The organism is Pseudomonas sp. SWRI22, assembly GCF_014268395.2.
Classification (GTDB): Bacteria; Pseudomonadota; Gammaproteobacteria; order Pseudomonadales; family Pseudomonadaceae; genus Aquipseudomonas; species Aquipseudomonas paracarnis.
This window is the reverse complement of record NZ_JABWQK020000001.1, coordinates 2,403,353-2,461,023: the sequence shown is the minus strand read 5'-3', so window position 1 is coordinate 2,461,023 and position 57,671 is coordinate 2,403,353. Positions and strand designations below refer to the sequence as shown.

Here is a 57,671-nt window from a genome sequence, read left to right as displayed (position 1 = left end):
GCCATGGCCCTGGGCATGATGCACGACCTGCAGCCGCCAGCGCCGTTCAAGCGTCGAGTGCGTAGGTGGTTGCAGCAACTGCTGGCGGGCCGTAGTCCATCGCCCTATGGCGAGAACGAATTCTTCCGCAAGGCCGTGCGCCGTCACGAGCTGTTGTGGGTCCTGAAGCAGGACTGAGAGCCGATTGAAGGCAGGCCGTTATGCGCCTGTCGCCCTTTTTACCGGGCTGCATGCCCGTAGCCAGATCGCTGCATGGAGAGTTATGAAGCCTCGTTTCAAGGTTTTGCAGTTACAGCCGGACTACAACGTCAAGACCCATGACTTCGCGGACTTGGGTGAGCAAATCGTCAAATCCCTGCCGGCTGAGCGCTTCGAGGTGACCTCCGGATTTCTCAGTGGGCGCCCGCTGCCCGGCCAGCCCCTGAGCGTGGCCGAGCACTCCCATTATTTCGAGCTGCCGGAGAAGTCCCTCAAGGGCATTCGCTTTGGCGCCATGTGGCAGATCTACAAGTACTGCCGCGAGCAGAAGTTCGACGTGGTCATCTGTAACCGCTTCAAGTCGGTGAACATGATGCTGTCGCTCAACCGCTGGTTGAAGATCCCGCTGTGCATCGGCATCTCCCACGGCTTTGGCGAGTACGCCCGTGGTTACCGTCGGCGTCAGACCCAGCGCTGGGTCAGCCCGGCGTGGCGTTTTGTCGGGGTGTCCGAAGCGGTCAAGGACTACCTGGTAGACCTCAATTGCGGGTTCACCCCTGAGAACACCACCTACGTCACCAACGCGATCGACATTCCCCAGGCAGAGGCTTTACAGCTGTCCCGTGAAGACGCACGCAAGGCCCTGGGCCTGCCGATGGATGCACGGATGATCGGCGCCCTGGGCCGCCTCGTGCCGATCAAAGGCCATACCCATCTGCTGCAGGCCTTCGCCACGCTCAAGGACAAATACCCTGAGGCGCAGGTGGGGATTATTGGTTCTGGCCGTGCCGAAGCCGACCTGCGTGCCGACATCGAGCGCCTCGGCCTGACCGGCCGTGCGCACTTGCTGGGCTTTCGCGAAGACGGCATGAAGTACGTGCGCGGCTTCGATATCTGGACCATGCCGTCGCTGTTCGAAGGCCTGGGCCTGGCCTTGCTGGAAGGCATGAGCGGCCACCTTCCGGTGATCGCCTCCAACGGCCCGGCGATGCTGCCACTGGTGCAGGGTGCGGGCGGCTTGTCCCATGATCCAGGCAATGTCGAACAATTGGCTGCGGCCCTGGACACTTACCTGGCCTTGAGCGATGAACAATTGCGCGCCAAGGGGGAGGAGGTGTTCCGCTATCTGGAGGCCAACCACACCCTCGACGAGTTCAAGCACAAGTACCTGACCCTGATTGAAACCGGTTTGCGTGAAGTAGGTAGAGCATGAATCAGCAACAACCCCTGGTCTCGGTGATCATCGCTTCCTACAACCATGGTCAGTACATCGAGCAAAGCATTCTTAGCGTGCTGGGGCAGACCTACCCCAATATCGAGCTGTTGGTAGTCGACGACGGCTCCAAGGATGACAGCGTCGAACGCATCCAGCGCTTGCAGGCCGAGCACGGCTTTGATTTCCAGGTGCAGCAGAACCAAGGGCTCAGCGCGACCTTGAACGGTGCGATCGCTCGCGCCAAGGGTAGCCTGATCGCACCGTTCGGCTCGGATGACATCATGTTGCCGGACCGTATTGCCACCCAGGTGGCGTATATGGACGGCAAGCCGAAGGTGGGCATGTGTGCTGGCAATATCGAGCTGATCGACGGGGATGGCAACCTGCACCCGGAGAAGAAACAGCGTCGCGACGTGCCGTTTCGACGTCTGGACTTCGATGACCTGTTCCTGGACCGCAAGCCGTTTCCACCGGCGCCGACCATGCTGATTCGTCGCGAAGTGCTGGAGGAGGTCGGTGGTTTCGACCCGCAGATTCCCCTGGAAGACTTGCTGATCCAACTGAAGATTACGGCGGCGGGCTACACCATTGACGCCCTTGACGTGGTGATGGCCAAGTATCGCCAGCACGCCAGCAACACGTACAAGAACCACCGCTACATGATCCAGAACATCCTCAAGACCTACGCCAAGTTCAGCGAGCATCCGGCCTATGACGCGGTTCGCTACAACTTCCTGAACTCGATGTTTCTCAAGACCGCCGACCGCGACCGCCCGTTGGCGCGGGAGGTGCTCAAGCAGATCCCTTTGAAGTTCTGGGGGCGCAAGACCTTGCGCGGGCTGGTGCGGTTGTATCTGGCGCCGCTCAAGAACTGAACCGACGCCGCCCCCTGTAGGAGCGAGCTTGCTCGCGAAAAACGTCAACGATAACGCGTGTTTTCTGAGTAAAACGCGGCGCCTTTGAGTTTTTCGCGAGCAAGCTCGCTCCTACAGGTGTTTACAGGCTTTGGACCTGCTCGCGGATTTTCGCAGTGGCCGCTGGGCTCGCCTCCGAGGCGTAACCTTTGACCAATTGTTCGAAGTGCGTTTCGAACAGCCAGTTGCGATCCTGAGGATAACGTTGCATGTGGCGCAGGTTACGTTGGCGCAAGGCGTAACGCAGTGAAGACGGGTAGATGCGCAGGTCAGCCACGTCGATCAGGGCGAACTCACCGTCGTCCATCAACAACACGTTACCCAAGTGCAGCGAACGGAAGTACACGCCGCGCTCGTGCAGTTGCGCCATGAACCGTCCAAAGCGCTCAACCAGTGATTCACGCAGGCTGCTGTCCAGGCTTTGCAGCGCTTGGCGCAACGTCAGGCCGGGCAACGGCGTGTAGCGCACCGCGCTGCTGGCGTCGCTCAGGCGGTAGAGCCCGAGGATGTGCGGCGTAGGAATGCCCAGGGTGCGCAGTTGCTCGCTGTTGCTGGCAAAGCGCTCGGAGTACGGGTTGAAGCTGCCGGAGGTGTACCAGCGGCGTGGGCGGAACAGCTTCAGGAAACTGCCGTCCTCCAGGCGCAGGACTTTGGGACCCAGGCCATCGGCCTCAATCACATGGGCGTTGCTGCAAAGCTGTTCAAACGCTGCGGGCTTGAGGTTCTGCACCGGCATGCGCAGCAGGCTGCGATGGCGCTGGGCGAGGCTCAGGCCGGTGATAATTGCCAACGGAATCCACAGCAGGAACCAGTGCTCCTTAGGGCGCGACAGAATGCCGCCGCCCTCGGTCAGGCCCGCACCGATGCCGTAGGCCAGCAGTGACGAAGCCAGGATGAACAGCGGCTGGGCGCGTTGCTGCAGGCCTTTGTATAAGCCCCAAACGAGCATGAAGGCCCATGGGATGAAACCGATGATGCCGACGTAATAGAGCACGCCGAGGGCGAAGCTGTGGGTTTCGCGTAGTTGAAGGCCATCCGACACTGTGAGAAACAGCTCCGAGTCGTAGCTATGCCCGATCCATGGATGTTCGGCGATAAGCTGCAGAGACATGCTCCACAGTTCGAAGCGAAACGAGCTGCCGCGTTTGGTGATCAATTCGGGGTGGAGCAACAGGAGTCCGGCAGCACCCACGGCCATGCCGATAATGAGCAGTGCCGCACGGCGGTTGCGGCTTACGAAACTCATCCACAGGATGGCCAGCGTCAGCGCCACCAGTGGCGTGCGTGAGCCGGTCGCCAGCACCGCAGTGGTCATGACCGCCAGGGCCGGAACGCTGAACCACAGCACCTTGAGACGCTGGGTAGTCATGCAGACATACAGCCAGTACACCGTGAAAAAGCCAAACAGATGCGAGCTGAGCAGTGGGTTGTCGAGGGCGCCCAGGCCGCCGATCATGCGCATGCCGGGCGAATAGCCCTTGGCGAACGCCACCAGGTTACCCAGGCTGACCATCAGCGCAATCACCGCAGCGCTGAAGAAGATCGGCTTGAACAATTCGTTGCGGTAATGCAGCAGCAGACCGCAGCCGCCAAACAGCATGAAGGTATTCAATGGTCGCTTGAACAGGTCAGTATCGGAACTGGGCGCCGGGCTCCAGAGCAGACTGGTCAACGCCCAGGCGGAGAACGCCAGGAACGCGATTGCCAGGGGCTCGCGCAGCAGGTCCTTGAATTCCCGAGGGCGCATGCACAACAGAAACAAGGTCGGTACGCTGAACAGGATGTAGACAATGCGGTGCAGTACATTGCGATTGCCGACAAAGAACAGTGCACTCAGGAGCAGCAGCAAGCCAACAGGCAAAATCCATAGGACCAGGAAGTCGAAAACGCGATTTGAGCCATAGGTAAGGCGCTTGGAGTGCATACAGTAAAGCCATTCCAGAAATAGAAAGCCGACCATCTTAAGCTAGTGGCTAAGTAATGTCGCCGGTAGGATCCAACCGGGCCGCGGCTTACGCCGGGTGCAAGTACAACAGAGAAGCTGTGCTAAAGTCAGCCTCCTTTTTCAAAACGCCGCGTGATATGACCGACTCCAGTCCGAGCGCAAGCCCTTCGAGCTTGAAAATATACTTCCGCCTGCTCAGTTACGTTAAGCCCTATATGGGCTTGTTCGCGTTGAGTATCCTTGGATTTCTGATTTTCGCGTCGACCCAACCGATGCTGGGTTACATCCTCAAGTACTTCGTCGACGGTCTCTCCAATCCGGAAGCTGTGCTGTTCCCGACCGTGCCCTTTTTGCGCGACCTGCAATTGCTGCAGGCAGTGCCGCTGCTGATCATCCTGATCGCGGCCTGGCAGGGCCTTGGTTCGTTCCTGGGCAACTACCTGTTGGCCAAGGTCTCCCTGGGTCTGGTCCACGACTTGCGGGTGCAACTGTTCAACAACCTGCTGACGCTGCCCAACCGCTACTTCGATAATCACAACTCCGGGCATCTGATTTCCCGCATCACCTTCAACGTGACCATGGTCACGGGGGCCGCGACCGATGCTATCAAGGTGGTGATCCGCGAAGGCATGACGGTGATCTTCCTGTTCGCTTCCTTGCTGTACATGAACTGGCGCCTGACGTTGGTAATGATCGCGATCCTGCCGTTGATTGCCGTGATGGTCAGTACCGCCAGCAAGAAATTCCGTAAGCAGAGCAAGAAGATCCAGGTGGCCATGGGCGACGTGACCCATGTGGCCTCGGAGACCATCCAGGGCTACCGCGTGGTGCGCAGCTTCGGCGGCGAAGTCTACGAACAGAAGCGCTTTTTCAAGGCCAGCCAGAGCAACACCAACAAGCAACTGCGCATGACCCGCACCGGGGCGATCTACACCCCGGCGCTGCAATTGGTGATCTACTCCGCCATGGCCGTCCTGATGTTCCTGGTGCTGTACCTGCGTGGCGACGCCTCGGCGGGTGACATGGTGGCCTACATCACCCTGGCGGGCTTGCTGCCCAAGCCGATCCGCCAGCTCTCGGAGGTCAGCTCGACTATCCAGAAAGGTGTGGCTGGCGCCGAAAGTATCTTCGAACAGCTGGACGAAGACGTTGAGGTCGACCACGGCACTCTCGAACGCGACAAGGTCAGCGGTCGCCTGGAAGTGCGTCACCTGAACTTCACCTACCCTGGCACCGATCGCCATGTGCTCAAGGACATCAGCTTTACCGCCGAGCCTGGGCAGATGATTGCGCTGGTGGGGCGTTCGGGCAGTGGCAAGTCGACCCTGGCCAGCCTGATCCCGCGCTTTTACCATCATGAAAGCGGTGAAATCCTGCTCGATGGCATCGAGATTGAAGACTACAAGTTGCTCAACCTGCGCAAACACATTGCCCAGGTCACCCAGCATGTGACCCTGTTCAGCGACACTGTGACCAACAACATCGCCTACGGCGACTTGGCCGGTGCACCTCGTGCCGATGTGGAAGCGGCGGCGGCGGATGCCAATGCGAAGGACTTCATCGATCAGTTGCCCAAGGGCTTCGATACCCAGGTGGGTGAGAACGGTGTGCTGTTGTCCGGCGGCCAGCGCCAGCGCTTGGCGATTGCCCGTGCATTGCTCAAGAACGCGCCGTTGCTGATCCTCGACGAGGCCACCTCGGCCCTCGATACCGAGTCCGAGCGGCATATCCAGGCGGCACTCGATAAGGTCATGCAAGGCCGCACGACCCTGGTGATCGCGCACCGTTTGTCCACCATCGAGAAGGCTGACCTGATCCTGGTGATGGACGACGGGCGGATTGTCGAGCGTGGTACCCATGGCGAGTTGTTGGCGCAGAACGGTTACTACGCCCGCCTGCATGCCATGGGTCTGGATGCACCGGTGCAGGCTGATATCACCTGATCCAACCGGCATCACGGTGTAAAGGAAATGTAGGAGCGAGCTCGCTCGCGAAAAACCTCAACGATAAACCGCGCTTCCTGAATAAACGCGGCGTCTGTGAGTTTTTCGCGAGCAAGCTCGCTCCTACAGAGAGCAAATCCCCTCCCACATTTGCCCTGCGGTGGTCGCAAGCCATCGCAAACCCTGTGCTAATATCGCGCCCCTGTTCATTTTGTATGTGGGTTGCTCCATGAAGTTGTCCATGCCGCGATTCAATCAAGCCGCTGTCTTGGTGGTCGGCGATGTCATGCTCGACCGTTACTGGCATGGTGGTACCTCACGGATTTCCCCTGAGGCTCCGGTGCCGGTCGTCAAGGTCGAGCAAATCGAAGACCGCCCAGGTGGCGCTGCCAACGTCGCGCTCAATATTGCCGCCCTCGGCGCCCCGGCCTCCCTGGTGGGTGTGACCGGCGACGACGAAGCGGCCGAAAGTCTGGCCAACAGCCTGCAGGGTGCCGGCGTGCATGCGTTGTTCCAGCGCATCGCTCATCAGCCGACGATCGTCAAGCTGCGGGTCATGAGTCGTCACCAGCAGTTGCTGCGTATCGATTTCGAAGAACCCTTCGCCACCGACGCCCTGGCCCTTGGCGACCAGGTCGACGCGCTGCTCGACGGTATCAAGGTGCTGGTGTTGTCCGACTACGGCAAAGGCGCCTTGCAGAATCACCAGGTGTTGATCCAGGCCGCCAAGGCTCGCAACATTCCGGTGCTGGCCGATCCCAAGGGCAAGGACTTCTCTGTTTACCGAGGCGCCAGCCTGCTCACGCCCAACCTCAGTGAGTTCGAAACCATCGTCGGCGGTTGCGCTGATGAGCACGAACTGGTGAGCAAGGGCGCGGCGCTGATGGCCGATCTCGACTTGGGCGCCTTGCTGGTGACCCGTGGCGAGCACGGCATGACCCTGTTGCGTCCGGGCCATCCGGCGATGCACCTGCCAGCGCGTGCCCGTGAAGTGTTCGACGTCACCGGCGCCGGTGATACCGTGATTTCTACCCTGGCAGCCTCCATTGCTGCCGGTGAAGAACTGCCCCACGCCGTGGCCCTGGCCAACCTGGCGGCGGGCATTGTGGTGGGCAAGCTGGGTACCGCCGCCATCAGCGCACCGGAGTTGCGCCGTGCGATTCAGCGCTCGGAAGGCTCGGAGCGCGGTGTGCTAGGCCTGGAGCAATTGCTGCTGGCGATTGACGATGCCCGGGCTCACAACGAAAGCATTGTGTTCACCAACGGTTGCTTTGACATCCTGCACGCCGGGCATGTGACGTACCTGGAGCAGGCGAGTGCCCAAGGCGACCGTTTGATCGTCGCGGTCAACGATGACGCGTCGGTCAGCCGCTTGAAAGGCCCTGGCCGCCCGATCAACAGTGTTGACCGGCGCATGGCGGTACTCGCGGGCCTGGGTGCGGTGGACTGGGTGATCAGCTTCTCTGAAGGCACGCCGGAAAACCTGTTGGCCCAGGTCAAGCCCGACGTGCTGGTCAAGGGCGGTGACTACAGCGTCGACCAAGTGGTCGGTGCGGACATCGTCAGTGCCTACGGTGGCACGGTCAAAGTGCTGGGGTTGGTTGAAAACAGCTCCACCACCGCGATTGTCGAAAAGATCCGCAACAACGAGTGATACCCCGTGGGGCGAGCCTGCTCGCCCCTAGCTTTTCTTCGGCACGATCTTGCGCAGCATCTGCCGTGCCTTGCCGGTCAAGCGCTTGAGCTTGGAGTCTTTTTCCGGTTCTGCCAGGCCCTGCTGCCTGAGCCAATCCTTCCAGCGAATCCGCTCATCGCGCACCAGCCATCCCTCTTGCTGGGCAAAACTTTCCGCCAGATAGAGGCCGCGCGTGCTGGCCGGGTACAGTTGGTCTTTCTTGACCGTGTACAACTCTGCCAGTGGCTCGCCATCTTTGAGCGGCATCAAGTACAGGTCCGGGCGCTGACGGTCCAGGCGCGCCACCAGTTGGTCACCCTCCAAACGCTCATCCACATGAAACAAGCTGAGGGACTTGGCTTCCTTCGGCACTTCCAGGCGCAGGTCATAAATCAATTGCAGCGAGGCGGTCGGCAGGTGCACGTAGGCCCGTGGCCGCTCGATCAGTTGCATGGTGGCGCAGCGCACCGGGCGTGCGGCCCCAGACAAAGGGCTCAGGCGAAACGGCAGGGCCTCGCGGTAATGCAAAGCTGCGGAGTAGGGCGCCGGCAGCCAGGTGTCGTTGAAGCGCCCGCCGAGCCAGCCTTCTGGGGTTTCGAGCAGACACTCTTCGGCAATTTCCTGGATGGCGGTGTGCAGCGGCAGGTTCAGTTCATGGGCCGGGACGTAGCCGGAGATCAGCTTGAGCACAACATCGCCACGGTCCTGGCGGCGTTGGCGCACCAGCACCCAGTAGTCCTTGTTTTGCCAGTGCAGGGTCAGGCGTACCGAGACGCCGAGGTTCGCCAGTTCCAGGGCGAAGCGCTCGGGATCTGACACCTCGACCGGCTTGCGCCGCTGCAAGGTCTGGGCGAAGTTGAGCGGCATGCCGACGCTCTGGTAGCTCAGGCCTTCGGGGGTGGCTTCGACGTGCAGCGGCAGTGTCTTGAAGTTGCTGGGGTTCTTTCTTATTAGCGTACGCGGCATGTCGGCTCCTTCTTGCGACGGGGTCGGCCGCGTGGGCGGCATCAGAGTTGACGAATGACCCGGGCAGCAGTTGCTACGTTATGGGCCAGGTGCAGCGGATTAATGGTCCCGACAATAGCACTGGCGACGCCCGTTTGCGCGAACAACAAGGTGAAACTGGCCTGAATTGGATCCATTCCCGGTTCCAGGCATACGTGGCCGCTGGCCAGCGCCTTTTTCACCAGGATGCCCTTGCCGTGGGCGGCCGCATAGTCGATCACGGCCTTCTCAGCCTGTTCGTTGAGGTTGTAGGTAACCATCGCACAGTCGCCCTGCTCCAGCGCTTTCACCCCGCCTTCGACGGTTTTGCCGGAGAAGCCGAAACCGCGGATCTTGCCGTCTTTCTTCAGCTGCGCCAGGGTCTGGTAAACCTCGCAATCATTGAGGATATGCAAGTCGTTGCCGTCGGAGTGCACCAGCACCAGGTCGATAAAATCCGTTTCAAGTCGTTTCAGGCTGCGTTCAATCGACATTCGCGTATGGGTCGCGCTGAAATCGTGGTGGGACACGCCATTGGCAAACTCTTCGCCAACCTTGCTGACGATTACCCAGTCCTTGCGCTGGTCACGCAGCAGCGGCCCCAGGCGCTCTTCGCTCATGCCGTAGGCCGGCGCGGTGTCGATCAGGTTGATGCCCAGCTCGCGGGCCTGGCGCAACAACATGCGGGCGTCGTCGTCGCCAGGGATCTGAAAGCCGTTGGGATATTTCACCCCTTGGTCGCGGCCCAACTTGACGGTGCCCAGGCCCAGGGGCGACACCAGCAGGCCGGTGCTGCCCAGGGGGCGATGCAGGTCGTGCAGGGTTGGCAGGCTCATGGCAACAGTTGCTCCCAGGCGGGTTGGCCGATTGCCGGCGCTGGCAGCTCGGGCAGCGGGGTATTGGCGCCTGGGCGGATGCCGTCGCGCTCCAGAGCGTGGAGTACGCGGTCGGCGAAGTCCGGCGCCAGGGCCAGTTTGGTGGGCCAGCCCACCAGCAGACGGCCGTCTTCGGCAAGGAACGCGTTATCGGGACGGCTCAGCCCCGATTGCAGCGGCTCGGCGCGATCCACCCGCAGGGTGGCCCACTGGGTCTGGCTCATGTCGATCCAGGGCAGCAGTTGCGCCAGCTCTTTCTGCGCGGTGGCGATCTGTTCTTCAGGCGTACGCCCCACACCGTCAGCCTCGGCGATATCACCGCCCATGTACCAAACCCAATTGCCATCCGCGGCCGGGTGGGTGGTCACGGTGAGACGCGGCTTGGTGCCGCCGCCCAGGCAGTGGGCGTACAGCGGCTTGAGGCCTGGGCCTTTGGCGATGATCATGTGCAGCGGGCGTTTTTGCATGGCCGGCTGGCTATGGCCCAAGGCGGCGAGCAAGTCTGCCGTGCCGCCGCCAGCGCTCAGGACTATGCGCTGGGCGCGGATCTCACGACCATCGACCTTCAAGCCCACCAGGGTGTCACCCTCCAGCAACGGTTCGATGTGCTGACCAGCGAGCAGACCGTCACCGGCCAGTTGCGCCAGGCGGTTGATCAGGCTGGGCACGTCCACCACCAGCTCGGCCAGGCGATAGACCTTGCCTTTGAAGCGACGGTCCTGCAGCGCCAGGGGCAGTTCGTCGCCCTTGACCTGATCGACGCGGCCACGCACGGCCTTGCTGGCGAAAAAGCTGGTGAGGTTGCCGGCAATCGTGCCGGGCGACCACAAGTAATGCGCCTGGGACAGCACGCGCACACCGGACAGGTCCAGCTCGCCGCTGCCGGCCAGGGCTTCACGCCAGCGGCGCGGCATATCGGCAATGGCTTCGGAGGCGCCGGTGAGGGCGCCATGCAGGGCGTATTTCGCACCGCCGTGAATGATCCCCTGGGACTTCAGGCTTTGCCCGCCGCCCAGGGTGGCGTTTTCCACCAGTACCGTGGAGAACCCCTGGCCGCGCAGGCGCGCATTGAGCCAGAGGCCGGCAACCCCGGCGCCGACAATCAGAACGTCGGTGGAAATAACGGATGGCATCGGCGACCTCAGTGTTCAAGACAAGAGGCGCAGTATACAGGCTGTTGAGTGGCGGTCAGTGCCCGGCGGTTTTCGAGAACAGCTGAATCACCACCACGCCCAGCACAATCAGGCCCATCCCCAGCATCGCCGGCACATCCAGCTTCTGCCCATAGATTAACAACGCCGCGATGCTGACCATCACGATGCCCATCCCGGCCCACACCGCGTATGCCACGCCGACCGGCACGGTGCGTACCACTAGGGTCAGCATCCAGAACGCCACGCCGTAACCGACGATCACCAGCAGCAACGGGATAGGGGTGCTCCAGCCTTTGATGGCTTTCATGGAAACGGTGGCGATCACTTCCGAGCAGATGGCGATGGCCAAGTAGTAGTAGGCGGCATTCATGGGGCAATCCTCGACGTGATGCGCATTTGATAAGGTCGGCATTCTAGAGGTTCGCCAGATGGGGTAAAGTCATTACCTATCTGGAATTGAGATGGGTTGAGCCATGAGCGTGCAATGGGATCTGGAGCAGATGCGGCTGTTTGTCAGCGTCGCCGAGCAGCGTTCGTTTTCTGCCGTGGCCCGTGGGCAGCGCAAGGCGCAATCGGCGGTCAGCAGTGGCATTGCCCTGCTGGAGGCTGACTTGGGCGTTGTCCTGTTCGAACGTAGCAGCGGCCGGCAACCGCGCCTGACCGAGGCCGGCAGTGTGTTGCTGGAGGAAGCGCGTGAGGTGCTGCGCCAGTGTGAGCGCCTCACGGGCCGGGCGTTGTCGTTGACCCGCGGCGAGGAAGCCTGCCTGCGCCTGGCTCAGGATGAGGCGATGTTGTTCCAGCCTGTGCTCGACAGCCTGGAGGCGCTGGCGGTGCACTACCCGCTTTTAGAGGTGCAGTTGTCCAGCGCGGCCCAGGGGGATGTGGCGCGCAAGCTGGTGGAGCGCAAGGCGGACCTGGGGCTGTTGTTCTATCACGACCAGATTCCCGAAGCCCTGGAGCGAAGGGTGGTGGGCAGCGTGGAAATGGTCACGGTGTGCGGAGTCAATCACCCGTTGGCCAAGGAGCAGTACGTGACGTGCCAACACCTGGCCCAGTTTCGGCAGTTGCTGATGTCGACCCAGACCAGCGTCTACCCCGGCAGCGAGGCGGCCAGCCCCCTGGTGTGGCGCGCCGACAGCTTCTACGTATTGGCCGAATGGCTGATGAGTGGCCTGGGCTGGGCCTGGCTGCCTCGGCATATCGTGCAATACCCAACCTACCAGCAACAGATGATCGAATTGGCCAGCGAATGGACCCCGCCCGCCCTGGTGGTGGAACTGGTGTGGCGCCGCGACGAGCACCTGGGGCCCGCCGCTCGCTTCTTGGCCAAACGTTTTGCCGAGTGCTTGCAGGCGATCGACTGAAAAAGCCGATAAACTCCGCCGCCATGAATAGAACTCTCTACAGCTGTCTGTTTTACCTGGCGCTGCCGTTGGTGGCTTTACGCTTGTGGTTGCGTGCGCGCAAAGCGCCGGCCTATGCCAAGCGGGTGGGCGAGCGGTTTTCCTATGGCTTGCCGGTGATGCGGCCCGGCGGGATCTGGGTGCACGCGGTGTCGGTCGGCGAAAGCATTGCCGCCGCCCCGATGATTCGCGGCTTATTGGAGCGTTATCCACAGCTGCCGATGACTGTCACCTGCATGACACCCACAGGTTCCGAGCGTATCCAGGCGCTATTTGCCAACGAACCGCGCATCCAGCACTGCTATTTGCCGTACGACTTGCCCTGCGCCGCCAAGCGTTTTCTCGACCGCGTGCAGCCTACGCTGGCGGTGATCATGGAAACCGAGCTGTGGCCCAACCATATCCATGCCTGCGCCCAGCGCGGTATCCCGGTGGCGCTGGCCAATGCGCGGCTGTCGGCGCGTTCGGCCAAGGGGTATGCGCGATTTGCCAAGCTGACGGCGCCGATGCTGGCAGAAATGAGCTTGTTCGCGGTACAGACCGAGACAGAGGCCGAACGTTTTCGCGGCCTGGGCGCACGGCCTGAAACCGTGGAAGTGACCGGCTCGATCAAGTTCGACCTGAGCATCGACCCTCAGTTGACGGCCCGCGCCGCCGCCCTGCGTGAACAATGGGGCGCCAGCGAGCGTCCGGTCTGGATCGCCGCCAGTACCCACGAAGGTGAAGACGACGTGGTGCTGGCAGCTCATCGCCAGTTGCTGGCGAACTATCCCAATGCACTGCTGATTCTGGTGCCTCGTCATCAGGAGCGCTTTGGCCCGACGTTTGAGCGCTGCGTGCAGCAAGGGTTTGCCACCGTGCGTCGCTCCAGCGGTGAGCCGGTCACCGAGCAAACCGCGGTGCTGCTTGGCGACACCATGGGCGAATTGCTGTTTCTTTACGCCCTGGCCGACAGCGCATTTGTCGGCGGCAGCCTGGTGCCGACCGGCGGGCACAACCCGCTGGAACCGGCGGCGCTGGGTAAGCCGGTGATCATGGGCCCGCATGTCTTCAACTTCCTCGACATCACCGCGATGATGCGCGACGCCGGAGCTTTGCGGGAGGTGGACGATGCCGATGGGCTGGCCGAAGCGGTGCGACAGTTGTTTGAGTTGCCCCAGGACGCACGCAAGATGGCGCAGGCTGGGCTCAAGGTGATGCAGGCCAACCAGGGCGCGTTAAAGCGTTTACTGGATGGCTTGGACAAACTGATCAAACACTGACCACACCAACCCAATGTGGGAGCTGGCTTGCCTGCGATAGCATCACCTCGGTGTACCAGATATACCGAGGTGTCTGCATCGCAGGCAAGCCAGCTCCCACATGGTTAATAGCCGGGGCGGGCCTTGAGCTGTTCGGCAGCGGCTTTGGCTAGGTCCGGCGGCAGGAAGTCTTTGTCCGGGTTGTAGTCGGCCTTGAGGTAGCGCGCCAGATCCTGCAAATCCCCTGGGTTGAGCGTGCCTGCCGCCTGCTTCAAGCGCAGGTTATCGAGGATGTAGTCGTAGCGGCTGTTGTTGTAGTTGCGCACCGACGCGTACAACTGGCGCTGTGAATCCAGTACGTCGACGATGTTGCGCGTGCCCACCTGATAGCCGATTTCCGTGGCTTCCACCGCGCTCTGGTTGGAGATGATCGACTGACGGCGTGCCTGTACCTGCTCCACATCGGTGTTGACTGCACGGTGCAGGTTACGGGTGTTTTCCACTACCTGGCGGCGTAGGCCTTCGCGCTGTTGCTCGGTCTGGTCGAGGCGCGAATAGGATTCGCGCACTTGCGAACTGGTGAGGCCGCCGCTGTAGATCGGGATGTTCAAGCGCAGGCCGAGGGTGCGTTGCGACACATCGCCACCGTACGGGATGGGCAACTGATTCGGGTTGCTGAAGCCCAGGGCGTCGTTGTCGCCTTTTTCGTATTGCGCAACCGCATCGAGCGTCGGCAAGTGGCCGGCCTTGCGCTGCCGGAGGGTCTCTTCGGCGGCGGTTACCGCGTAATTGCTGGCGAGCAGGTTAAGGTTCTGGCGCCCGGCAGTTTCGACCCAGGCCTTGGCGTCGTTCGGTGCCGGCGGCAGCACCGGCAGCGTGTGGACGATACCCTGAATCGAGTTGTATTGGCGGTTGGTCAGGGTGATCAGCGCTTCGAAAGCGTCGTCCACCTGACGCTGGGCCAGGATGCGGTTGGCCCGGGCAGTGTCGTAGCTGGCCTGGGATTGCAGCACATCGGTCTTGTCCGACAGGCCCACATCGAAGCGTTCGTTGGACTGGTCGAGCTGGCGCTTGAAGGCATTTTCTTCGGCCTTGGTCGACGCCAGGTTGTCCTGGGCGCGCAGCACGGCGAAGTAGCTCTCTGCACTTTGCAAAATCAGGTTCTGCTCGGAAGCCGACAGTTGCAGCGAGGCTTGCTCGTTAACGGCTTGGGCGGCTTGCAGCTGGAACCAGCGGTCGGCACGGAACAGCGGCTGGCTCAGGGTGGCCCGCCAGGAGTGGGCGTCACGGTTGGCCGTGGCGGCCGGTTGGTCGATCTGGGTACGTACGTTATTGCTGTCGGCGCCGGCCGACAGATTCGGCAGCAAACCTGCGCGGGCCTGGGGCACTACTTCTTTTTGCGCGCCGTACTGCGCACGGGCAGCGGCCAGGTCGGCGTTGTTGTTCGCCGCTTCCTGATAGACGCTGACCAGGTCGGTATTGGCGGACAAGGGCGCTTCAGCTGCCCAGACCAGTCCGTTGGTCGCACAAGACACGGCAACAGCCAGTGAGAGTTTGCGCAGCATGAGGCGATCCCTAGTAAGAATATTACGGTGATAATTCAGCGCCCAAGGCTAAGGCTGGCCATGCCTGGCGTCAAGCCTTGAGGCCGTGCCCGAGTGTAGTGGCCGTACCGTCACACAACAATCCCACGATCACGCCATTCATCACGCTGAATGCACCGCTATTGGCAATTTGCCCACGCCATGGTCTAGACTGGCCGCGTTCTTGTCGGGGTGCCTTGTTGGAAGGCTGAGATCGGTAAATACCGGATCCCGTTGAACCTGATCAGGTTAGCGCCTGCGTAGGGAACAAGATTTCTCGTCACCCGGCGAGTCCTCTTGTGCTTCGTCCGGGATGTTGTTCGACAATCGAACAGCCCTCGTGCGCCAAGCACAGCACTGGTTCCAGTGCGTCCGTCCGTCACAGGTTCGCTCCGACAAAAATCCACCGCCTGGATAAGTTGGAGAGCCTGTGATGAGTACAAAACTAAAAAATACCGTGCACCTGAGTGAATCGGCCAAGGTCGACTCCGGCTCCGTGCAGCCATTTACCCGCTCGCAAAAAATCTACGTGCAGGGCTCCCGCCCGGATATTCGCGTGCCGATGCGTGAAATCAGCCTGGACGTGACCCCCACTGAGTTTGGTGGCGAAATCAACGCCCCTGTAGTGGTCTACGATACCTCCGGCCCCTATACCGACCCCAATGTCATCATCGACGTGCGCAAAGGCTTGGCCGATGTGCGCTCGCCGTGGATCGAAGAGCGTGGTGACACCGAGCGGCTGGCCTGCTTGAGTTCACGCTACGGCCAGGAACGTCTGGATAACCCCGACCTGGCCTACCTGCGCTTTGCCCACCTGCAAAACCCGCGTCGGGCCAAGGCCGGCGCCAACGTCAGCCAGATGCACTACGCGCGCAAAGGCATCATCACGCCAGAAATGGAATACGTGGCCATCCGCGAAAACATGAAGCTTGAGGAAGCCCGCGCCAGCGGCCTGCTCAAGCAACAACATGCCGGGCACAGCTTCGGCGCCAGTATTCCGAAAATCATCACGCCCGAGTTCGTGCGCGAAGAAATCGCTCGCGGCCGCGCAATCATCCCGGCCAACATCAACCACACCGAGCTGGAACCGATGATTATCGGCCGTAACTTCCTGGTGAAGATCAACGGCAACATCGGCAACAGCGCCCTGGGTTCGTCCATTGAAGAAGAAGTGGCGAAGATGACCTGGGGCATTCGCTGGGGCTCGGACAACATCATGGACCTGTCCACTGGCAAGCATATTCATGAAACCCGCGAGTGGATTATCCGTAATTCGCCCGTGCCGATCGGCACCGTGCCTATCTACCAGGCCCTGGAAAAAGTCGACGGCGTTGCCGAAGACCTGACCTGGGAGCTGTTCCGCGACACCCTGATCGAACAGGCCGAGCAAGGCGTGGACTACTTCACCATTCACGCCGGCGTACTGCTGCGCTACGTGCCGCTGACCGCCAATCGCGTCACCGGCATTGTCAGCCGTGGCGGCGCGATCATGGCCAAGTGGTGCTTGGCCCATCACAAGGAAAACTTCGCCTACACGCACTTCGAAGAGATCTGCGAAATCATGAAGGCCTATGACGTCAGCTTCTCCCTGGGGGATGGCCTGCGCCCGGGGTCGGTGGCCGATGCCAACGACGCTGCGCAATTCGGTGAACTGGAGACTCTGGGCGAGCTGACCAAGATCGCCTGGAAGCACGACGTACAAACCATGATCGAAGGCCCCGGCCATGTGCCGATGCAACTGATCAAAGAGAACATGGACAAGCAGCTGGAGTGCTGCGACGAGGCGCCGTTCTACACCCTCGGCCCGCTGACCACTGATATTGCGCCGGGCTACGACCACATCACCTCGGGTATCGGTGCGGCGATGATCGGCTGGTTCGGTTGCGCCATGCTCTGCTACGTCACGCCCAAGGAGCACTTGGGGCTGCCGAACAAGGATGACGTGAAGACCGGGATCATCACCTACAAGATTGCGGCCCACGCGGCCGACCTTGCCAAAGGCCACCCTGGCGCGCAGATTCGCGATAACGCCCTGAGCAAGGCGCGCTTCGAATTCCGCTGGGAAGACCAGTTCAACCTCGGCCTGGACCCGGACACCGCACGGGCATTCCACGACGAGACGTTGCCCAAGGAATCGGCCAAGGTCGCGCATTTCTGCTCCATGTGTGGGCCTAAATTCTGCTCGATGAAGGTCACCCATGAGGTGCGTGAGTACGCGGCCAACCAGCGCATCGATGCGGTGGATGTGGACGTGGCCAAGGGCTTGGCCGAGCAGGCTGAGCGTTTCAAACAGGAAGGTAGCCAGCTCTACAAGAAGGTCTGATCCCTAGGCGGCGGTGTCTGCACCGCCGTCATCGCGGGCAAGCCCGGCTCCCACAGTTGGCCTAAGTGGACACAGATTTTGTGTTCACAGCCGATCCCCTGTGGGAGTCGGGCTTGCCCGCGATAGCGATCCGACGAACACCCAATCTCCCTCTGCAATAACACCCTTGAACCACCAACCGATCAACGGCGTGCGGGCACCAGCTCAGGCTTGATCACGCCGGTGAGGCGCGTATAGGGCAGGGTGATTTCGATCAGCCCCTGTGCGTAAGGGGCGATGGTGCTGACGTTGTACTTGAGCACCACGCCGCCGCTGGTCAGGGCCACGTTCGGGGTTTTCTGAAACGGCCAGCTCTTCACGAACTCCGGATCGCGGTCCATCTTGGTGCCGATCAACCAACTGTTGTGGGCGACTTTCGCGGTATTCCAGAAGGCCTGCTCTTGGCCGGGCAGCAGCATGTCGGCCAGGGTCAGTTCCTTATGCAGAATCCGTGAATAGTTGATAAACCCCCGGCCTGGCTCGCCGTGGGCGACGCCGGTGTCCAGGTAACTGGACACTTCAACGATCACCAGTCCGTCATGCTGGTCACGTACCTTGGCTTGCAAGTACATGCCATGGCGGTCCGGCGACTCACGCAGGAAGGTGTTCCGGTAGGCGTTCAGGCTCGCCGGTACGCTGGCGCCAGGCGTGGTGCGGGTCATTTGCAGCAAACGCTGTTCCACCAGGCTGTCGAGTTGTGGCTCGGTGGGGAAATGCACGGTGTCGATGTTCACCAGCGGGCAGGCCGGGCTGTCACAGCCGGGCTTGATCTGCTCCGATTTGTCGGTGGTAACGTCCAGCGGCTTGAGATAGGCCGGTTGGAACAGGCTCTGGCAAGCACCCAGGGTCAAGGCAATACAGGCCACGGAGGCGATTTTTAAAAGCGACATGTGTGTCCTTCGTAAATCGATGGAAAGCGAAAAGAGTAGCGCTTGGACTGCCAACGTGGCCGCCAGTTCGCCACTAAACTGATTGCAGCGAGTTTGACGCTCGCCGCCTCTCCCGGCAACCGCAAAGGGGCTGCATCAACGGGCGTCGGCGCGTTAGGATGGCGCCCATTGCACGAGCTTAACGAGGGACACCATGACGGACATCGCGAAGTCGACGCCGAACAAGATCGAGATTGTTCAGCGTGACAATGCCTATAAAGGCTTCTACAAGCTCGATAGCGTGCAACTGCGCCACGAAAAATTCGACGGCGGCATGAGCCGGGTGATCAACCGCGAGGTGTTCGTGCGTCATGACGCCGTGTGCGTGCTGCCCTACGACCCGCTGCGCGATGAGGTGGTGTTGATCGAACAGTTCCGCGTCGGCGCCATGGGCCGCGCCGACAACCCCTGGCTGGTGGAGATGGTCGCCGGCCTGATTGACAAGGATGAGCAACCCGAGGAGGTTGCACACCGCGAGGCCGAGGAGGAAGCTGGGCTGACATTCTCCGCGCTGTGGCCGATCACCAAGTATTTCCCGTCGCCGGGCGGCAGTACCGAATTTGTCCACCTGTACCTGGGCCGATGCGACAGCTCGGGCGCGGGTGGCGTCCATGGATTGGAAGAAGAAGCAGAAGACATCCGCGTCACCGTCTGGGCATTCGAAGATGCCTTGCAGGCGGTGCGCGATGGCAAGATTTCCAACGCAGCCAGCATTATCGCCCTGCAATGGCTTGCGCTTAATCGCGCGGAAGTGAGGGGGTTATGGCAGTAAAGGCACGGGAACGTTATCGAGTTGACCTGATCGGGCTGCAAGCGGCCTGCGAGGCCAACTATGCGCGGCTGATGCGCCTGCTCCCGGACATGCGCCACGCCCCGCAGGCGCGGCGCATTGCTGTCACCCATGGCGATCAGATGCTCGGTGTGCTGACCCTGGAAGTCATTCTGACCTGCCCGTACACCACCACCCTGCGGGTGCGCCAGGAGCACAGCCTGCCGTGGTTGCCGGTGCCGCAACTGGAAGTACAGGTGTACCACGACGCGCGTATGGCCGAAGTGATCAGTGCCGAGCACGCACGACGCTTTCGCAGCATCTATCCTTACCCGAATGTGTTCATGCACCAGCCCGATGAGAAAGCACAGCTCAATGTGTTCCTCGGCGAATGGCTCAGCCACTGCCTGGCCTTGGGCCATGAGTTTGAAGTGGTGCGGTAGATGTGAACTGTGCCTGCTTCCTTGGGTTTCCTCTTTGTGTCCTGCCCCAGCATAATCGCGCCAAATGTCCATTCCTGTAGTTGCCAGGGAGAGCGCCTTGCCGAGCGTATCCGCCGTGAATCCTGATGCCGTGTTGCTGGTGCAGTTGTCCGACAGCCACCTGTTCGCCGACGCTGACGCCACGTTGCTGGGCATGAATACCCGTGAAAGCCTGCAGCGGGTGGTCGAGCTGGTGCGTGCGCAACAGCCGGCCATCGACCTGATACTGGCGACCGGCGACTTGTCTCAGGACGGCACGCTGGCGTCCTATCAGCAGTTTCGCGATTTGACCGCTCCCCTTGGCGCCCCGGCGCGCTGGATTCCCGGCAACCACGACGAACCGCAGGTCATGGCCCAGGCCGCCATGCACAGTGATTTGCTCGAACCGGTGGTGGATATCGGCAACTGGCGTATCACCCTGCTGGATTCGGCGGTACCCGGTTCGGTGCCGGGCTACTTGCAAGACGAGCAACTGCAACGGCTGGCGCAGGCCTTGAGCGAAGCGCCGGACCGCCATCACCTGGTTTGTTTCCACCATCATCCGGTGCCCATCGGTTGTGCGTGGATGGAGCCTATCGGCCTGCGCAACCCCGAGGCGCTGTTTGCCGTGCTTGAGCGCTTCCCGCAGACCAAGGCATTGCTTTGGGGCCATGTGCATCAGGAGATCGACGGCGAGCGCAACGGGGTGCGACTGCTGGCTTCGCCGTCCACCTGTATCCAGTTCGCGCCGGGAAGTGAGGATTTCCAGGTCAGCGAGCAGGCGCCGGGTTATCGCTGGTTGCGTTTGCATGGCGACGGACGGTTGGAGACGGGGGTGGAGCGTTTGGTGGGCTTCGCATTCACCGTCGATTACGGCAGCACCGGCTATTAAGACCTGCAAACACTGATCAAAGGGTGGGAGCTGGCTTGCCTGCGATGGCGGTGTACCTGGCGCTGACTCATTGACTGAATCGCCGCCATCGCAGGCAAGCCAGCTCCCACATTGGGTCCGCTTCTGCCTGCATTCCCTGTAAACTGCGCCTCTTTGGCCCCAGCACGGAGAGCCCGGCATGTCCGCTTCGATCCTGTATATCCACGGTTTCAACAGTGCGCCGGCTTCCAACAAGGCCAGCCAGTTGACCACTGTGATGGGCACCCTCGGCCTGTCCGACCAGCTACGTGTACCGGCGCTGCATCACCACCCTCGTCAGGCGATTCTTCAATTGGAGCAAGCGATTGCGCAACTGGGCCGGCCACTGCTGGTCGGCAGCTCACTCGGCGGCTACTATGCAACCCATCTTGCAGAACGCCATGGTCTCAAGGCGTTGCTGGTCAACCCGGCGGTCAGTCCCCATCGGATGTTCGACGGTTACCTGGGCACCCAGAAGAACCTCTACACCGATGAGACCTGGGAATTGACACAGGACCACGTCACGGCCCTGGCCGAGCTGGAAGTACCGGCGCCCCAGGATGCCGCGCGTTATCAGGTGTGGTTGCAGACCGGGGACGAAACCCTGGATTATCGCCTGGCCCAACAGTATTACCGGGCCTGCGCCTTGCGCATCCAGGCCGGTGGCGACCATGGCTACCAGGGGTTCGCCCAGCAATTGCCAGCACTGTTGTGTTTTGCCGGCATTGGCGCAGATCAGTTTCAATCCTTCGATTTTTCGTCACTGTAAAAAATCGCAGGTCACTTTTTAATCGAACGACTCACGACGAGACCCCATGGCCACTCCCAGCGCTAGCTCTTATAACGCCGACGCCATCGAAGTCCTCTCGGGCCTCGACCCGGTGCGCAAACGCCCCGGCATGTATACCGACACCAGTCGGCCGAACCACCTTGCCCAGGAAGTCATCGACAACAGCGTCGACGAAGCCTTGGCCGGGCACGCCAAGTCGGTGCAAGTCATCCTTCACGCCGACCATTCCCTGGAAGTGTCCGACGATGGTCGTGGCATGCCGGTGGACATTCACCCCGAAGAGGGTGTGCCGGGCGTCGAGCTGATCCTTACCAAGCTCCATGCCGGCGGCAAGTTCTCCAACAAGAACTACCAGTTCTCCGGCGGTTTGCACGGCGTGGGTATTTCCGTGGTCAACGCGCTGTCGACCCTGGTGCGGGTCAAGGTCAAGCGCGACGGCAACGAGTACCAGATGACCTTCGCCGATGGCTACAAAGCCACCGACCTGGAAGTGATCGGTACCGTTGGCAAGCGCAACACCGGCACCAGCGTGTACTTTGCGCCGGACCCCAAGTATTTCGATTCGCCCAAATTCTCCATCAGCCGCCTCAAGCACGTGCTTAAGGCCAAGGCCGTGCTGTGCCCGGGGCTGCTGGTCAGCTTTGAAGACAAAGGCACCGGCGAGAAGGTCGAGTGGCACTACGAAGACGGCCTGCGTTCCTACCTGGAAGACTCGGTCAGCGACTTCGAACGCCTGCCCAACGAGCCGTTCTGCGGCAGCCTTTCGGGTAATAAAGAAGCGGTGGACTGGGCGCTGCTGTGGTTGCCCGAAGGTGGCGACAGCGTGCAGGAAAGCTACGTCAACCTGATCCCCACGGCCCAGGGCGGCACCCACGTCAACGGTTTGCGCCAAGGCTTGCTGGATGCCATGCGTGAATTCTGCGAATACCGCAGCCTGTTGCCGCGTGGCGTCAAGCTGGCGCCGGAAGACGTGTGGGAGCGCATCGCGTTCGTGCTGTCGATGAAGATGCAGGAACCGCAATTTTCCGGCCAGACCAAGGAGCGCCTGTCGTCCCGCGAGGCAGCGGCGTTTGTCTCTGGCGTGGTCAAGGACGCCTTCAGCCTGTGGCTCAACGAGCATCCCGAGCTGGGCCTGGCCCTGGCGGAGCTGGCGATCAACAACGCCGGCCGGCGCTTGAAGGCCAGCAAAAAGGTCGAGCGCAAGCGCATCACCCAGGGCCCGGCACTGCCGGGCAAACTGGCCGATTGCGCCGGGCAAGACCCGATGCGTTCCGAGCTGTTCCTGGTCGAAGGTGACTCCGCCGGCGGTTCCGCCAAGCAAGCGCGGGACAAGGAGTTCCAGGCGATCCTGCCACTGCGCGGCAAGATCCTCAACACCTGGGAAGTCGACGGCAGCGAAGTGCTGGCCAGCCAGGAAGTACACAACATCGCCGTGGCCATCGGGGTCGACCCGGGTGCAGCGGACATGAGCCAGCTGCGCTATGGCAAGATCTGTATCCTCGCCGACGCCGACTCCGACGGCCTGCACATCGCTACCTTGCTGTGCGCGTTGTTTGTGCAGCACTTCCGCCCATTGGTGGATGCCGGTCACGTCTACGTCGCCATGCCGCCGCTGTACCGCATCGACCTGGGCAAGGAAATTTTCTACGCCCTGGACGAAGCCGAGCGCGATGGCATCCTCGACCGCCTGGTGGCCGAGAAGAAACGCGGCAAGCCTCAGGTCACGCGATTCAAGGGCCTGGGTGAGATGAACCCGCCGCAACTGCGCGAAACCACCATGGACCCGAACACCCGGCGCCTGGTGCAGTTGACCCTGGAAGACTTCGCCGCTACCTCGGAAATGATGGACATGCTGCTGGCTAAGAAACGCGCTGGCGACCGCAAGACCTGGCTTGAATCCAAAGGCAACCTGGCCGAGGTTCTGGGCTGATGCGCACAGGCTTCGCCCTGGCGATCCTGATGTTGAGCGGGCTGGCGGTCACCCAGATGGCCGCAGCCAGCGTGGCAGAGCTCAAGCTGGTCTCGGAACACCCGGTTGACGGCATGCGCGGTGGGAACCTGTCGGGCCTGGCGTTGTGTGGCAACGAGCTGTGGACGGTTTCGGACCGCGATGACGACCAGATTTACCGCCTGGATACCCGTGCGCCGACGTGGAGCGCGCAAGCGCTGAAGATCGACGTGCCGCCCGTGCCCGAGTCCGGCCTGCCTTGGGGCTTGCGTTCGCGCACCAAGGCCGCTTCGTTCATACGTGGTGGTGACCTGGACTTTGAAGGCATCAGCTGTGATGCCGCAGGCAACCGTTACATTGTCAGCGAAGCCCATGCCGCGGTGTTGCAGGTGCCCGCGACGGGCGCGCCGGAGTGGTTGAAAATCGCGCCGGGCATGGTGCGTGAAGCCAGGGCTAGTGGCATGTTGCTGCACTTTAATGCCTTGTTCGAAGGCCTGGCGGTAAACCCTGAAGGCAATCAGATCTGGCTGGCTGCCGAGCGTGAACGCCGTGGCCTGGTCTCGATCAAGCGTGGGCAGAGCGTATGGGATTGTGATGGCCGTTGTGTATTGTTGAGCGAGGCCGGCCAGGAAGTGCAGCCGGCGCAGTTCCCCAACGCCAAGGCCGTGTCCAAGGACTTTGCCGACTTGTCGCTGTTCAACGGCAAGCTGTTTACCCTGGAGCGCAATGCGTTCCAGATCTGCCGGCGCGACCCGCTCACGGCCAAGGTTGAGCTGTGCTGGTCGTTTGCCGACGAAACCCTGACGCCACAGCGACGTTACCCACAGTCGTATGGCCTGGCTGAGGCCCTGTTGGTGGATGCCGACGGTGCCTGGGTCGGGATCGACAACAATTTCGGTCCGCGTGCCGATGGTGAAAAACGTCCGATGGTCTATCGTTTTGCCGCTCCGGATGGCGGCTGGAGTGCCCAGCCATGAGTCGAGATTTTTTTGAATTGAATCAGCGCAGCGGCAGTTCCGCTGCGCCTTACCCCATGATGAGGCCCGCATGAGTGACATCCTCGCAGACAGCTTAGATGGCGTAGAACGCCGGTCGCTGGCTGAATTCACCGAAAATGCCTACCTCAACTACTCCATGTACGTGATCATGGACCGTGCCTTGCCGCATATCGGCGACGGCCTGAAGCCCGTGCAACGGCGCATCATCTACGCCATGAGTGAGTTGGGCCTGGACGCCGATTCCAAGCACAAGAAGTCGGCGCGTACCGTCGGTGACGTGCTCGGTAAGTTCCACCCCCACGGCGATTCGGCGTGCTATGAAGCGATGGTGCTGATGGCCCAGCCGTTCAGCTACCGCTATACCTTGGTGGACGGCCAGGGTAACTGGGGTGCACCGGATGACCCCAAATCTTTCGCCGCCATGCGTTACACCGAGGCGCGGCTGTCGCGTTATTCCGAAGTGCTGCTCAGCGAGCTGGGCCAGGGCACCGCGGACTGGGGGCCGAACTTTGACGGCACCCTCGATGAACCCCTGGTTTTGCCGGCGCGTTTGCCGAACATCCTGCTCAATGGCACCACCGGTATTGCGGTAGGCATGGCCACCGACGTGCCGCCGCACAACCTGCGCGAAGTCGCCACCGCCTGCGTGCGCTTGCTCGATGAGCCCAAGGCTACGGTCGAGCAGCTCTGCGAGCATATTCAGGGCCCGGATTACCCGACCGAAGCAGAAATCATCACGCCGCGCGCCGACCTGCTGAAGATGTACGAAACGGGCAAGGGCTCGGTGCGTATGCGTGCGGTGTACCACATCGAGGACGGTGACATTATTGTGACCGCGCTGCCGCACCAGGTGTCGGGTGCCAAGGTGCTGGAGCAGATCGCCGCGTTGATGCAGGCCAAACCGTCTAAATTGCCGCAAGTGGCCGACCTGCGTGACGAGTCCGACCATGAGAACCCGTGCCGTATCGTGATCATCCCGACCAACAGCCGGGTGGATCATGAAGTGTTGATGCAGCATTTGTTTGCCAGCACCGACCTGGAGTCCAGCTACCGGGTCAACGTCAATATCATCGGCCTGGACGGCAAGCCGCAGTTGAAGAACCTGCGCAATCTGCTGGTGGAATGGCTGGAGTTCCGCGTACAAACCGTACGTCGCCGCCTGCAATTTCGCCTCGACAAGGTCGAGCGCCGCCTGCACCTGTTGGACGGCTTGCTGATCGCCTACCTCAACCTGGATGAAGTGATCCATATCATCCGTACCGCCGAGCATCCGAAGGCCGAACTGATCGCGCGTTTCGAGCTGAGCGAAATCCAGGCGGACTACATCCTCGACACCCGCTTGCGCCAGTTGGCACGCCTGGAAGAAATGAAACTGCGCGACGAGCAGGATGCACTGCTCAAGGAGCAAGCGAAGCTGCAAGCCCTGCTGGGCAGCGAAGCCAAGCTCAAGAAGCTGGTGCGTAGCGAACTGATCAAAGACGCCGAAACCTATGGCGATGACCGTCGCTCGCCTATCGTCGAGCGCGCTGAAGCCAAGGCCCTGACCGAAACCGAACTGTTGCCCAACGAGAAAATTACCGTCGTTCTGTCGGAAAAGGGTTGGGTTCGCTCCGCCAAAGGGCATGATATTGACGCCACCGGCCTTTCGTACAAAGCCGGTGATGGCTTCAAGACCGCTGCCGCCGGGCGTTCCAATCAGTTTGCGGTGTTTATCGACTCGACCGGGCGCAGTTATTCGGTGCCGGCCCACACCCTGCCGTCTGCGCGGGGGCAGGGCGAGCCGTTGACCGGGCGCCTCACGCCGCCGCCGGGGGCGAATTTCGAGTGCGTGCTGTTGCCGGACGATGATTCGCTGTATGTCATCGCCTCCGACGCCGGTTACGGTTTCGTGGTCAAGGGTGAAGACCTGCAGGCCAAGAACAAGGCGGGCAAGGCGCTGTTGAGCCTACCGAACAACGCCAAGGTGATTCTGCCGAGGCCGGTGGAGGATCGTGAAAGCAACTGGCTGGCGTCGGTGACCACCGAAGGGCGCTTGCTGGTGTTCAAGATCAGCGACTTGCCGCAGTTGGGCAAGGGTAAAGGCAACAAGATCATCGGGATTCCCGGTGACCGGGTGGCCAGTCGCGAGGAGTATGTGACTGACATCGCCGTGGTCCCGGAAGGCTCTACCCTGGTGCTCCAGGCCGGCAAGCGCACGTTGTCATTGCGCCCTGACGACCTTGAACACTACAAGGGTGAGCGTGGCCGGCGAGGTAACAAACTGCCACGAGGCTTCCAGCGAGTGGATGCCTTGCTGGTCGAAACGCCGGTTTAAGCGGTACTAGAGGCCTCGATCTACGATTTAACGCGTAGATCGATGCTTTCGCGCTGGAGTCATGGCGCATATTCACGGATGATATGGCCTTTCCAGCGCCGGCGTGGCCGAGCGTGTTCAGGTTATTTTTAGTATTACATTGTGGTTCGCCTTGTGGCAGCCACTTGGATGGGATGATGACTGCTCCACGCCTTCCTCTATTTTTGATGCTCGCTGGCCTTTTGGGGTTGGCGGGTTGCAGCACACATCAACCGGTGTCGCTGTACCAGCTGGACAGCGGAAGTCCGGCTCAGCCAGCCCAAACCGCTGGCATGGCAGTATTGCTGGGGCCGGTAGTCGTTGCCGATTACCTGCAACGCGAAACCCTGCTTCAACGTCAGAACGACGGCAGCCTGCAAGGTTCCACAGATGGTCGTTGGGCCGGTAGCCTGTCGTCGGATATCAACCAGTTGATGTTGCGTCAGGTCGCCGGCCAGTTAGACAGCCAGCGAGTAGTCCTGGCGCCGGGACCCTCCGGGTTCACCCCGGATGTACAGGTGTTGCTGACCATTACGCGGCTGGATTCCGGCAAGTCGCAACCGGCGATCCTGGATGCACAGTGGCGCCTGATCGACCGTCGCGGGCAGGTGCGGGACAACCGCATTGTGCACCTGCAGGAAGAACACGCCGGCACCACTGCGTCCCAGGTCCAGGCTCAGGGTGTGCTGTTGCAGCACTTGGCACAGCAGTTGTCGGTGGCGCTCAAACCACTGGCCAACCAGCCGCCGATTGCCGAAGCGCAGCCGCGTAAACAGGCCCCTGCCCAGGCCAAGCCTGCGGCCCCGGAAAAGCCGAAGATGCCGATGGCCACGCCGATTCGTACGGATCTGGAAGTGTTCAGGTTCTGATCTGAAATTTATTTTTGAAAAAGCCCGCCAAGCCCGCGGGCTTTTTCATGCCTGCTGTAAAACGCCAGCGCCTAATTCTGCGTACCTGTTAATTCTGACAGTATCCAGCTGCGCATAAGGTCTCTAGTGTGATTTCAGTCCTATCTCTTAAGGTACTGAACTCATGAAAAAAATATCGATCTTCCTCGCTTGGTTTTTTTGTAGTGCATTAAGTGTTGCTCTCATGGGCTGTAGCCATGAAGTTAATCGTGAATTTGGCGGCCTTGAAAATGATGAACTTCCGCCCGCCGAAGGTGAACTGTCAAGCTTGAGTCAGATAATCCGCCCTGTGACGGGCACCAAGAGGATGCTGGTCACGGTAACCCATTGGCAGGGAGAGCGAGTGTTGGACAGGGATCAGGTGGAGTTGCATACGCTGTCTACTGATCCTAATTCATTACGCTCTTATATTCTGGCTGCGTCCGGTGGAAAGCTGAAGTTGGAGGGGCGGGTAGTGGAGGCGACGTCTGGACCGAAGCCTGAGGGATGCTCTATGTCCACGTCTATCGCGGAGGGTCGCAAGACTGCCGAAAAGAATGGCCTTAATCCCGATGATTTCGACTATGAAATTAACATCGTTAACTGTGGCGGTGGCGCCTTGGCCTTTACCCCCGGTAGGCATGTTGGAGTGTTTGGCAAGGCAGGCTCACCGCATGTTTACAAGCACGAGCTTGGTCATAATTTAGGCTTTCGTCATGGGGGAAGCCTCATAGGCTGCCCCCGCAATGGCGCGTCTGTGAGTGCGCCTGTTGATTGCACTTACGTTGAGTATGGAGACACTGGTGACTCAGTGTCAGGTGGTGGCACGCTTTATCCTGCGGTCAGCCGCCGCTATGCCGGCTGGCTGGATGATGGCCAGGCGACGACTATCACGCGCACCGGCCTTTACAGTTTGAAGGTGTTGGGACGCGAAGGCCCGCAGCTGTACCTGATCAAGATCCCTGAAACCCATTCGCCCGGTGGGGCCTACTACCCGTTGTTGTCGCTCGAATACAGGAAACCTACGGTCTTTGATAACTTTCCGGAGAATGACAACCGGGTCAATGGCGTGTGGATGCGTTATGCGAGGGAGCAAGGCGTGCAGAATGTGCAGATTGATGCCACGCCAGAGACGCCAAGAACCAACGATCCTACCTTACTTACGGGGCAGACATTTGAGGACTCTTCCGGCAAGGTTAAAGTGTTTGTGTGCAGCGCCGGGGCGGACGAGGCGATAGTCGCGGTCGCGCTTGATGGGGCGGGTTTTCCTTACTGTACAACCACGGTCCCCGCTCCCGTCATTGCGGTCCCTCTCGAGGGGGCCAGCACCGGTAAACAGCCAGTATTTGCCGGCACTGCCTGGCCTGGCGCACGTATTGAAATAGTAAATGCTTCCAAGCCCGAGGAGGTCGTGGGCACTGCCATTGCCGATGGCAACGGCAACTGGTCGGTGTACTCGCTGTCAGTGCATGATGTTGGCAGTTATTCTTATACTGCCCGACAAACTTTTGGGGGAAGAACCTCGGTGTTATCTGGCAATCGCAGCTTCAAGGTGGCTGAACTGAGCGTGCCTGCGGCAATAATCGAGACCCCCGCCCAAAATGTCGAAGTTGGCCGCCTGCCGCAAGTGTCAGGTACCGGTGTTCCTGGTGCTACTGTGGTGTTGCTTAAATCCTACGATCCTTACAACCCGCTGGCCACTACTAGGGTCGATGGCTATGGCCGCTGGTCAGTGCGCATAGAGCGCCCTCTACCGATAAGTCCACCCGCCTTTACCATGACCGGCTATCAAACCCTTGATGGAAAACGTTCGGGTTGGCTGGCGAACAGGACACTCAAGGTTGTTGATGTACCTGACCCGGCGATTATCCAAACGCCGGCCCAAAGCGTCAGAACGGGCCGCCGGCCTTTTGTGGCCGGTACGGGTGTAGCAGGTGCTACTGTTGTGTTGATGCAGTCGTACAAACCTGAAAATATTTTAGCCACTACTACCGTCGATGGTTATGGGCGATGGGCCACGCAGGTTGATAATCCGCTGCCGATAAGCCCACCCGCCTTTACCATGACTGGATATCAGTCGATTGAGGGGAAAAGATCCGGTTGGTTGGCCAATAGAACTATCCAGGTTGTCGATGCTCCCGATCTGGCGATTATCGAAACCCCTGCACAAGGTGTGAAAACAGGACGTCGGCCAGTTGTGTCAGGTAGTGGTATTGCGGGCGCGACCGTCGTGTTGCTCAAATCGGGTGACCCGTATAACGCCTTGGCGACCACCACTGTCGATGGCTATGGACGCTGGTCGGTGCAGGTTGATCAGCCTCTGCCGGTCACAAACTCCTTTGTCATGACGGGCTATCAGCAGCTTGACGGTAAAATCGCCCGCTGGTTGGCGAATAGGACCTTCCAGGTAGTGCAGGTTCCCGATGCTCCGGTTATCGAAACCCCTGCCGAAAACCAGACCGTTGGCCGCCAGCCTCTTGTAAAAGGCACTGGCGTTGTGGGGGCCGTGGTTGAGTTGAATCAGGAGAACAGGCCCGGAGTTCCACTTGGGTACGCGGTTGTCGATGGTTTTGGACAATGGTCTGTCCAGATAGAAAGGCCGCTACCCGTCGGGTCCAACTTTAAAATGAGTGGGTATCAGCTTTTGGACCAGGTCAGGTCAGGCTGGATTCCACGCCGAACCATAAATGTCGTGGATAGCAAGAAAATCAAATAGTACTAGAAAGCCCGCAAGTGTTTGTTCTCTGCGGGCTTGTGATCATCAATGCATTAGTCTTGGAGTCGACCCTTGTTGCGGGTCTCATGCATCCGCGCCAACTGCCGCTCCAGCATCGATGGATACGGCTCCATCAACCGCTCCACACAGCTGGCCCCTTCAGGGCTGGCAATCGGGCGGATACGTGCGCGTTGGCGGATCAACGTGTCTTCACTGATCTTGCGCTCCACCAACAGCAGGTTACGGCTGTGCTGGGACAAGGCCAGGGCATCCTGGGCGATTTCGGTCAGCAGCAGGTCGATCTGGCTGATGCCAAACAGGTCGTCACCCACGGTTAGACCCAGCTGCAGTTGCAGGGTAATGCCGCTGTCGGCCACTTCGATCTGCAGGGCATGGCCCAGGGCGCGCAACAGCTCGCCGCAGCAGATGGCATTGGTCAGGTAGTCCTCGCCGCTGTCTTCGCTGTGGAACAGCATCAGCGTGCTGCCATCGTTCAGGGTGTGCAGTTCGCTCTGGTAGAGCGAAGCGGCCTGGTCGAGGCAGTCGCGGTAGCGTTCGAGCAGTTCGGTCAGGCGGGCACGGGGCAGGCGGCGCAGTTGCTCCTGGGCGCCCAGTTGCACGGCGAGTACGGCACTGTGCTGTGGCTCGGCGTTCTTGACCGCAACGGGTTTGGGCGCAGCGACTGGGGCGGCTGCCGAGGTGTCGCGCAGGTCGGCGAACGGGTCTTCGTCGTCCAGCTCGTCTTCCTCGGCCTTGATCACATGGCGCGGCGCAGGCTTGAGGCCGGCCACCGGGGCGCTTTCGTCGAAGCCTGGGTCGCGCAGGTCGCGCACTTCAAACTCAGGCTCGTCATTGTAGTCCTCGGTGTCGTCGTACTCAGGCTCGGGCTCGACTTCAGGCGCTTTTGGCTCCGGGGCAAAGCTGGCGTGGAGCTGACGCGCGAGGTCGCCGATTTCGTCCTGGCGATCGGTGGCCGGGGTGTGTTCGTCGATATCCCGCAGCCAGATGCGCAGTTGCATCAACGGTGTGGAGATATGCCGGCCCAGGCGCAGGCTCAAGGCCAGGGCCAAGGCCAGTAGGATCGCGCTCAGAATGCCCATGCTTTGCAGGCTGATGGTCATCGGCTGCTGGAACTGTTGCATATCAAGGCTGATACGCAGTTGGCCGGCCTTCACGTCCTGGAACGTAATATTACTCTGATACAGGCCTTCGGCCTCACCGAGCAGACCGTTTTTCGGGCGTTGCCCGGCCTCGGCCATGATCCGGTTGTCCACGCTATAGATAGCGGCGTGGGCCACGAGCGGGTTCTTGGTCAGGTTGTTGAGCAACACGTTGAGGCTGAGGATGTCGTTGGACACCAACAACTCAGTCGCCGAAGTGGCAGTCTGGGTTGTCAGGCTCGCGCCCAGGGCGTCAGCTTGCTCGTGCATGGCCTGCTTGAACTGCAAACCCATCACGCAGGCGTAGATCACCAGGGCCAGAGCGACCAGGATCACGTTATGGCTGGCGATGCGCAATGCAATCGGTACACGGCGATGGCGCAGTGCCCGGAAGATCAGCAGGAAGAAGTTATCGGTTTTTACTGGCGTGGGCCGGTTCACTTGCGCTCGGCTCTTGGTCCGTGAAGTTGACGCGCAGTATAGCGACAGGCCCATGGCCGGCAAAGCGCTGGCTGTGCCCGATGGTCACTGAAAGTGGGTAGAATGCGGTTTTTTTCCAGCCTGGGGGTGCGCTTTGCGCGAAATTGTCCTGATCAACATCACGGGTGAAGACCGGCCGGGTCTCACCGCAGCCATTACCGGCGTCCTGGCCCAGGGTGGTGTGAACATTCTCGACATCGGCCAGGCGGTGATCCACGACACCTTGTCGTTCGGCATCCTGGTGGAGATCCCTAGCACCGAACAGGCCTCCTCGGTACTCAAGGACATCCTGTTTACGGCGTATAAGCTCGATCAACAGGTACGTTTCACCCCGGTGTCCGAAGCTGACTACCAGCACTGGGTCGAAGGCCAGGGTAAAAAGCGCCATATCGTCACCCTGTTGACCCGCAAGGTAACGGCTGAGCAGTTGCAGCGCGTCAGTTCGATCACCGCGCAATACGGATTGAATATCGACCATATCGACCGTCTGTCGGGTCGCATGCCCTTGGACACTCCGGCTGACAAAGGCAAGGGCTGCATCGAGTTCTCCGTGCGCGGTGAACCGGCTGACGCGCAAGCGCTACGCGCCGATTTCCTGAGCGTGGCCCAGGAACTGAATGTCGATATCGCCTTCCAGGAAGACTCCCTGTTCCGTCGCAATCGCCGCTTGGCGGTGTTCGACATGGACTCCACCTTGATCGAAGCCGAAGTCATCGACGAGCTGGCCAAGGCGGCCGGTGTGGGCGAGCAAGTCTCGGAGATTACCGAGCGCGCGATGGCCGGCGAGCTGGATTTTCGTGCCAGCTTCAAGGAGCGTCTGGCGCTGCTCAAAGGCTTGGACGTTGGCGTGCTGGATTCGATCGGCGCGTCGCTGCGCCTGACTGAAGGCGCCGAAACCCTGTTCGCCGAACTCAAGCGCCTGGGCTACAAGACCGCCATCCTGTCCGGCGGTTTCACTTACTTCGCCAACCAGTTGCAAGCCAAGCTGGGCATTGACTATGTATTCGCCAACGAGCTGGAAGTGGTGGATGGCAAAGTGACTGGCGTCGCGGTGGAGCCGATTGTCGACGCCCAGCGCAAGGCCGACCTGCTCAAGGAATTGGCCCATAAGGAAGGCTTGCGCCTGGAGCAGACCATTGCGGTCGGCGACGGCGCCAATGACTTGCCGATGCTGGCGATTGCCGGGTTGGGGGTGGCCTTTCGCGCCAAACCGTTGGTCAAGCAGTCAGCCAAGCAGGCGATTTCGACCTTGGGGTTGGATGGCGTGTTGTATCTGCTGGGCCTGCGTGACCGAGACGGTCAGCTATAAGCCGATCTCACTGTCACTGATCGTTCCCACGCTCCGCGTGGGAGCGCCTCCAGTGACGCTCTGCGTCACGCTTTGGGCGCAGAGCGCCTCGGGCTGCATTCCCACGCGGAGCGTGGGAGCGATCAACTGCAATATCAGGCTTTAGCAGCGGCGATACCCTGGCCCATCTGCACCGGCGTACCCGCTGCCAGTTCTTCAGCCCACTTCACCTGGTCCGGCCCGAACAACACGATGGCGGTCGATCCCAGTTTGAAGCGACCCAGCTCCGCACCTTTCTCCAGATGAATCGGCGCGCGGGCCGCTTCGTCGTAGCGGAAGGTTTTCAGCTCGCGTTTCGGCGGCGTTACCAAACCGGCCCACACGGTTTCAATCGACGCAACGATCATCGCACCTACCAACACCACGGCCATCGGGCCGCGTTCGGTGTCGAACAAGCAGACAACGCGCTCGTTACGGGCAAACAGTTCCGGCACGTTTTCGGCGGTGGTCTGGTTGACCGAGAAAATCCGCCCTGGCACATACACCATCTCGCGCAGGGTACCGGCCAGTGGCATATGTACCCGGTGGTAGTCCTTGGGCGACAGGTAAATAGTCGCGAAGTCGCCGCCCATGAACGGCGCAGCCATTGCCGCATCGCCACCGAGCAGTTCCAGCACGCTGAAGCTGTGGCCCTTGGCCTGGAAGATACGACCATGTTCGATCGGGCCTAGCTGGCTAACCGCGCCATCGGCAGGGCTCAGCACTGCGCCTGGGGTTGGATCCAACGGACGGGCGCCGTCTTTCAGCGCGCGGGTGAAGAAGGCGTTGAAGTGCTCGTAGGCGGTCAGGTCTTCCACCAGGGCCTGGGACATGTCCACCTGGTAGCGCTTGGCGAACCAGGCAGTGAATGCGTTCTTGAACCAGCGCACGCGGCACTCGGCGATACTGCCGGCCAGGCGCGACAGCAAGTGGTGCGGCAGCAAGTACTGGCTGAGGATAAACAACTGCTTTTTCATAACTGTCCTTAAACCTTAAATCTCAACGGGGGTGTCGGGGTGGTTGCCCCATTCGCCCCAGGAACCGGCATAACCTTTGACTCGCGGATAACCGAGCGCCTTGGCCACCAGGTAGGTGAAGCCAGAGCGGTGGTGAGTCTGGCAGTGGGTGATGATTTCTTTGTCTTTGGTCAGCCCGAGGTCTTCGAGGATTTGCGGCATGTCACGGCGGATACGCAGGCTGCGCGCCTTGTCCATGCCGGCGGTCCATTCGAAGTTCACCGCGCCGGGAATGTGGCCGCCCTTGGCTGCGAGCACTTTCTCGCCGGAATACTCCAGCGGGCCACGAGCGTCCCAGATCCCCAGGTCGGCCGCGCCGAGGCGGCTTTGCAGGTATTCGCGGGTGGCTGTGGGGCCGTCGTGCAGCGTAAGGCTGACCGGGCCGCCGGCTGCTGGGGGCACATCGGTGGAAAGCGGGTGCCCTTCCTCCAGCCAAGCCAGCAGGCCACCGTCGAGGTAGTGATATTTCTGGTGGCCGATCACGTCGAGCATCCAGATAAAACGCCCGGCCCAACCGCCGCCTTCGTCGTCGTAGACCACATAGGTGGCGTCCGGGGTGTGGCCCAGTTCGCCGAACAGTTTTTCCAGGTCGGCCTTGCTTGGTAGCAGGCCGGGTGCCGGTGGCTGTCCCAGTTGGGTGCGCTTGGGGTCAACGAAATGCGCGCCGGGGATATGCCCTTCGGCGTAGCGGGCGATACTGGTGAGGTCTACCAGTATCAAGTGCTTGGAATCGAGGCGACCCAACAGGTCGGCGGATTCGATCACCAGCGGCAAGCCAGAGAAGTCAGGCATGTGAGGTCTCCTGGGCACAAATGTTGGCGATAAAGGCCGGTGATTGTAGCGCAAGCATCAGGCGCTGCGGTTGGTAAAGCTGTGCAGGGCTTTCTCGATGCATTGGGCGGTTTTGCCGAACGCCTGCACGGTGGTTTCCGAGAACGGCCCGCCGCCTTGGTCCGCCACGATCAGCATGACCACACGGCCGTTGCAGCTTAGTGAGCGCAGCAGCAGATGCTCGCCAATAAACAGACGACGCAGGATCGGTGGCAGCAATGCGGAAAACTGCGCATGGTTGTCGGGGTTCAGGCGTACCTGGGCGGACTTTTCCAGCAGGCGTTGCAGCAGTGTGCTATTGACCACATCCAGGCTCAGGTGAGCCGCGTCCTTGGGCAGGCCGTCGGCTTGGTGTACACGCAAGGTGCTCAAGGCGCGATCTGCCATGAATATCAGTACCCGCTGCATGCCACTTGCCACCAGGGCTTCCTTGGCGCAAGTGGTCAGGTGCATGGCGTTGGCAAAGCGGCTCGGCTCCACCAGCAACTCGGTGCAACGCGTGCGCCACACGGCCAAGGCTTCGGCAGTGGGCGGTGGTGCAGGCAGCAAGCCGCGATGGACTTTCTGTACGTGCCACGGCCAGATCAGCGACAGCGCCGGGTGCCAGAGGTCGGGCATCAAGGTGGTACGAGCACTGGTCACCGCTTGTTGGTGGGCTTGCTGTTGCACATCGCTTAACGGCGTTTGCAGGTACAGCGCCGTCAGGTATTGCCAGCGCTCAGTGTGCGGGCAGGTCCAGGATTCCTGGGCCGACATCGCCAGGCCGTTGGCCAGCAACACGGTGTTGGCCGGCTGGTTCAGCCAGCGTCGCAGGTTGGGCTCGGCATCGAGCAATTGCTGGTGGCGCAGGGCATCGTCTTGACGGGCAATGTGCAGCGCCTTGACCAGCAGGCGTTGCTCGGCCAACAGCAACTTGTAGCCCTGTGAAACCCAGATCGGCAGGTGCCAGGCTTCGGTCAGGCCCAGGCACAGGTCAAGCAAACGCACGCCGAACAGCTGTTGCTCGACCTGGCGCGCCGATTGGCCTTTATGGATCACCCGCAACTCCCACTCCTCCAGGAGCTTGGGGTAGGCGACGGCCATCGGCCACAGCGGCGACAGAAACAGCAGGCTGCCCCAGTGGATGTCCTGCCACAGCCGCGCCAGGCGACTGCCGAACAAACCGTTGGCTTGCTGGGATGCGTGCTGACTGATCAGCAGCAGTTGACGCAAGGCCACGGGGATTTCCCGGGCGGGTACCGAAGGCAGGCGCGCCAACAACTCTTCGGCACGTTTGAGGCCCAGACGGTTAAGTGCGACTTCAAGGTTTTCTGCAGGTTCGGTCAGGCTGCCGTGGGCGTGGCTGTTGGCTTCGCGCATCACACTCAGCACCAGGGCCGGACTGTTTTGCATCAACTCAGCAATATCTCGCAATGAACTGCGGCTATCGCGAATGGCTTTACACACACGTTCATGGCTGGCCTGGGGCACGGGCAGCAGCACGTCGTCCAGGCACTTGATCCAAGCGGCGAGGGTAGTGGGGCGGTTTGTTGGGACTGTCGTTTCAATTGCCATGATTGGGGCGCGATCATCACTTGCGTTCAACACGCCCGGAACGGGCCGAATTGGCTTTTCGCCTTAACGGGCTATAGTCTGGCGCAGTTTTGCCGATAAGTAGAACAAGAGTTTTCTGCTGCACCCCATATGTCCATGAACCCGACGGCGCAAGTACCCCTCTCCTATGGCTAAAATTATCGGCATCATTGTCGTCATCGCAAGTGTGCTCGGAGGGTACGTCCTCTCCCACGGTAAAATCGCCGCACTGATCCAGCCTTTCGAAGTGCTGATTATCGGCGGTGCCGCGTTCGGCGCATTTTTGCAGGCCAACCCAGGCTATATGACCATGCACGTGGTCAAGAAGTCCCTGGGCATGTTCAGCTCGCGCTTCTCCCACACGTTTTATCTGGAAGTGCTGGGGCTGATTTACGAGATCCTCAACAAAAGCCGCCGCGAAGGCATGATGGCGATCGAAGGCGATATCGAAGACGCCGCGGCCAGCCCGATTTTTGCCAAGTACCCGGCCGTGCTCAAAGACGAGCGCATGACCGCGTATATCTGTGATTACCTGCGCATCATGTCCTCCGGCAACATGGCGCCTCACGAGCTGGAAGGCCTGTTCGACATGGAGTTGTTCAGCCTCAAGGAAGAGCTGGAGCATCCTTCCCACGCCGTGACCGGCATTGCCGACGGCATGCCCGGTTTTGGTATTGTCGCGGCGGTACTGGGGATCGTGGTGACCATGGCGTCCCTGGGCGAGGGCGATCAGGCGGCCATCGGCATGCACGTAGGTGCGGCGCTGGTGGGCACCTTCTTCGGTATTCTCGCCGCCTATGGTTTCTTCGGCCCGCTCGCCACCTCCCTGGCCCACGATGCCAAGGAAGAGATCAACCTCTACGAAGCGATCAAGGCGTGCCTGGTGGCATCGGCGTCGGGCATGCCGCCGTCGTTGGCCGTGGAGTTCGGGCGCAAGGTGTTGTACCCGAAACACCGCCCAAGTTTCTCCGAGCTGGAACAAGCGGTTCGCGGTCGCTAAGCCATGGAAAACAACCAGCCGATCATCATCAAGCGCGTCAAGCGCTTCGCTGCGGGGCACCATGGCGGTGCCTGGAAAATCGCCTTCGCCGACTTTGCCACGGCGATGATGGCGTTCTTCCTGGTGTTGTGGCTGATGTCCACCGCTACGCCAGAACAGAAAATCGCCATCGCCGGCTACTTCAAAGACCCGATTGGCTTTTCGGAAAGCGGTACGCCGTTTGTCATTGACCTGGGCGGCTCGCCGGAACTGGCGCCCGAGCGCACCATCAACCCGGAAGTGCAAACTGAATCGCCTCAGGAAAAAGTCCCGATCGAGCGCGACACTGTCGAATCCATGGCCGAGCAGGTCGAACAGGAGCGACTGGAACTGTTGCTGCAGGAATTGCAGAACAAGGTTGAAGAAAACCCACAGTTGCTGAAGTTCAAGGACCAGATTTCCTTCGAGATCACCCCCGAGGGGCTGCGCATCCAGATTACCGATGCGGCCAACCGGCCGATGTTCGACTCTGGCAGTGCGCGGTTGAAGCCGTACTTTGAAGACATCCTGCTGGCCATGGCTGACACCATCAAGGCGGTGCCGAACAAAATCAGCATCAGCGGGCATACCGACGCCAAGCCCTACGCGGGCCAGGGTGATTTCGGCAACTGGGAACTCTCGGCCAACCGCGCCAATGCTGCCCGGCGTGCGCTGGTGGCCGGCAGCTACCCGGACCCGCAAGTGGCGCGGGTAGTGGGTTTTGCCTCCTCGCAACTGTTTGATCCCAAAGACCCGTTCAACCCGGTCAACCGCCGTATCGACATCGTGGTGCTGACCAAAAAAGCCCAGCGTGCGATTGAAGGCGATCAACCACCGCCACCGGCACCGACCCAGGGCGACGGTGCGCCAGGCGAAGTGCCGGCCGACCCGAACGCGCTGCCGCCGGAGCAGGAACCGCTGCCAGCCCATGAGCTGCGCCAGAAGCTGAACCTGTTTGATGATGGTGGGATGAAGGATCCTACGGTGCCCGCGCCGGCCTCCTAAGCTCCAGATACAACAAGGCCGCGATGATCGCGGCCTTGTTGTATCTGCGCTGTCACTGTAGGAGCGAGCTTGCTCGCGAAAAACGTCAACGATAACGCGTGTATCCAGGATGCCCGCGTTGCGTTTGAGAGCTTCGCGAGCAAGCTCGCTCCTACAGAGCTGGCGGTAGGTTAGTAGCTGCTCTCAGGCAAGCTCGCAATAATCGACCGATAGCTGTTCATCCGCTGCTGCTGCACGCGCCCATCTTCCAGTGCCTTGAGCAGCGCACAACCCGGCTCGCGGTCGTGTTTGCAGTCGCGGAAGCGGCAGGTGCCGATCAGGTCGTTGAACTCGATGAAGCCCGCTTCCACATCGCTGCGGCTGACGTGGCCCAGGCCGAACTCACGAATACCCGGTGAGTCGATCAACTCGCCGCCGCCCGGGAAGTGGAACAGCCGTGCGGTGGTGGTGGTGTGGGTGCCCTGGCCGGACAGCTCCGACAGCGGGCCCACGCGGGTTTCGACTTCCGGCAACAGGCTGTTGACGAGCGACGACTTGCCCACGCCAGACTGGCCGACGAACACGCTGATCCGCCCGTCCAACTGCTGTTGCAGCTGTTCCATGCCGTTGCCGTGGTGAGCCGACACTTCCAGCACCGGGTAGCCCAGGGTGCGGTAGACCGCCAGCAATGCGTTGAGCGCCGGGGCGTTCTGCTCGTCGATCAGGTCGAATTTGTTCAGCAGCAGCAACGGGCGGATGCCAGCATGCTCGGCCGCGACCAGGTAACGGTCGATCAGGTTGGCATGGGGCTCGGGCAGCGGCGCGAACACGATCACGATCATGTCGACGTTGGCCGCCACCGGCTTGAGCTGCCCACGGCTGTCGGGGCGGCGCAGTTCGGTGCTGCGTGGCAACTGGGCGACGATGACGCCGATGCCCTGGTTGCCGGCACGCCACACCACCTTGTCGCCGGTGACCAGCGCGGGCAGGTTGGCGCGCAAGTGGCAACGGAACACCTGGCCTGCGAGTTCGCCTTCGAGCGCCTCGACTTCGACCTGCACACCAAAGTGCGCGATCACCAGGCCCGTTTGTTCGGGGCCCAGGTCGCCGCCCTCGAGCGCTTCCACGGCGGAGGATTCACGTTTGGCGGCGCGGGCGGCGCGTTCACCTTGAATCTTTTCGATGCGCCAGTTTTGGCGACGGTTGAGCTGGCGTTTGGCCATTGGTGTTCCGTGTCGATAATGCAAAAGTTGGGTAAAACGGTCGCGAGTCTAGCACGCCCCCGCCTGCTAAACTGCCCGGCTACGCCAAGGTGCCAAGAGAATCAAGCCATGCAAAACCCACAGAACCTGATTTGGATCGATCTGGAAATGACCGGTCTGAACCCCGACACCGACGTCATCATCGAGATGGCGACCATTGTCACCGACAGCAACCTCAACACCTTGGCCGAAGGCCCGGTGATCGCCATCCACCACAGCGACGCCGTACTCGCCACCATGGACGAGTGGAACACCCGCACCCACGGTAACTCCGGGCTGACCCAGCGCGTGCGCGACAGCCGCATCAGCATGGCCGAAGCCGAGGCCGAAACTATCGCCTTCCTGGAAAAATGGGTGCCCAAGGGCAAGTCGCCAATCTGCGGCAATAGCATCTGCCAGGATCGCCGCTTCCTTTATACGCACATGAAGGGGCTGGAAAGTTACTTCCACTACCGCAACCTGGACGTGTCGACCTTGAAGGAACTGGCTGCGCGTTGGGCGCCGGAAGTCAAAGACAGCTTCCATAAAGGCAGCACGCACCTGGCGCTGGACGATATTCGTGAGTCGATTGCCGAGTTGCAGCATTACCGCAAGCATTTCATCAAGGCTTGATTCTGCGGCGCCAGTGAGTGCGCTATCGCAGGCAAGCCAGCTCCCACATTTGACTGCATTCGCAAATTCAAAGTGTGGGAGCTGGCTTGCCTGCGATACAGGCGACGCGGTTTATCGCCAAGCGCCCCCTTTTGGTGCCCTCGGCAAATGATTAGACTGCCGGCCTCTCTGTCAGGATCGCCATCATGTTGCTGATGCTCTACCTCGTCGCCATCACCGCCGAAGCCATGACTGGCGCCCTGTCCGCGGGTCGGCGTGGCATGGACTGGTTTGGCGTGGTGCTGATCGCTTGCGTGACAGCCCTGGGCGGCGGTTCGGTGCGCGATGTGTTGCTCGGCCACTACCCGCTGACCTGGGTCAAACACCCGGAATACTTGGTGCTGACCTCTGTTGCAGCATTGGTGACGATCTTTATCGCGCCCTTGATGCGCCACCTGCGCTCGCTGTTCCTGGCGCTGGATGCGGTGGGGTTGGTGGCCTTCACCCTGATCGGCTGCATGACCGCCCTGGAAATGGGCCACGGCATGTTGGTGGCGTCGGTCAGCGGGGTCATCACCGGGGTATTCGGCGGCATCCTGCGGGATATCTTCTGTAACGACATCCCGCTGATCTTCCGCCGCGAGCTGTATGCCAGCGTGTCGTTCCTGGCTGCCTGGTTCTACTTGCTGTGCCTGTACCTGAAGCTGCCCAGCGAGCAAGCGATTCTGCTGACGCTGTTCAGTGGCTTCCTGTTACGCCTGCTGGCGATCCGGTTTCACTGGGAAATGCCCAAGTTCGTCTACAACGACGATGTGCACTAGCGGGCCGCGTGTTGCTCCAGCGCCCATTCCACGTGTTCGCGTACCAACTCCGACGGGTAGTCCCGCCGCGCCTTCAAGGCTTCCAGCACTGGAATGCTGGAGGGCGCATTACCCAGGCCCACCGCCAGGTTGCGTAACCAGCGCTCGTAACCGGCGCGACGCAGGGGCGAGCCCTCGGTGCTGCTGAGGAATTTATCCTCGTCCCACATAAACAATTCGGCCAGTTCTGCGTTATCCAGATTGTGCCGTGGCTTGAAATCGCTTTCGGCGGTAGGTCGAGCGAAACGATTCCACGGGCAAACGATCTGACAGTCATCGCAGCCAAATACCCGGTTACCAATCAGTGGGCGCAGGTCTTCGGGGATAGCGCTCTTGAGTTCGATGGTCAGGTACGAAATGCAGCGTCGCGCGTCCAGCACGTAAGGGCCGACGAAGGCGTTGGTGGGGCAGATGTCCAGGCACGCCGTGCAGCGGCCGCAGTGTTCTGTGGCGTGGGGTGGGTCTACCGGCAACGGTAGATCGACAAACAGTTCGCTCAGGAAGAAATAACTGCCGGCCTTGCGGTTGAGAACCAGGGTGTTTTTACCGATCCAGCCCAGGCCCGCTTGCTCGGCAATGGCTTTTTCCAGGACGGGCGCGCTGTCGACGAAGGCGCGAAAGCCGAACGGCCCGATCTGCGCCTGGATGCGGTCGGCCAGTTGCTGCACGCGCTTGCGGATCAGCTTGTGGTAATCGCGGCCCAGGGCGTAGCGCGAGATGTAGGCTTTTTCTGGTTGGGCCAGCAATTGCACCATCTGGGTGTCGCCAGGCAGGTAGTCCATGCGCAGTGAAACCACGCGCAAGGTGCCGGGCACCAGCTCGTCCGGGTGGGAGCGTTTGCTGCCGTGGGCGCCCATGTACTCCATCTCGCCGTGGTAACCCGCGTCGAGCCAGCGTTGAAGGTGCTGTTCATGCTCAGCCAGGTCGAGGCCGCTGATGCCCACTTGTTGAAAGCCCAGCTCGCGACCCCAGTCTTTGATCGATTGGGCGAGAGCGGGCAGATCGGAGGTAATAGCAGGCATGAGACACGGGAAACCACAGGTTAGATGCGTATAATTCTGCCAGACATCGGAGCTTGAAGACGCATGCCTCAGACAAAACACCCAATTACCGACGTTCAGCTGTTGTTGCCCGGCCATTTGCCGCAACTGGCTGCGCGTTCCCCGGACGCCCATAAGGGCCAGTTCGGCCACCTGTTGGTCATCGGTGGTGACCGTGGCTTTGGCGGCGCAGCGTTGCTGAGCAGCGAAAGTGCCCTGCGCAGCGGCGCCGGCATGGTCTCGCTGGCGACGCGGCCGGAACACGTGCCGGCCGCTCTGGCTCGGCTGCCGGAGGTCATGGCCGTCGGCGTGAGCTCGGCTAACCAGTTGATGGGCCTGCTGGAAAAAATCTCGGTGATCGTCATTGGCCCAGGCCTGGGCGATGACGCCTGGGGCAAGAGCCTGTTGTCGGTCGCGGCCAATGCCAGCGTGCCGCAGGTGTGGGATGCCGACGCGCTCAATCAACTGGCCACTGGCAGCGTCGAGCTGCCGGCCAACTGTGTGATTACCCCTCATCCGGGCGAAGCTGCGCGTTTGTTGGGGCTATCGACAGCCGAGGTTCAGGCAGATCGCCTTAAGGTGGCGCGCGCGTTGAGTCAGAAATTCAATGCAGTGGCTATCCTCAAGGGTGCTGGCAGTTTGATTGCAAGTCCGGATGGACGGCTTGCCCGTTGTGATCAAGGCCATCCGGCGATGGCGACGGCGGGGCTCGGTGATGTCTTGGCCGGCCTGGTCGGGGCACTATTGGCTCAGGGGATGCCCGCGTACGAAGCGAGCTGCCTGGCCGTGTGGTTGCACGCGACCGCCGGAGACCGCCAGGGTAGTTTTGGTCGCGGCTTGGCTGCCAGCGACCTGATCCCCGCCATTCGTCAATTGCTGGAGGAGCAGTCGCCGTGCCTGAAGTAATTCTTTTCCTGGCAGATGAAGAGGCCATGGTCGCGTTGGGCCAGCGTATTTCGCAGGTCACGCAAGGGGCCGGGTTGATCTTTCTCGAGGGTGATCTGGGCGCAGGCAAAACCACACTGTCCCGGGGGATTATTCGCGGCCTGGGCCATACCGGCGCGGTAAAAAGCCCGACCTTCACGTTGGTCGAGCCCTACGAGATCGGCGACGTGCGTGCTTTCCACTTCGACCTCTATCGCCTGGTCGATCCTGAAGAGTTGGAGTTCATGGGCATCCGTGATTACTTCGACGATGATGCGCTGTGCCTGATCGAGTGGCCAAATAAAGGCACAGGCTTTTTGCCAAAGCCGGACCTGACCATTACCATTACGCCGCATGAGCACGGACGTCAGCTGAAGTTGTTGCCCCAGAGCCCACGCGCTGAGTCGTGGTGTGCTGCTCTGGCATTGGAATTCAAATAATTGGTGGGGTTAGGTATGCGCTTTCGCGCGTTGGTTGCTGTCGTGGGGGTGTTGCTTGCGGCAATGACTGTCAATGCTCTGGCTGCTTCACAGGTGAAAAGTGTTCGCCTGTGGCGAGCGCCGGATAACACGCGACTGGTGTTCGACCTGTCTGGCCCGGTCCAGCACAGCGTCTTTACCTTGACGGCGCCTGATCGCCTGGTGATCGATATCAACGGTGCCAGCCTGGCCGCGCCGCTGAAAGTCTCCACCGCCAACACGCCCATCACCGCCATGCGCTCTGCCCAGCGTACGCCGACCGACCTGCGTGTGGTCATTGACCTGAAAAAGGCCGTGACCCCCAAAAGCTTCTCCCTGGCCCCCAACGCCCAGTACGGCAACCGCCTGGTGGTCGACCTGTTCGACAACCCCGCCGACGCCGCACCGCCGCCTGCGCCAACGCCAAGCGTGGCGACGGTGCCTGCGGTGCCGGTCAACCCTTCGCAACCCCAAGTCAAGCTGCCACCGCCGCCGCCTGCACCGGCAGGCAAGCGCGACATTATCGTGGTGATCGACGCCGGCCACGGTGGCGAAGACCCGGGGGCTTCCGGCTCACGCGGCCAGCACGAGAAGGACGTGGTACTGGCCATCGCTCGTGAGCTGCAACGCCAGGTCAATGGCATGAAAGGCTACCGCGCCGAGCTGACCCGTACCGGTGACTACTTCATTCCGCTGCGTGGCCGTACTGAAATTGCCCGTAAGAAGGGCGCGGATCTGTTTGTGTCCATTCACGCCGACGCCGCGCCTTCAACCGCTGCCTTTGGCGCCTCGGTATTTGCCCTGTCGGATCGCGGCGCTACCTCCGAGACTGCGCGCTGGCTGGCCGACAGTGAAAACCGTTCCGACTTGATCGGCGGGGCCGGCAACGTGTCGCTTGATGACAAGGACAAGATGCTTGCCGGGGTGCTGCTCGACCTGTCGATGACGGCCTCGCTGACTTCCAGCCTTAACGTCGGGCAGAAAGTGCTGAGTAATATCGGTCGCGTGACGTCGCTGCATAAACAGCGTGTGGAACAAGCCGGGTTCATGGTGTTGAAGTCGCCGGACATCCCGTCGATCCTGGTGGAAACCGGGTTTATCTCCAACGCCAACGAAGCGTCGAAACTGGCCAGCGCCAGTCATCAGCAAGCGCTGGCGCGCTCGATCAGCGCCGGTGTGCGGCAGTTCTTCCAGCAAAACCCGCCGCCGGGCACCTATATCGCCTGGTTGCGCGACTCCGGCAAAATCGCCCAGGGCCCGCGTGACCATCGTGTTCAACCCGGTGATACCGTTGCCATGCTGGCGGTCCGTTTCCAGGTCACGCCTGCAGCCTTGCGCAGCGCCAATAACCTGAAAACCGACGAGTTGAAGATCGGCCAGGTGTTGACCATCCCCGGCACTTCATTGGCGGCGCAGTGATGAGCGAATCCACCTTGAACAGCGGCTCGCGCATTGAATTGCTCAGCCCGCGCCTTGCCAACCAGATCGCTGCGGGTGAGGTGGTTGAACGCCCGGCGTCGGTAATCAAGGAGTTGCTGGAAAACAGCATCGACTCCGGCGCCAAACGCATTGATGTCGATGTGGAGCAGGGCGGCGTCAAGCTGCTGCGGGTACGTGACGATGGCAGCGGCATCTCTTCGGATGACCTGCCCCTGGCCCTGGCCCGTCACGCCACCAGCAAGATCCGCGACCTGGAAGACCTGGAGCGGGTCATGAGCCTGGGCTTTCGTGGTGAGGCCCTGGCCTCCATCAGCTCCGTGGCCCGCCTGACCCTGACCTCCCGCACCCGCAGCGCCGAGCAAGCCTGGCAGGTGGAAACCGAAGGCCGCGACATGGCGCCTCGGGTCCAGCCGGCGGCGCATCCGGTGGGCACCTCGGTGGAAGTGCGCGACCTGTTCTTCAATACCCCGGCGCGGCGCAAGTTCCTCAAGGCCGAGAAAACCGAATTCGATCACCTGCAAGAAGTCATCAAACGCCTGGCCTTGGCGCGTTTCGATGTGGCGTTTCACCTGCGCCACAATGGCAAGACCATCCTCAGCCTGCACGAAGCCAACGACGACGCCGCGCGTGCTCGGCGGGTGGCAGCGGTGTGTGGCAGCGGGTTCCTGGAGCAGGCGCTGCCGATTGAGATCGAGCGCAATGGCTTGAGGTTGTGGGGCTGGGTCGGGTTGCCGACGTTCTCCCGCAGCCAGGCCGACTTGCAGTATTTCTTTGTGAACGGCCGGGCGGTCCGCGACAAACTGGTGGCCCATGCGGTACGCCAGGCTTATCGCGATGTGCTGTTCAACGGGCGACACCCGACCTTTGTGCTGTTCTTTGAGGTTGACCCTTCGGTGGTCGACGTCAATGTGCACCCGACCAAGCATGAGGTGCGCTTCCGTGACGGGCGCATGGTGCATGACTTCCTCTACGGCACATTGCACCGCGCCTTGGGTGACGTGCGTCCGGATGATCAGTTGTCAGCGCCGATTGTCACGGCGGTGGTGCGCCCGAGCGGTCCCGAGGCCGGTGAGTTCGGGCCGCAAGGTGAAATGAGCCTGGCGGCCAATCTGCTGCAATCGCCGCAGGCACAGCCAGCCTACACGGCGCCGAATTCGGGTGCCGGTGCGGGTTATCAGTACCAATACACACCGCGCCCGCAATCGACGGTGCCGGTGGCCGAGGCCCAGGCGGCGTACCGTGAGTTTTTCGCGCCGCTGCCGGGTGCCGAGCCGGGTGCTGCTGTGGCGTTGCCCGAAGGCGGCGGTGATATCCCGCCGCTGGGCTATGCCCTGGCGCAGCTCAAAGGCATTTATATCCTCGCCGAAAACGCCCATGGCCTGGTGCTGGTGGACATGCACGCTGCCCATGAACGGATCATGTACGAGCGCCTGAAGATCGCCATGGCCAGCGAAGGCCTCAGCGGTCAGCCGCTGCTGGTGCCCGAATCCCTGGCGGTCAGCCAGCGTGAAGCCGATTGCGCCGAAGAACACCACAGTGTGTTCCAGAAACTGGGCTTCGAGCTGCAACGCCTGGGTCCGGAAACCCTGGCGATCCGCCAGATTCCCGCGTTGCTCAAGCAGGCCGAAGCCAACCGTCTGGTGGCCGATGTGCTGGCCGACCTGATGGAGTACGGCACCAGCGACCGTATCCAGGCGCATATCAACGAACTGCTCGGCACCATGGCCTGCCACGGCGCCATCCGCGCCAACCGCCGTCTGGCCCTGCCGGAAATGAACGGCCTGCTGCGCGACATGGAAAACACCGAGCGCAGCGGGCAATGCAACCATGGCCGACCGACCTGGACCCAGATGGGCCTGGATGATCTGGACAAACTGTTCTTGCGCGGCCGCTGATGAGTGCCTTGCCTCCCGCCATTTTCCTGATGGGCCCCACGGCCGCCGGCAAGACCGACCTGGCCATCGAGCTGACCAAGGTGCTGCCCTGCGAGTTGATCAGCGTCGACTCTGCCCTGGTTTACCGGGACATGGATATCGGTACGGCCAAGCCGTCGAAGGCGCTGTTGGCCCAATATCCGCACAAGTTGATCGACATCATCGATCCGGCGCAGAGCTATTCGGCGGCGGACTTTCGCACCGACGCCCTGGCGGCCATGGCCGAGATCACCGCGCGCGGCAATATCCCGCTGCTGGTGGGCGGCACCATGCTCTATTACAAGGCGTTGCAGGAAGGCTTGGCCGATATGCCGCCTGCCGATGCCCAGGTGCGCGCCGAACTTGAAGAAGCGGCTGCGCGCCTTGGCTGGCAGGCCCTTCACGACCAGTTGGCGGCGGTAGACCCGGTTTCTGCGGCACGTATTCACCCCAATGACCCCCAGCGGCTCACACGCGCCCTGGAAGTATGGCGTGTCAGTGGTCAGACCATGACTGAACATCGCCTGAAACAAACTGCGCAAAGTACTGATGCAGGCGCATCTGGACAGTCACAATTGCCCTATACTGTGGCGAATCTGGCCATCGCTCCGGCAAACCGCCAGGTGTTGCATGAACGAATTGCACAAAGATTCACAATAATGTTGGAACAGGGGTTTGTGGACGAGGTCGTAGCATTGCGTTCAAGAGGCGACCTGCATGCAGGGCTGCCTTCGATACGTGCTGTAGGCTACCGCCAAGTCTGGGATCATCTGGATGGCAAGCTGACGTCCGCCGAAATGCAGGAGCGCGGCATCATTGCCACGCGCCAATTGGCGAAGCGCCAGTTCACCTGGCTGCGCAGCTGGAGCGATTTGCACTGGTTGGACAGCCTGGACAGCGACAATCTGTCACGCGCCTTGAAATACTTGGGAACGGTCTCCATATTGAGCTGAGTCCTTGCAATTGCCGTCTATCCTTGGGGGTGTGACGGCCATAAGCTATCTATTTTCCGATTTTTTATTATTGATCCTTAAAGGAGTGCGGCACATGTCAAAAGGGCATTCGCTACAAGACCCTTACTTGAATACTTTACGTAAAGAGAAAGTTGGGGTTTCCATCTATCTGGTCAACGGCATCAAGCTGCAAGGTACGATCGAGTCGTTCGACCAATTCGTTATCCTGCTGAAAAACACCGTCAGCCAGATGGTTTACAAGCACGCTATCTCGACAGTCGTTCCAGTTCGTCCAATCCGTCTGCCTAGCGCAGCAGGTGATGAACAGGGTGACGCTGAGCCAGGTAACGCCTGATAGGAGTCTCCTTTGTTCTTTGAGCGCCACGGTGGTGGTGAGCGAGTAATCCTCGTTCACTTGGATGGACAGGACCCTGAGGCGCGCGAAGATCCGCAGGAGTTTCAGGAGTTGGCAAATTCGGCCGGCGCCGAGACCGTTGCGTTTTTTAACGTACCGCGTCATCGGCCAACCGCCAAATACCTGATTGGCAGCGGCAAGGTCGAGGAACTGCGCGACCTGGTTCATGCCGAAGAAGCCGATCTGGTGATCTTCAATCACACCCTCACGCCCAGTCAGGAACGTAACCTCGAACGTGTTTTCGAGTGTCGCGTGATCGACCGTACCGGTCTGATTCTCGATATTTTCGCCCAGCGCGCCCGCACCCATGAAGGCAAGCTCCAGGTTGAACTGGCCCAGCTTGACCACATGAGCACCCGCCTGGTTCGCGGCTGGACTCACCTCGAGCGTCAGGGTGGCGGTATCGGCATGCGTGGCCCGGGTGAAACCCAGTTGGAAACCGACCGGCGTCTGCTACGGGTTCGCCTGCGTCAGATCAAGGGCCGCCTGGAAAAAGTGCGCAGCCAGCGTGAACAGTCGCGACGTGGCCGTTCCCGTGCGGATATCCCGACCGTGTCCCTGGTGGGGTACACCAACGCCGGCAAGTCCACGTTGTTCAATAACGTGACCAAGTCGGATGTGTACGCGGCCGACCAACTGTTCGCCACCCTCGACCCGGCCCTGCGGCGTCTGGACATCGACGACCTGGGGCCGATTGTGCTGGCCGATACTGTGGGTTTCATTCGTCACCTGCCCCACAAGCTCGTCGAGGCATTTCGGTCTACGCTCGAAGAGTCGAGCAATTCCGACCTGCTGTTGCACGTGATCGATGCGGCCGAACCGGATCGCATGTTGCAGATTGAACAGGTCATGGTGGTGCTGGGCGAGATTGGTGCCCAGGACTTGCCGATCCTCGAGGTCTATAACAAACTCGATTTGCTTGAAGGCGTTGAGCCACAGATCCAGCGTGACGAAAACGGCAAGCCCCAGCGGGTATGGCTCTCGGCGCGCGATGGCAGTGGTTTGGAGCTGCTTGAACAAGCGATTGCCGAGTTGCTGGGCAGCGATTTGTTCGTCGGCACCTTGCGCTTGCCGCAGCGTTTTGCTCGACTGCGTGCACAGTTTTTCGAATTGGGCGCGGTACAGAAAGAAGAACACGACGAAGAAGGTGTCAGCTTGCTGGCCGTTCGATTGCCACGCTCGGAACTCAATCGGCTGGTCAGCCGAGAGGGTGTTGTACCGGCAGAGTTCATCGAACAACACACTTTGCAATAAAAGCCTGAGAAAGCGGTTGTGCCGCAGTAGCAGGCATTCTGTAGCATTGGTCGGCGCGCCGTGGGTGCGTCTTTGCTTTATCAGATGGAGAGCGCTATGGCTTGGAATGAGCCGGGTGGCAACTCGAATAATCAGGATCCTTGGGGTGGTAAGCGCCGCAATAATGGCGACCGCAAGGGGCCACCGGATCTCGACGAGGCCTTCCGAAAGCTGCAGGAAAGCCTGAATGGGTTGTTCGGTGGTGGAAAAAAACGTGGTGGTGACGACGGCGGTCGCACAAGCAAGGGCGGTGGCTATGGCCTGCTGGGCCTGGGTCTTGTCGTGCTCGCGGCCGTATGGCTGTACAGCGCGGTCTACGTGGTGGACGAGCAGGAGCAAGCCGTGGTGCTGCGCTTCGGCAAGTACTACGAGACTGTCGGGCCAGGCCTGAACATCTATTTCCCGCCGATCGACAAGAAGTACATGGAGAACGTGACGCGTGAGCGTGCGTACACCAAGCAGGGCCAGATGTTGACCGAAGACGAGAACATCGTCGAAGTGCCGCTGACCGTGCAGTACAAGATCAGCAACCTGCAAGACTTCGTGCTGAACGTTGATCAGCCGGAAATCAGCCTGCAACACGCAACCGAAAGTGCCCTGCGCCACGTGGTGGGTTCCACCGCCATGGACCAGGTGCTCACCGAAGGTCGTGAGTTGATGGCCAGCGAAATCAAGGAGCGTCTGCAACGCTTCCTCGACACTTACCGCACCGGTATCACCGTTACCCAGGTGAACGTACAGAGCGCAGCGGCACCGCGTGAAGTGCAGGAAGCCTTTGACGACGTGATCCGTGCACGTGAAGACGAGCAGCGTTCGCGCAACCAGGCTGAAACCTATGCCAACGGCGTTGTGCCGGAAGCCCGTGGTCAGGCCCAGCGCATCCTTGAAGATGCCAACGGTTACCGCGATGAGGTGGTCTCCCGCGCCAAGGGTGAGGCAGATCGTTTCACCAAGCTGGTCGCCGAGTACCGCAAGGCTCCTGAAGTGACCCGCGAGCGTCTGTATCTGGACACCATGCAGGAAGTCTTCAGCAACACCAGCAAGGTTCTCGTGACCGGCAGCAAAGGTGGGCAGAACAACCTGCTGTACCTGCCGCTGGACAAGATGATCGAAGGTGGTCGTAGCGGCGCCAGTGCACCGTCCACCGGTTCGAATGCCGCTGCCAACGAAGCGAGCGCCCGTGCGGCCGCTGACTTGCTGCAACAGCAAACACGTACCAGGGAGAGCCGTTGATGAGCAATAAATCGCTGACCGCCCTGATTGTGGGCGTCGTCGTGGTCATCGCTGCCTGGAACTGCTTCTACATCGTCGCTCAGACCGAGCGTGCGGTGCTGCTGCAATTCGGTCGCGTGGTCCAGGCGGATGTCCAGCCGGGCCTGCATGTGAAAGTCCCCTACGTCAACCAGGTGCGCAAGTTCGACGCCCGCCTGATGACCCTGGATGCACCGACACAGCGCTTCCTGACCCTGGAAAAGAAAGCCGTGATGGTTGACGCCTACGCCAAGTGGCGCGTCAAGGATGCCGAGCGCTTCTACACTGCGACTTCCGGCCTCAAGCAGATTGCCGACGAGCGTTTGTCCCGTCGTCTGGAATCGGGCCTGCGTGACCAGTTTGGTAAGCGCACCCTGCACGAGGTGGTATCCGGTGAACGTGATGCGCTGATGGCTGACATCACCCGTTCGCTGAACACCATGGCGGAAAAAGAGCTGGGTATTGAAGTGGTCGACGTTCGCGTCAAGGCCATTGACCTGCCCAAGGAAGTGAACCGCAGCGTGTTCGAGCGTATGAGCACCGAGCGTGAGCGTGAAGCGCGTGAGCACCGCGCCAAGGGTAACGAGTTGGCTGAAGGTATCCGTGCCGATGCCGACCGTCAGCGTCGTGTACTGCTGGCAGAAGCCTATCGTGAGTCTGAAGAGGCTCGTGGTGACGGCGATGCTCAAGCCGCGGCGATCTACGCCAAGGCCTACGGCCAGGACCAGGAGTTCTACGCGTTCTACCGTAGCCTGCGCGCTTACCGTGAAAGCTTCGCGAACAAAACCGACGTACTGGTGTTGGACCCAAGCAGCGACTTCTTCCGCTACCTGGAAAAGTCCAAGTAACCAGCCCGTGATTCTGTAAGGCGCACTCCGTCGGGCGGCTAAAATGCCTGGCGGGGTGATCCTTTCAGAAAACGGGTGTATGATGCGGCAGCCGGGAAATTCCCGGCTTTTTTGCGTCTGCATGTTTGATTCGGCAGGCGTGACAGGTTTTTCGAGGAAAGTGCCCGACGAGGCCGTTTGCAGGCCGTTCGTCACGTCGCTCTTGCGCGTGGTTTATGCAAGGGGCGGGTATTTTCTGCTTCACTCAAGGCTCGGCCGAGGGCTGGCCGCCCGGATCAAAGGGGAATGGCGTAATGGCAACGGTAGACCGCTGGCTGCTGCCAGATGGCATCGAAGAAGTACTGCCACCAGAAGCTGCGCGCATTGAAGTAGCGCGTCGCCAGGTGTTGGATCTGTTCCAGAGCTGGGGTTACGAGTTTGTCGTGACTCCCCATATCGAGTACCTGGAATCCCTGCTGACCGGCGCGGGCCAGGACCTGGATCTGCGCACCTTCAAGGTCATCGACCCGCAATCGGGCCGGCAAATGGGGTTCCGTGCCGACATCACGCCACAAGTGGCGCGCATCGATGCGCACACCCTGCGTCGTGAAGGCCCGAGCCGCCTGTGCTACGCCGGCAGCGTACTGCATGCCCAGCCGCGCGCCTTGTCGTCTTCCCGTAGCCCGATCCAGTTGGGCGCCGAGTTGTACGGCGACGCCAGCCCGAGCAGCGATGTGGAAGTGATCAGCCTGATGCTGGCCATGCTGCAACTGGCGGATGTGCCGGACGTGCACATGGACCTGGGCCACGTCGGTATCTACCGTGGCCTGGCGCGTGCTGCCGGGTTGTCCGGTGAAGTGGAGCAACAGTTGTTCGATGCCCTGCAGCGCAAGGCGATCGATGAAGTGATCGCTCTCACCGAGGGTGTGCCTGCTGAGCTGGCTGGCATGCTGCGGGCGCTGGTAAATCTGTGCGGCGGCCGTGAAGTGCTGGTGGCTGCGCGTGAGCGCCTGGCCAATGCTCCGGCACCGGTATTGGCGGCACTGGACGATGTGCTGGCAATTGCCGAGCGCCTGTCGGCACGGTTCCCGGAGCTGCCGCTGTATTTTGATCTGGGTGAATTGCGCGGCTACCACTACCACACCGGTGTGGTGTTCGCGGTATTCGTCCCGGGTGTTGGCCAGGCCATCGCCCAAGGTGGTCGCTATGACGATATCGGCGCCGACTTCGGTCGTGCGCGTCCGGCCACTGGTTTTTCCACCGATTTGAAAACCCTGGTGACCCTGGGGCGTGCTGAGGTCGAGCTGCCGTCTGGTGGCATCTGGATGCCCGACAGTACGGACGCAGCGCTCTGGCAGCAGGTTTGCCAGTTACGCCGTGAGGGTCAGCGTGTAGTCCAGGCCTTGCCTGGGCAGCCATTGGCCGCCGCCCGTGAAGCGGACTGCGACCGGCAATTGATTCAGCAGAACGGGCTTTGGCAAGTATCGCCACTGGCTTCTTGAGTTTTCCTGCCGGCCATCGCCGGCACCAAGTTTGCGCGAATGAGGACAAGTGTTATGGGTAAGAATGTCGTAGTCCTGGGCACCCAATGGGGTGATGAGGGCAAAGGCAAGATCGTTGATCTGCTGACCGAACATGCTGCCGCCGTAGTGCGCTACCAAGGTGGCCACAACGCTGGCCACACCCTGGTCATCGATGGCGAAAAAACCGTCTTGCACCTGATCCCGTCGGGTGTCCTGCGCGAAGGCGTGCAGTGCCTGATCGGCAATGGCGTGGTGGTTGCACCTGACGCCCTGCTGCGCGAGATCACCAAGCTGGAGGAGAAAGGCGTACCGGTGCGCGAGCGCCTGCGTATCAGCCCGTCCTGCCCGCTGATCCTGTCCTTCCACGTTGCGCTGGACCAGGCCCGTGAAAAGGCGCGTGGCGAGCTGAAGATCGGCACTACCGGTCGCGGCATCGGCCCGGCCTACGAAGACAAGGTTGCACGTCGTGGCCTGCGTGTGGGCGACCTGCTCAACATGCCGCGCTTTGAAGACAAGCTGCGTGAACTGGTGGATTACCACAACTTCATGCTGGTCGGTTACTACAAAGAGCCAGCCATCGAGTTTGAAAAGACCCTGGCCGAGTGCAAGGAATACGCTGAGCTGCTCAAGCCGCTGATGCTGGACGTGACGGCCGAGTTGCACGACCTGCGTCGCGCTGGCAAGGACATCATGTTCGAAGGTGCCCAGGGCTCGTTGCTGGACATCGACCACGGTACCTACCCGTACGTGACCAGCTCCAACACCACCGCTGGCGGCGTTGCGACCGGTTCTGGCGTTGGCCCGATGTTCCTGGACTACATCCTGGGTATCACCAAGGCCTACACCACTCGCGTAGGTTCGGGCCCGTTCCCGACTGAGCTGTTCGACGACGTCGGCGCGCACCTGGCCAAGCAAGGCCACGAATTCGGCGCCACCACTGGCCGTGCTCGTCGTTGCGGCTGGTTCGATGCCGTTATCCTGCGTCGCGCTATCGATGTGAACAGCATCTCGGGCATCTGCCTGACCAAGCTGGACGTACTCGACGGTCTGGAAGCCATCAACATCTGCGTCGGCTACAAAGACGCCCAAGGCAATGATGTTGCCCCGACTGACGCTGACAGCTACGTGGGCCTGCAGCCTGTGTACGAAGAAGTGCCAGGCTGGACCGAATCGACCGTGGGCGCCAAGACCCTGGAAGAGCTGCCAGCCAACGCCCGCGCCTACATCAAGCGTGTGGAAGAGCTGATCGGTGCGCCGATCGACATTATTTCGACGGGCCCGGACCGCAACGAGACCATCGTTCTGCGTCACCCGTTCGCGTAATAAGCTGTTGATGTGAAAAGCAAAGGGCTCCTTCGGGAGCCCTTTGTCGTTTCTGCTTGGCAAGCGGCACGACCCTTGCTGTGTTTCCCTCTTTCGAGGTGCTATCAAATTAGTGGCACCCGTGGTGGAGGGATTTCCAGTGTCTGCCGTTCTCTCATTGTTACAAAGCCGTCTGTTGCGGCCGGTGTTCGTTACCCTTGGTATCGCTCTTTTGGTGCAAGTGCTGGTGGCCGTCGCGCTTACGCGGAGCACGGTGACGGCGCTGGAAGCCGATTTGGGCAATCGCCTGGGCATAGATAGCCAGAAGTTGTCTGGTGAACTGGCCCAGGCTGGCAAGGAAGTCACGTCCAGCCTGGACAGCCTGTCCGCCAGCACGCGCCAGCGTCTGACAGCCGGGCTTTCCACGCGCTTGCAGGAAGAGCAAAAGCAGTTGCGTGCGACGCTGGAAAAAGACCTGCAGGACTCCGCCAATGACATGGCGCAACTGCTGGCCTCGGTCGCGCCCCGTGCCATGTGGGACAGTGACGTGCCGACCCTTTCAGAGTTTGCCCGCCGGGCCCAGCGCAACCCCAATGTGCTGTTCGTGGTGTATGACGACGCCGCAGGCGAGCACCTGACGCGTTATCTGAACCGTGAGAACCCGATCAACCAGGCGTTGCTGGCAAAAGGCGCGGGTGAGCGTGCTCTGGATAAGGTACTGGACGCGGCCAAGACTGACCCTTCCGTGTACTACGTTGAAGCCTCCATCAGCCCCAACGGCGTGGAAATCGGCAAGGTGCGCATGGGCGTGTCGACCGCGACGGTTGAAGCCGACCTGCAAGCCTTGGATAAGCGCTTTGCCACGCTGATCGCCAGCGGTGATCAACTGGTGGGTGACAGCCTCAAGGGAGCCGCCGCTGACAGCGCCAACGCCATGGGCGCCCGGCTGCAATCGGCGCAAGCCACTGCCACGCAAATGACGGCCAATACCGCCAGCGCCGTGCAAGACGCGGCGGGCACCCTGCGCTGGCGCATCGGCATGGGGCTGGCACTGGTGGGGCTTGGGGTATTGCTGCTGATCGCCATTGTGCTGGGGCGACGCGTGGTCAATCGCCTGAAGTTGCTGATTGCCGCGATGGATGATCTGGCGGCCGGCGAGGGCGACCTCACCAAGCGCGTGCAGATCAACAGCAAGGATGAAATCGGCGATATGGCCTCGGCGGTCAATCGCTTTGTGGATAAGTTGCAGCCCATCGTGCGGGAGGCAGGCGACGTGGCCCAGCGTACTGGCGTGGAAATCGGCGCCATGACGTTGCGCAATGCTGGCGCCGATGCGGCGGCGGGCTTGCAGCGTGATGAAGTGGCCGAGAGTTTGCGCGCTTTGTCGCAAATGGCCGACGAGGCCCAGGCCGAAAGCCACGCTATGCAGGCGGCCTTGCAGCAGGTGGTGGATATTCGCCAGGCCACGGATGAAAACTCACGAACCTCGGCTGAAGTCGGTAGCTTGATCGAGGCGTTGGCGGGGCAGGTGCAGGCCGGTTCCCAAGTGATCGAACGGCTGGCGCAGCAAAGCGAGCAAATCGAGGTCGTGCTCACCGTGATTCACGGCATCGCCGAGCAAACCAACCTGCTCGCTCTCAACGCGGCCATCGAGGCGGCACGGGCTGGCGAGACTGGGCGCGGCTTTGCGGTGGTGGCCGATGAAGTGCGTGCGCTGGCGAGCAAGACTCAAAGCTCCACCGGCGATATCCAGGCGCATATCGTGGCATTGCAGCAGGGCGCGCGTGAGGCGGTGGAAACCATCGGCAAGGCGGGGCGCCAGGCCAATGAGGGCTTGCTGGTGCTGCGCGACAGCGTGCGCTTGCAGCAGACGGTGCAGGCTTCTGTGGAGCAGGTGCATGCGGCGATTGGCCTGGCGACGCGCGCGGCCGAGCATCAAGCCCAGGGCGCGCATGCGGTGCGTGGGCGCGTGGAGGTGATCCATGCCCAGGCCGAGCGTGCGGCGCAAGCGGTGGTGGAGACGACGGCCAGTGGGAAGGTGCTGGATGGGTTGGCGGCGCAGTTGAAGGCGAGCTTGGGGCAGTTCAGGGCGTGAGGTTGTCTGGACGGGCTTCATCGCAGGCAAGCCAGCTCCCACATTCAACTGCATTCCAAAGTTGGAGCGCGGTCAACTGTGTGGCTTGCCTGCGATAGCTGTTTCAGCGGCTCAAATACATCCGCGTCGTAAGTAGATACACCGGCAACCCCGACACCAGAATCAACAACGCCGCATACGGCGCCGCCGCCGCAAATTCCACATTCGAGGTATGCGCCCAGACGGCCGTCGCCAAGGTATTCAGCCCGGTCGGGCTCAACAGCAATGTCGCCGTCAATTCCTTCATCGCATCCAGGAACACCAAGGCAAACGCCGCCCCCAGCGCCGGAAAGATAATTGGCAGCGTCACCCGGCAAAACGCACTGAAGGACGATGCGCCTAACGTGCGCGCAGCCTCTTCCAGCTGTGGCGCCGCCTTGTTCAGTGCTGTACGAATCGGCGCCTGTGCCAATGGCAAAAACAGCAGCGCATAAGCAATCAGCAACAACGCCGAGGTTTGGTACAGCGCCGGCACGTAATGCAGGGCGAAATACACCAGGGTCAGCGCAATCACCAGGCCGGGCAGGGCATGCAGTAGATACGGCAAGCGTTCGGCCCATAGCGCCAGTTGCCCTTTGTAGCGCACCACCAGCAAACCAACCGGTACTGCCAGTACCAGGCACAGTGCGGCGCCGCCCAGCGAGAGCGCCAGAGAAGACAGCAGCGCCTCACCGATCTCGGCCATCGGAAACGCTGCCGACGAACCGACTGCCAACCAATACCCGAGCATTCCCAGTGGGATGCCACTGCCAATGATCGCCAGCGCCAGGCAATACACCTGGCCCAATGGCGCCCACCTGCCCAGTCGAACCTGCTCGGCGTGCCGCGCCGCGCCCTGGCCGATGCGCACGTGCCGGCCTTTGC

48 protein-coding genes and 1 riboswitch (2 of these 49 running past the window's edge) are annotated in these 57,671 nt (G+C 61.0%); of the genes, 34 read left to right on the top strand and 14 right to left on the bottom strand.

The window, feature by feature from the left end:
* The 3 genes from HU730_RS10870 to HU730_RS10860 form a co-directional block, all read left to right on the top strand.
* A protein-coding gene (locus tag HU730_RS10870) for a PIG-L family deacetylase (protein ID WP_186526783.1) crosses the window boundary here: on the top strand, window positions 1-177 show its end. 1,230 nt of this gene lie to the left of the window's left edge; the window shows 177 of its 1,407 coding nt (coding positions 1,231-1,407); its start codon lies off the left edge, out of view; it ends in the stop codon at window positions 175-177.
* 85 nt (window positions 178-262) lie between these two features.
* Complete coding sequence (locus tag HU730_RS10865; protein ID WP_034125625.1) at window positions 263-1,411, top strand: glycosyltransferase family 4 protein; 1,149 nt, start codon at window positions 263-265, stop codon at window positions 1,409-1,411.
* Window positions 1,408-2,289, top strand: a complete 882-nt coding sequence (locus tag HU730_RS10860; protein WP_034125626.1) for a glycosyltransferase — start codon at window positions 1,408-1,410, stop codon at window positions 2,287-2,289. The genes HU730_RS10865 and HU730_RS10860 overlap by 4 nt, the downstream gene beginning before the upstream one ends.
* A 121-nt stretch (window positions 2,290-2,410) precedes the next feature.
* On the opposite strand, the gene HU730_RS10855 is transcribed toward HU730_RS10860, so the two are convergent.
* Window positions 2,411-4,252 carry a bifunctional O-antigen ligase/aminoglycoside phosphotransferase family protein gene (locus HU730_RS10855; protein WP_186526784.1) on the bottom strand — a complete coding sequence of 614 codons (1,842 nt, stop codon included), beginning with the start codon at window positions 4,250-4,252 and terminating at the stop codon, window positions 2,411-2,413.
* Between the two features lie 158 nt (window positions 4,253-4,410).
* On the opposite strand from HU730_RS10855, the gene msbA reads away from it, so the two are divergent.
* Window positions 4,411-6,216 (top strand): lipid A export permease/ATP-binding protein MsbA, encoded by a 1,806-nt coding sequence (gene msbA, locus HU730_RS10850; RefSeq protein WP_014716640.1) that lies wholly within the window; start codon window positions 4,411-4,413, stop codon window positions 6,214-6,216.
* 229 nt (window positions 6,217-6,445) lie between these two features.
* A complete protein-coding gene (hldE, locus tag HU730_RS10845) occupies window positions 6,446-7,870 on the top strand; it encodes a bifunctional D-glycero-beta-D-manno-heptose-7-phosphate kinase/D-glycero-beta-D-manno-heptose 1-phosphate adenylyltransferase HldE (protein ID WP_186526785.1) in 1,425 nt (474 codons plus the stop codon).
* Window positions 7,871-7,897: 27 nt separating this feature from the next.
* Here the strand turns inward: hldE and HU730_RS10840 are convergent, their stop codons facing one another.
* Genes HU730_RS10840 through HU730_RS10825 form a run of 4 tightly spaced genes read right to left on the bottom strand, consistent with a single transcriptional unit; the run spans window position 7,898 to window position 11,274 of the window.
* Entirely contained in the window at window positions 7,898-8,857 is a 960-nt protein-coding gene (locus tag HU730_RS10840) for a metal ABC transporter ATPase (protein ID WP_127880470.1), read from the bottom strand.
* Window positions 8,858-8,898: 41 nt separating this feature from the next.
* Window positions 8,899-9,711 carry an aldo/keto reductase gene (locus HU730_RS10835; RefSeq protein ID WP_186526786.1) on the bottom strand — a complete coding sequence of 271 codons (813 nt, stop codon included), beginning with the start codon at window positions 9,709-9,711 and terminating at the stop codon, window positions 8,899-8,901.
* Window positions 9,708-10,883 (bottom strand): FAD-dependent oxidoreductase, encoded by a 1,176-nt coding sequence (locus tag HU730_RS10830; RefSeq protein ID WP_034125630.1) that lies wholly within the window; start codon window positions 10,881-10,883, stop codon window positions 9,708-9,710. Before HU730_RS10830 ends, HU730_RS10835 begins: the two co-directional genes overlap by 4 nt.
* A gap of 55 nt (window positions 10,884-10,938) precedes the next feature.
* Window positions 10,939-11,274 (bottom strand): multidrug efflux SMR transporter, encoded by a 336-nt coding sequence (locus HU730_RS10825; protein ID WP_034125631.1) that lies wholly within the window; start codon window positions 11,272-11,274, stop codon window positions 10,939-10,941.
* Between the two features lie 103 nt (window positions 11,275-11,377).
* On the opposite strand from HU730_RS10825, the gene HU730_RS10820 reads away from it, so the two are divergent.
* Entirely contained in the window at window positions 11,378-12,268 is an 891-nt protein-coding gene (locus HU730_RS10820; RefSeq protein ID WP_186526787.1) for a LysR family transcriptional regulator, read from the top strand.
* A 23-nt stretch (window positions 12,269-12,291) separates the two neighbouring features.
* Entirely contained in the window at window positions 12,292-13,569 is a 1,278-nt protein-coding gene (gene waaA / locus HU730_RS10815) for a lipid IV(A) 3-deoxy-D-manno-octulosonic acid transferase (RefSeq protein WP_054918870.1), read from the top strand.
* A 104-nt stretch (window positions 13,570-13,673) separates the two neighbouring features.
* Here the strand turns inward: waaA and HU730_RS10810 are convergent, their stop codons facing one another.
* Complete coding sequence (locus HU730_RS10810; RefSeq protein ID WP_034125633.1) at window positions 13,674-15,113, bottom strand: TolC family outer membrane protein; 1,440 nt, start codon at window positions 15,111-15,113, stop codon at window positions 13,674-13,676.
* Window positions 15,114-15,309: 196 nt separating this feature from the next.
* A riboswitch (TPP riboswitch) is annotated at window positions 15,310-15,415 on the top strand.
* A 149-nt stretch (window positions 15,416-15,564) separates the two neighbouring features.
* Here HU730_RS10810 and thiC point away from each other — a divergent pair.
* Window positions 15,565-17,454 (top strand): phosphomethylpyrimidine synthase ThiC, encoded by a 1,890-nt coding sequence (gene thiC, locus HU730_RS10805; protein WP_034125634.1) that lies wholly within the window; start codon window positions 15,565-15,567, stop codon window positions 17,452-17,454.
* A 182-nt stretch (window positions 17,455-17,636) separates the two neighbouring features.
* Here thiC and HU730_RS10800 read toward each other — a convergent pair whose 3' ends face one another.
* A complete protein-coding gene (locus HU730_RS10800) occupies window positions 17,637-18,383 on the bottom strand; it encodes an RsiV family protein (protein WP_034125635.1) in 747 nt (248 codons plus the stop codon).
* A gap of 193 nt (window positions 18,384-18,576) precedes the next feature.
* On the opposite strand from HU730_RS10800, the gene HU730_RS10795 reads away from it, so the two are divergent.
* The 9 genes from HU730_RS10795 to HU730_RS10755 all read left to right on the top strand — a co-directional run bounded on the left by HU730_RS10795 (window position 18,577) and on the right by HU730_RS10755 (window position 30,233).
* Window positions 18,577-19,194 carry an NUDIX domain-containing protein gene (locus HU730_RS10795; RefSeq protein WP_186526788.1) on the top strand — a complete coding sequence of 206 codons (618 nt, stop codon included), beginning with the start codon at window positions 18,577-18,579 and terminating at the stop codon, window positions 19,192-19,194.
* Entirely contained in the window at window positions 19,185-19,634 is a 450-nt protein-coding gene (locus HU730_RS10790; protein ID WP_003188022.1) for a DUF1249 domain-containing protein, read from the top strand. The genes HU730_RS10795 and HU730_RS10790 overlap by 10 nt, the downstream gene beginning before the upstream one ends.
* A 97-nt stretch (window positions 19,635-19,731) precedes the next feature.
* Window positions 19,732-20,544, top strand: a complete 813-nt coding sequence (gene cpdA / locus HU730_RS10785) for a 3',5'-cyclic-AMP phosphodiesterase (RefSeq protein ID WP_054918866.1) — start codon at window positions 19,732-19,734, stop codon at window positions 20,542-20,544.
* 178 nt (window positions 20,545-20,722) lie between these two features.
* Window positions 20,723-21,331 (top strand): YqiA/YcfP family alpha/beta fold hydrolase, encoded by a 609-nt coding sequence (locus tag HU730_RS10780; RefSeq protein WP_014716651.1) that lies wholly within the window; start codon window positions 20,723-20,725, stop codon window positions 21,329-21,331.
* A gap of 46 nt (window positions 21,332-21,377) precedes the next feature.
* On the top strand, window positions 21,378-23,282 hold the full coding sequence (gene parE, locus HU730_RS10775; protein ID WP_003188026.1) for a DNA topoisomerase IV subunit B: 1,905 nt from the start codon (window positions 21,378-21,380) through the stop codon (window positions 23,280-23,282).
* Window positions 23,282-24,277 carry an esterase-like activity of phytase family protein gene (locus HU730_RS10770; protein WP_186526789.1) on the top strand — a complete coding sequence of 332 codons (996 nt, stop codon included), beginning with the start codon at window positions 23,282-23,284 and terminating at the stop codon, window positions 24,275-24,277. The genes parE and HU730_RS10770 overlap by 1 nt, the downstream gene beginning before the upstream one ends.
* A 70-nt stretch (window positions 24,278-24,347) precedes the next feature.
* Complete coding sequence (gene parC, locus HU730_RS10765; RefSeq protein WP_020301636.1) at window positions 24,348-26,612, top strand: DNA topoisomerase IV subunit A; 2,265 nt, start codon at window positions 24,348-24,350, stop codon at window positions 26,610-26,612.
* A gap of 173 nt (window positions 26,613-26,785) precedes the next feature.
* Entirely contained in the window at window positions 26,786-27,499 is a 714-nt protein-coding gene (locus HU730_RS10760; protein WP_032873461.1) for an ABC-type transport auxiliary lipoprotein family protein, read from the top strand.
* Between the two features lie 163 nt (window positions 27,500-27,662).
* The gene (locus HU730_RS10755) at window positions 27,663-30,233 is read left to right on the top strand and encodes a hypothetical protein (protein ID WP_186526790.1); all 2,571 of its coding nucleotides are present in this window, start codon (window positions 27,663-27,665) and stop codon (window positions 30,231-30,233) included.
* 53 nt (window positions 30,234-30,286) lie between these two features.
* Here the strand turns inward: HU730_RS10755 and HU730_RS10750 are convergent, their stop codons facing one another.
* A complete protein-coding gene (locus HU730_RS10750; protein WP_034125640.1) occupies window positions 30,287-31,834 on the bottom strand; it encodes a HAMP domain-containing protein in 1,548 nt (515 codons plus the stop codon).
* 133 nt (window positions 31,835-31,967) lie between these two features.
* Here HU730_RS10750 and serB point away from each other — a divergent pair, with 133 nt between their 5' ends.
* Window positions 31,968-33,182, top strand: coding sequence for a phosphoserine phosphatase SerB (serB, locus tag HU730_RS10745; RefSeq protein WP_106117968.1), 1,215 nt, complete (start codon window positions 31,968-31,970; stop codon window positions 33,180-33,182).
* Between the two features lie 134 nt (window positions 33,183-33,316).
* On the opposite strand, the gene asd is transcribed toward serB, so the two are convergent.
* From asd to HU730_RS10730, 3 genes are read right to left on the bottom strand one after another with little or no spacing between them, the layout of a single operon-like run.
* Window positions 33,317-34,177 carry an archaetidylserine decarboxylase gene (gene asd / locus HU730_RS10740; protein ID WP_060764581.1) on the bottom strand — a complete coding sequence of 287 codons (861 nt, stop codon included), beginning with the start codon at window positions 34,175-34,177 and terminating at the stop codon, window positions 33,317-33,319.
* Between the two features lie 15 nt (window positions 34,178-34,192).
* Complete coding sequence (locus tag HU730_RS10735; protein ID WP_034125642.1) at window positions 34,193-35,008, bottom strand: rhodanese-like domain-containing protein; 816 nt, start codon at window positions 35,006-35,008, stop codon at window positions 34,193-34,195.
* 57 nt (window positions 35,009-35,065) lie between these two features.
* Window positions 35,066-36,601 carry an HDOD domain-containing protein gene (locus tag HU730_RS10730; protein WP_054918861.1) on the bottom strand — a complete coding sequence of 512 codons (1,536 nt, stop codon included), beginning with the start codon at window positions 36,599-36,601 and terminating at the stop codon, window positions 35,066-35,068.
* A 166-nt stretch (window positions 36,602-36,767) separates the two neighbouring features.
* Between HU730_RS10730 and motA the strand changes: the two genes are divergently transcribed.
* Entirely contained in the window at window positions 36,768-37,619 is an 852-nt protein-coding gene (gene motA, locus HU730_RS10725; RefSeq protein ID WP_003188041.1) for a flagellar motor stator protein MotA, read from the top strand.
* Window positions 37,620-37,622: 3 nt separating this feature from the next.
* A complete protein-coding gene (gene motB / locus HU730_RS10720; RefSeq protein WP_186526791.1) occupies window positions 37,623-38,642 on the top strand; it encodes a flagellar motor protein MotB in 1,020 nt (339 codons plus the stop codon).
* A gap of 170 nt (window positions 38,643-38,812) precedes the next feature.
* On the opposite strand, the gene rsgA is transcribed toward motB, so the two are convergent.
* Window positions 38,813-39,844, bottom strand: a complete 1,032-nt coding sequence (gene rsgA, locus HU730_RS10715) for a small ribosomal subunit biogenesis GTPase RsgA (RefSeq protein WP_003188044.1) — start codon at window positions 39,842-39,844, stop codon at window positions 38,813-38,815.
* Window positions 39,845-39,952: 108 nt separating this feature from the next.
* Here rsgA and orn point away from each other — a divergent pair, with 108 nt between their 5' ends.
* Window positions 39,953-40,495: an oligoribonuclease gene (orn, locus tag HU730_RS10710; protein ID WP_003171343.1), complete on the top strand. Its 543-nt coding sequence runs from the start codon at window positions 39,953-39,955 to the stop codon at window positions 40,493-40,495.
* 182 nt (window positions 40,496-40,677) lie between these two features.
* Window positions 40,678-41,295 carry a trimeric intracellular cation channel family protein gene (locus HU730_RS10705; protein WP_169918769.1) on the top strand — a complete coding sequence of 206 codons (618 nt, stop codon included), beginning with the start codon at window positions 40,678-40,680 and terminating at the stop codon, window positions 41,293-41,295.
* Here HU730_RS10705 and queG read toward each other — a convergent pair.
* Window positions 41,292-42,356, bottom strand: a complete 1,065-nt coding sequence (gene queG / locus HU730_RS10700; protein WP_127880463.1) for a tRNA epoxyqueuosine(34) reductase QueG — start codon at window positions 42,354-42,356, stop codon at window positions 41,292-41,294. The two genes, HU730_RS10705 and queG, sit on opposite strands and share 4 nt — an antisense overlap.
* Before the next feature lie 63 nt (window positions 42,357-42,419).
* On the opposite strand from queG, the gene HU730_RS10695 reads away from it, so the two are divergent.
* From HU730_RS10695 to HU730_RS10640, 12 genes are all read left to right on the top strand, one after another.
* Complete coding sequence (locus HU730_RS10695; RefSeq protein ID WP_054896264.1) at window positions 42,420-43,280, top strand: NAD(P)H-hydrate dehydratase; 861 nt, start codon at window positions 42,420-42,422, stop codon at window positions 43,278-43,280.
* The gene (tsaE, locus tag HU730_RS10690) at window positions 43,268-43,738 is read left to right on the top strand and encodes a tRNA (adenosine(37)-N6)-threonylcarbamoyltransferase complex ATPase subunit type 1 TsaE (protein ID WP_014716665.1); all 471 of its coding nucleotides are present in this window, start codon (window positions 43,268-43,270) and stop codon (window positions 43,736-43,738) included. The genes HU730_RS10695 and tsaE overlap by 13 nt, the downstream gene beginning before the upstream one ends.
* A gap of 15 nt (window positions 43,739-43,753) precedes the next feature.
* A complete protein-coding gene (locus HU730_RS10685) occupies window positions 43,754-45,175 on the top strand; it encodes an N-acetylmuramoyl-L-alanine amidase (RefSeq protein WP_003188054.1) in 1,422 nt (473 codons plus the stop codon).
* Window positions 45,176-45,189: 14 nt separating this feature from the next.
* Window positions 45,190-47,091 carry a DNA mismatch repair endonuclease MutL gene (gene mutL, locus HU730_RS10680; RefSeq protein WP_161794311.1) on the top strand — a complete coding sequence of 634 codons (1,902 nt, stop codon included), beginning with the start codon at window positions 45,190-45,192 and terminating at the stop codon, window positions 47,089-47,091.
* Window positions 47,091-48,062, top strand: a complete 972-nt coding sequence (miaA, locus tag HU730_RS10675) for a tRNA (adenosine(37)-N6)-dimethylallyltransferase MiaA (RefSeq protein ID WP_060764586.1) — start codon at window positions 47,091-47,093, stop codon at window positions 48,060-48,062. The genes mutL and miaA overlap by 1 nt, the downstream gene beginning before the upstream one ends.
* 94 nt (window positions 48,063-48,156) lie before the next feature.
* Window positions 48,157-48,417: an RNA chaperone Hfq gene (gene hfq / locus HU730_RS10670; RefSeq protein WP_003188059.1), complete on the top strand. Its 261-nt coding sequence runs from the start codon at window positions 48,157-48,159 to the stop codon at window positions 48,415-48,417.
* 12 nt (window positions 48,418-48,429) lie between these two features.
* On the top strand, window positions 48,430-49,731 hold the full coding sequence (gene hflX / locus HU730_RS10665) for a ribosome rescue GTPase HflX (protein ID WP_186526792.1): 1,302 nt from the start codon (window positions 48,430-48,432) through the stop codon (window positions 49,729-49,731).
* A gap of 96 nt (window positions 49,732-49,827) precedes the next feature.
* Window positions 49,828-51,003 carry an FtsH protease activity modulator HflK gene (hflK, locus tag HU730_RS10660; protein WP_003188062.1) on the top strand — a complete coding sequence of 392 codons (1,176 nt, stop codon included), beginning with the start codon at window positions 49,828-49,830 and terminating at the stop codon, window positions 51,001-51,003.
* Window positions 51,003-51,869 (top strand): protease modulator HflC, encoded by an 867-nt coding sequence (gene hflC, locus HU730_RS10655; RefSeq protein ID WP_003188064.1) that lies wholly within the window; start codon window positions 51,003-51,005, stop codon window positions 51,867-51,869. Before hflK ends, hflC begins: the two co-directional genes overlap by 1 nt.
* A gap of 293 nt (window positions 51,870-52,162) precedes the next feature.
* The gene (locus HU730_RS10650) at window positions 52,163-53,350 is read left to right on the top strand and encodes an ATP phosphoribosyltransferase regulatory subunit (RefSeq protein ID WP_034125649.1); all 1,188 of its coding nucleotides are present in this window, start codon (window positions 52,163-52,165) and stop codon (window positions 53,348-53,350) included.
* A 54-nt stretch (window positions 53,351-53,404) separates the two neighbouring features.
* Window positions 53,405-54,694 carry an adenylosuccinate synthase gene (locus HU730_RS10645; RefSeq protein WP_014716669.1) on the top strand — a complete coding sequence of 430 codons (1,290 nt, stop codon included), beginning with the start codon at window positions 53,405-53,407 and terminating at the stop codon, window positions 54,692-54,694.
* Between the two features lie 139 nt (window positions 54,695-54,833).
* Window positions 54,834-56,768, top strand: coding sequence for a methyl-accepting chemotaxis protein (locus tag HU730_RS10640; RefSeq protein WP_186526793.1), 1,935 nt, complete (start codon window positions 54,834-54,836; stop codon window positions 56,766-56,768).
* Window positions 56,769-56,871: 103 nt separating this feature from the next.
* Here HU730_RS10640 and HU730_RS10635 read toward each other — a convergent pair whose 3' ends face one another.
* Window positions 56,872-57,671: the 3' portion of an iron ABC transporter permease gene (locus HU730_RS10635; protein ID WP_186526794.1), read on the bottom strand. 754 nt of this gene lie beyond the right edge of the window; the window shows 800 of its 1,554 coding nt (coding positions 755-1,554); the start codon falls outside the window, past its right edge; its stop codon occupies window positions 56,872-56,874.

What these genes read in the sequence shown, in the direction of transcription:
- HU730_RS10865 (WP_034125625.1), top strand. Translation starts at nt 263, where the DNA reads ATGAAGCCTCGTTTCAAGGTTTTGCAGTTACAGCCGGACTACAACGTC.
- HU730_RS10860 (WP_034125626.1), top strand. Translation starts at nt 1,408, where the DNA reads ATGAATCAGCAACAACCCCTGGTCTCGGTGATCATCGCTTCCTACAAC.
- HU730_RS10855 (WP_186526784.1), bottom strand. Translation starts at nt 4,252, where the DNA reads ATGCACTCCAAGCGCCTTACCTATGGCTCAAATCGCGTTTTCGACTTC.
- msbA (WP_014716640.1), top strand. Translation starts at nt 4,411, where the DNA reads ATGACCGACTCCAGTCCGAGCGCAAGCCCTTCGAGCTTGAAAATATAC.
- hldE (WP_186526785.1), top strand. Translation starts at nt 6,446, where the DNA reads ATGAAGTTGTCCATGCCGCGATTCAATCAAGCCGCTGTCTTGGTGGTC.
- HU730_RS10840 (WP_127880470.1), bottom strand. Translation starts at nt 8,857, where the DNA reads ATGCCGCGTACGCTAATAAGAAAGAACCCCAGCAACTTCAAGACACTG.
- HU730_RS10835 (WP_186526786.1), bottom strand. Translation starts at nt 9,711, where the DNA reads ATGAGCCTGCCAACCCTGCACGACCTGCATCGCCCCCTGGGCAGCACC.
- HU730_RS10830 (WP_034125630.1), bottom strand. Translation starts at nt 10,883, where the DNA reads ATGCCATCCGTTATTTCCACCGACGTTCTGATTGTCGGCGCCGGGGTT.
- HU730_RS10825 (WP_034125631.1), bottom strand. Translation starts at nt 11,274, where the DNA reads ATGAATGCCGCCTACTACTACTTGGCCATCGCCATCTGCTCGGAAGTG.
- HU730_RS10820 (WP_186526787.1), top strand. Translation starts at nt 11,378, where the DNA reads ATGAGCGTGCAATGGGATCTGGAGCAGATGCGGCTGTTTGTCAGCGTC.
- waaA (WP_054918870.1), top strand. Translation starts at nt 12,292, where the DNA reads ATGAATAGAACTCTCTACAGCTGTCTGTTTTACCTGGCGCTGCCGTTG.
- HU730_RS10810 (WP_034125633.1), bottom strand. Translation starts at nt 15,113, where the DNA reads ATGCTGCGCAAACTCTCACTGGCTGTTGCCGTGTCTTGTGCGACCAAC.
- thiC (WP_034125634.1), top strand. Translation starts at nt 15,565, where the DNA reads ATGAGTACAAAACTAAAAAATACCGTGCACCTGAGTGAATCGGCCAAG.
- HU730_RS10800 (WP_034125635.1), bottom strand. Translation starts at nt 18,383, where the DNA reads ATGTCGCTTTTAAAAATCGCCTCCGTGGCCTGTATTGCCTTGACCCTG.
- HU730_RS10795 (WP_186526788.1), top strand. Translation starts at nt 18,577, where the DNA reads ATGACGGACATCGCGAAGTCGACGCCGAACAAGATCGAGATTGTTCAG.
- HU730_RS10790 (WP_003188022.1), top strand. Translation starts at nt 19,185, where the DNA reads ATGGCAGTAAAGGCACGGGAACGTTATCGAGTTGACCTGATCGGGCTG.
- HU730_RS10780 (WP_014716651.1), top strand. Translation starts at nt 20,723, where the DNA reads ATGTCCGCTTCGATCCTGTATATCCACGGTTTCAACAGTGCGCCGGCT.
- parE (WP_003188026.1), top strand. Translation starts at nt 21,378, where the DNA reads ATGGCCACTCCCAGCGCTAGCTCTTATAACGCCGACGCCATCGAAGTC.
- HU730_RS10770 (WP_186526789.1), top strand. Translation starts at nt 23,282, where the DNA reads ATGCGCACAGGCTTCGCCCTGGCGATCCTGATGTTGAGCGGGCTGGCG.
- parC (WP_020301636.1), top strand. Translation starts at nt 24,348, where the DNA reads ATGAGTGACATCCTCGCAGACAGCTTAGATGGCGTAGAACGCCGGTCG.
- HU730_RS10760 (WP_032873461.1), top strand. Translation starts at nt 26,786, where the DNA reads ATGATGACTGCTCCACGCCTTCCTCTATTTTTGATGCTCGCTGGCCTT.
- HU730_RS10755 (WP_186526790.1), top strand. Translation starts at nt 27,663, where the DNA reads ATGAAAAAAATATCGATCTTCCTCGCTTGGTTTTTTTGTAGTGCATTA.
- asd (WP_060764581.1), bottom strand. Translation starts at nt 34,177, where the DNA reads ATGAAAAAGCAGTTGTTTATCCTCAGCCAGTACTTGCTGCCGCACCAC.
- HU730_RS10735 (WP_034125642.1), bottom strand. Translation starts at nt 35,008, where the DNA reads ATGCCTGACTTCTCTGGCTTGCCGCTGGTGATCGAATCCGCCGACCTG.
- HU730_RS10730 (WP_054918861.1), bottom strand. Translation starts at nt 36,601, where the DNA reads ATGGCAATTGAAACGACAGTCCCAACAAACCGCCCCACTACCCTCGCC.
- motA (WP_003188041.1), top strand. Translation starts at nt 36,768, where the DNA reads ATGGCTAAAATTATCGGCATCATTGTCGTCATCGCAAGTGTGCTCGGA.
- motB (WP_186526791.1), top strand. Translation starts at nt 37,623, where the DNA reads ATGGAAAACAACCAGCCGATCATCATCAAGCGCGTCAAGCGCTTCGCT.
- rsgA (WP_003188044.1), bottom strand. Translation starts at nt 39,844, where the DNA reads ATGGCCAAACGCCAGCTCAACCGTCGCCAAAACTGGCGCATCGAAAAG.
- orn (WP_003171343.1), top strand. Translation starts at nt 39,953, where the DNA reads ATGCAAAACCCACAGAACCTGATTTGGATCGATCTGGAAATGACCGGT.
- queG (WP_127880463.1), bottom strand. Translation starts at nt 42,356, where the DNA reads ATGCCTGCTATTACCTCCGATCTGCCCGCTCTCGCCCAATCGATCAAA.
- HU730_RS10695 (WP_054896264.1), top strand. Translation starts at nt 42,420, where the DNA reads ATGCCTCAGACAAAACACCCAATTACCGACGTTCAGCTGTTGTTGCCC.
- HU730_RS10685 (WP_003188054.1), top strand. Translation starts at nt 43,754, where the DNA reads ATGCGCTTTCGCGCGTTGGTTGCTGTCGTGGGGGTGTTGCTTGCGGCA.
- miaA (WP_060764586.1), top strand. Translation starts at nt 47,091, where the DNA reads ATGAGTGCCTTGCCTCCCGCCATTTTCCTGATGGGCCCCACGGCCGCC.
- hfq (WP_003188059.1), top strand. Translation starts at nt 48,157, where the DNA reads ATGTCAAAAGGGCATTCGCTACAAGACCCTTACTTGAATACTTTACGT.
- hflK (WP_003188062.1), top strand. Translation starts at nt 49,828, where the DNA reads ATGGCTTGGAATGAGCCGGGTGGCAACTCGAATAATCAGGATCCTTGG.
- hflC (WP_003188064.1), top strand. Translation starts at nt 51,003, where the DNA reads ATGAGCAATAAATCGCTGACCGCCCTGATTGTGGGCGTCGTCGTGGTC.
- HU730_RS10650 (WP_034125649.1), top strand. Translation starts at nt 52,163, where the DNA reads ATGGCAACGGTAGACCGCTGGCTGCTGCCAGATGGCATCGAAGAAGTA.
- HU730_RS10645 (WP_014716669.1), top strand. Translation starts at nt 53,405, where the DNA reads ATGGGTAAGAATGTCGTAGTCCTGGGCACCCAATGGGGTGATGAGGGC.